The organism is Hydrogenophaga sp. A37 (assembly GCF_002001205.1).
In the GTDB taxonomy this organism is placed as follows: Bacteria; Pseudomonadota; Gammaproteobacteria; order Burkholderiales; family Burkholderiaceae_C; genus Hydrogenophaga.
Window position 1 is genome coordinate 1 of the sequence record NZ_MUNZ01000128.1, and the last position, 53,271, is coordinate 53,271.

Below are 53,271 nucleotides of genomic sequence, written 5' to 3' on the forward strand. Positions count from 1 at the left end.
CCCCGGGAGGGGAGGGAGTGATTCGGGGGCCGCTGGCTTGGCGGCTTGCGCGCCGGGGTTCGCCACCTGGCCGGGGCCAGCGCTGGCGATGTCGCCCGGCTGCAGGTTGTATTCCCGCGCCCAGTACTGCGGGCTGAACACCAGGCCGCTGCGGCTCATTTCGCCGTCGCGCTTGGCCTGCACCTCGCTGACCTGCTCTTCCTCGTACATCTCGAAGCGCGGCGCGGGGGCCTGCTCGGACTCATTCAGGTCGGTGAGCCAGCGCAGCAACTGGTTGATGGCGCCCTCGCACAGCTTGGCGTCTGCGTCGCTGAGCGTCTTCTCCACCTCGGCGCCTGCACTGGCGCTGGCCTTGTTGGCGCTGGCCTCGGTGGTCTGGTTTTGGCCGAGCAGCGCGATGTTCACCTCGCTGCGGCAGTACATGAGCAGCTCGCGGTAGGCGCCGGCCGCGTCGCCCTTGCTGCCCGTTTCCTTGATGTCCACGCTGCTGTCGTCAGGCACCACCGCCACGGCGTCTTGCACCATGGCTTCGAGCTGGTCGAGCAGCTCGTCCGTTTCCTTCTTGCCTGCGCTGCGCGGCTGTTTGCCGACGACCCAGGGCGTGCCGAACTTCTCGGCGAAGGTGACCCAGAACTTCAGGCCACCGCGCATGAAGGTGGTGGGCCAGAAGCACATGGACAGGTCGGCGAACCCGTAGGGGTTCACATAGCTGGCGTCCTGCCGGGGCACGAGGAACTTGCGGGGCTGCAGCTCTTCGCCGTGGATCGGGGCGGCGCGGCTCTTGAAGCGCAGTTGGCCGTCTGGCGAGAAGAGGAACCACTCCTGCGGCTTGGCCATCAGGCCCACAGGGCGCAGCGTGCCCTCTACTGTGGCCCACATGGTCTCCATGGGCACCCACCCGAACAGCGGCGCGTCGAGCATCTCGCCCAGGATCGCGTCGAGGTCGAGATCGGCCAGCGTGTCTTGCGCGATCTGCATCATGCGCGGGCTGGCCTTCTGGTCGGCGCGGGCGCCGGTCTGGCCGCTCACGCTGTCCACCAGGCGCCACTCGCGGCTGCGCACCGCTGCCTTGCGGCGGCGAATCGCGCCACCCACCGGGGCGGTGCCGCGCAGGTCGCGGTACACCGACACGTCTTTGCCCAGCTTCTTCAGGATCGGGTCGGGGTTGGGCAGGTACATGCCCAGCGCGGTGAAGTCGGGCGAGCGGTCGCGGGTAGCGATGTGATCGCTCAAGCCCTTGGTGGTGGCGCCCTCGGCGAAGCGGTGGATGCTGCCGTCCGCGAGATAGATGCCCCGGGTGTTTTTGCTCATGGTGTAAGCCTGTTTCTCTCTCAGTAACCGGCCATCTGGGCGCGGACGCTCTGGCGCGCGGGCCGGCTGGCCACATGCACCGGGCCGGCGTTCAGCTCTCGGCTGGCGTAGTAGGCGAGTGCCACGGCCACGGCCGCGTCGCCGTGGCGCTTGCCCTTGTCTTCGCCCTTGGTGCGCACGTCGGGCACGCGCGGCACACCGCGCACCACCTGGACGGCGCGCAGGTCGTTGAGCGTGTCGGCGTCTTTGGGCAGGTCCTGCAGGTTGCCGTCTTCCAGCGCGGCCTTGACCGGCGGCATGTGCTCGCGGTACCAGGCCTCGCTCAGCATCACCTGCTGGATGCGCGTGGCGCCGTAGCGCTGCATGGCCACCTCGGCCAGGAACTGGCCGTTGCCCCGCGCGTCGAACGCGCCGCCGGTGAAGCGCGGCAGGCGGTCGAGCAGGTAGAAGGCAATCTGCTCTTGCTGGCGGAACGGCACGTTGCGCAGCTCCACCGTGAACGGTACGCGGCGCACGAGGTTCTGGTGCTGGATCAGCGGCACCTCGACGGACAGGTCGCCCGAGCGGCCGAAGTCGCGGCCGTTGAAGCTGATCGCCTCGGCCGGCAGGCGCTCCAGGTGGGGCAGCATCTGCGCCTCCAGCCAGTCGCGCGCCTCGGCGGTGCGGATGCTGTCGCTCAGCAGCTCGAAGCCGGCCTTGCACTCCCAGCGCAGCACGGGCGTGTCGGCGCTCATGCGGCTCTCGATGAGGGCGCGGCTCAGCCAGGCGCCGGTGCCGTTGCTGGGGATGCAGTCCAGCTCTTCGGCGGCGCCGTCGCCATAGAAGGCGTACACGCCGGCCTTCCATGCGTCTTCTTCGGCGGCTGTCCAGACCTTGCCCAGGCGCATGCACACGCGCTTGTACAGGCCGTCGGCCACGGCTTCCTGGAACGTGACTCGGTGCACGGTGCCGGCGCGGCGGCCGGCGCGGATGTCGGTGATCAGCTCATTGAAGGGGTTGTCGTCGCCGTTGTGCGTTGAGATCACGCGCACCTTGCCGCCCCAGATCAGCATGGCCATCGCCGCCTTGAGCAGCTCGCCGAGCTGCTCGTGGAACGCGGCCTCGTCGATCACGATCACGCCCTGGCGCCCGCGCAGGTTGCTCGGGCGGCTGCTGAGCGCGACGATGCGGAAGCCGCTGGGGAAGCGGATCGTGTAGGTCTTGATCGCCTTGTCTTCCTCGCTCTCGCCGTCCCAGAAGCCGCCCTCGATCTCGCCCGCCGCGCGGTTGAACACCCTGGCCCACATCGCGCAGGCCTGGATGTATTCAATCGTCATGTCCTGGTTGTAGGCGATGTAGTAGACGTTCTGCCCACCCGCGATGCGCTCGCTGGCCGCTGTGAGCACGTTGTCCGATGCCTCGGCCCAGGTGAGGCCCGTGCGGCGGCTTTTCTCTTCGACCTTGAGCGGCGACGGGTCGGCCACCCAGCGCTGCTGGTAGCCCATGAGAACGGCCGCCGGCACCGCTTTGAGGGCGGTGTTCGGGACTTCGAAGGGGACGGTGGGGGCGGTCATTTGAAGATGGCGGCCAGCACCCAGGCGATGGCGATCACGAACAGCGCGGGCAGCAGCATCAAGATGCGCGTGATGCCGCCCATGAAGCCGCCGTCATCGGCCGGCCAGAAGAACGCCCACAGCAGCGCCAGCACGCTGACAACCGTGGGGATCGCCCACCAGCCCAAGACAAGCGAGATTTCCATGGTGGAGGTCACATCCATTGCTTGACGATCCAGCCGATGGCCAACATCACTGCCGGCTTCAGTGCCATGTGTATGACGCTGTCCAGAAGAGCTGCGGCCTTGTCTTTTCCGTCCTGCTCGGGCTTGGCTTGGTAGGTGAGAAACCCAACGACCAACGCCACACCGATTGCGGGCGCGAGGGTGAGCGCGGGCAGGTTGAAGGTGGGCACGATGAACCAGGCCCACAACAGCGTCAGCACAAACCCGTTCCAGATGGAGCCCAGGGCCAACAGCCCAAACATGCCAACGAACACGATCAATCCAGTCATCTAAGTTCTCCTTGTTGTGGGTCAGGCAGCAATGCCCAAAATCTCGCGCCTGATCTGCTTGGCCGCGTAGCCGCTCAGGCCGCCGCTGCGGGCGATCTTGTCCACGGTCTCGGCCGCTGCCTTGGCGCGGGCGCGGGCCTGGGCCTGGAAGGTCTTGAGGCCGATGCTTGACCTGGTCAAGGTGGCGATGTTTTTGGCGGCGGCGCTGAGCATGGCCACGCGGTCGCCTGGGTCGGCGGGCTTGCCGTCTTCGTCCAGCTCGTCGGCTTCCTGCAGCATGAGGATGGCTTCGAACAGCTCGGTCTGCACCAGCGCGGTGAGGGCCTCGCTGCGGGCGTCCTGGTCGTCGCCGGCCTGCGCCTGGATGAGCTTGGCGGCCTCGGTGCTGGCGCGGATGGCGGAGAGGCGCCGGTCGAGCTTGCTGCCGTAGCGGTGCAGCGCGCTGCGGCTGGGCAGGTCGCCGGCCTGGGCTTCGGCGGGGAAGCGCTCGCGCAGGTCGCCGATGAGCTCATCCAGCGTCTGCGCGCCGGTGGCGAGCATGGCTTCGATGTAGGTCTTGACCTCGGCCGGCAGGCGGCTGACGCTGGATTTGCGGGCCATGGCTCAGACCTTGGCTGGGCGGGCAATGCCCGGCTCCACGGCCACGGTGTATTGCGCCACGTCGAAGCCTTCGCGGGTGAGCTCGCAGCTGACCTGGTTGAGCGGGTCCACGTGCACCTTCATGAGCTCGCGGCTTTCGAGGTAGTCCAGCTCGCGCCGCACCTCCAGCACGGTGGCGTCGCTGTAAGCGCCTTGCACCACGCCCAGCAGCATGCGCAGCGTGGAGTGGGTGGGGCTGTTGATCTCGGCCGCCATCAGCAGCACCCAGCGGATGAACTCGCGGCGGGCACGCGCGGCCTGCTCGCGGATTTGGGCTTCATTCATGGTTCTTCTGGCCTCTCAGCAGGATGTTTTCAAAGCGCATGCCCATGGCGTCGAGCTTGGCCATGATGGTGGCGATGGTCTGGGCGTAGTCCTCGCGGCGCACGTAATGCAGCGGCAGGTCTGCCTTGAGCTGGAGGATTTCGCGCTCCATGCGCTGCCAGTTGCCGGCCTCGGCAGCGCTGGCTTGTTCGATCTTGTCCAGGCGCTGGCCCTGCACCTTGAAGCTGTCGTCGAGGTGTTTGGTCTGCTGCGTCATGAGCAGCTTGAGCAGCCCGATGAAGGCACCAAGCACCATGGCAATGAGCACGATGGTCTGCCAGAGGTCGAGGGAAAAGGTCATGGTCTCTGGCCCTCGGTGGGGCTCTTGGTTTGGGGGTTTGTGTGCCAGCTGATCAAGGCGTTCAGGCGCTCGCGGCACCCCTCGTATTGCTGCCCGGCGGTGGCGATCCAGACGGCGACGGCCGTGTCGGTGGCTTCCAGGGCGGGATGCTCGGCAGGGTCGGCAGGAAGCCCGGCGCTCGGGCTGTCTTGGCGCTCTGCGTGGGCAGGGGCGGCAGGGGCTCCACCGGCTGCAGCAGCTCGCGGCTGGGGCGCGGGCACTCCAGCGCCGGCAACGCTGATGCCGGTGGAGCCGTTGAGCACGCCGAGAGCGCGGCCAGACAGGCAAGCACGGCCAGAGGTAGCGGATTGAAGCGCACGGGTTTTCTCCTTGGTCAGGGTGGCGTTGGCCGCGAGGGTGGTGCTGAGCCGGGCGCCCAGGGTGTCGCTGCGGGTCTGGGCGTCTTGCACGCGCTGGGCGGCGGCGGTGACTGCCTTGCGCACGCTCTCTGTGTGGGCTTCGCGCAGGTCTGCGTTTTCAATGCGCAGCGGGGCGCGGCCGAGCTGCCAGCTGGCGGCGCCGCCCACGGCCGAGCCAGCGGCAAAGGCTGCGGCCAGGAGCCAGAGCTGCGCCATCATTTGGTGAACGCCCAAACAGCCAGGCAGGCGCACACCACGGTGAGCACCAGGGCAAGGGTGGCAACGCCGCCCAGCCACTGCTCAAAGCGGCCGGAGGGCATGGGCTGCTGGCTTGGGGCCAGCGGGGTCGGCTCTTTCACACGGCGGCGCAGGTCGGCGGCTTCGAGCTGGGCTTCGAACTCGTCCAGCTCCAGCTGCTCGCGCTCCACGGCCAGGCCGTCTTGCGACACCACGCGCAGCACCACGATGGCCAGCGCGATGCCGCCCGAGACATAGGGCCAGTAGCGTTCAGGGAACAGGGGCGCCACCAGGGGCAGCACCTCGCCCTGCACGGCCGAGAGCAGGGCCAGCAGCACGGCGGCCTGCACACTCAAGAAGCGCCACGCCAGCTTCCAGTCGGGGATGAGCTTGAGGTTCATGCGTCCACCGCGAAGATGTGGATTGGCAGGGGGCGCAATCCGTTGGAGAGCCAGGCATCGACATCGAAGCCGGGGCAGGTCTTGAGCCACTCGAAGGGCTCGGTCATGCCGTTGCCGTTCTTGTCGGGCGATAGATCGCGGTGCCCGCACACGCCGGCCAACACGTCGTAGCCCGGTGATGTGGCCTTGTTGACCCGGATTGCGGGGTTCAGCGGGATGCGCAGCTTGGCGGTGAGCTTGAGCACCAGCTGCGCCAGCGCCTCCCACTGCGCCCGGGTGTAGCGCCCGCTGCGCTCTGCGCCGCCCACGAGGCAGATGCCGATGGAGTGCGCGTTGAACTGCACGGCGTGCGCGCCGATCTCGTCCAGGTGGCGGCCGGTTAGGACCGTGCCGTCGAGGTCAATGACGTAGTGGTAGCCGATGCTGGGCAGCTCGGGGTTGAACGCCTGGCGTGCTGCGAAGCTGCGCTTGAACCCGCGAACGGCGTGCCAGCTGTTGATGACCTGGGCGGCACTCAGGTGGCCGGTCTTGCCCGGCGTGCCACGGTCAATGCGTTGACCGCTCGGCGTGGCCGAGCAGTGAATGACGATGAGGTTGGAGGTGCGAGCAGACATGCACGGCATCGTGCCGTGCGCGCGCGACCGCGTATTTGGAACGCGGGCGGGATTTCAGGTGGTTACTTGCGGGGCGTCAGCGCCCGCACTTGCGCGCTTCGCCGATCTGCTTCAGGCGTTCCACGCGCTCGGCTTCGCTGAGCCGGATGCTGGACGCGCTGGTCTCCATCGCCCTGATCTCCAAGGGTGTTGGGCAGTTGACCCCGGGGCCAGCGGCAGCGAGGGAGGATTCGGGGCGGTTCTGAATGCTGGTGACCACGCCGTCGTCGGTGTAGACGTACCAAGTCTGCCCGCGGCGCTCGTAGATGATCTGGTCTTTGCGCCGGCCCTGGTAGTTGTCGGCGTTGACCTTGGTCGGCGCGCCCATGGCCTGATCAAGCTCTGCACGGGTCATGCCGACGACGGGCTCACCGCGCGAGATAGCCTGGTTGATCTTGCTGCCCTGTTCGATGCTGGCAACCTCGCGCTTGGAGCGCTCTGCGGCCTGCAGACTGGCGGCGTTGACATGGCCGCTGGCCGGGCGCACGTTGAGCGCCTCGCCCTTGCCCGCACACGGCGCGTCTTGAAACACCACCGCGCCGTCAGCGCCGGTGCATTTGTTGATGGCCCAGGTGGGAGCCGCAGCGGCACACGCGAGCAGCGCGGCGATGACCACCGTCGTGCGGCGGCTCATGCGCACTTGCTCGCCTTGACCACCGCATCAGGCAGGCCCTGCGTGGTGATCGGTTGCGTGTCCACCAGCCGGTCATAGGGCCAGAACTTCACGCGCATGCGCACGCTCTTGCCGAGCAGCAGCTCGTCCACCGCTTTGCCGCTGTCGCTCAGGTTCGCCCAGGTCTGCTGGGCTTTGGCGGCGGCGGGGTGAAAGGCGCCGGGCTCGACCTTGATGCCGGTGCCCGAGGCGTCGGGGTGCAGCAGGCCCTTGGTCTGCGTGTCCACGCGGATCGCGGCGAGCACCTTGCCGCCCGACACCGAGACCACCAGGCGAACCGGTGCCAGCTCTTGGCCGCGCCCTGTCTGCAGGTACTGCGCGGGTGAGACGGCGGCGCAGGTGGTGGCGCCCGTCATGGCGTCGTTGACGCGCTCAAACGTCCACGCGTCGGCGCTGAACGCGGGCAATGCAGCTGCTGCGATGGCTACGGCCACCAGGTGCTTTTTGTTCACGACTTCCTCCTGATTTTTTTGAGTCGAACTGGGGCGATGGGCTACAGCGATTTTCGTCGTCGCTCGTGCAGTGTGGGCGCTGTTGCTTCCTCTGCTTTGGGGTAGACCCCGCTCGGCGTCACTGCTACGGCACTCTGGCTCAAGCGCATGAGCAGGTCAAACAGAAGCTGCTGATCGGACTCGCTGCAGGTGTGCCAGGCCGACAGCAGTGCAGCGTCGTTTGCGCTGACCTTTTTGAGCGGCCGCCCCTCGCGAGCGGCCTGGATCATTTCCAACGCGGCCTGCGCCACGCCGCTGATCACGTACTCCGCATCAAAGCCGCGCTCGGCCGCCAGTGCGCGCACCTCGGCCTCGGGAAACGAGCCCCGGGCCTTGCGCTTGTTGAACGCAGACGCCGCCATGCCCAGCGCGTCGGCCACGTCTTTGTCTGCCTGAAGCGCGAGCGCCCCCTTGAGCCGCAGCAGCGCGGCCTCGAAAGAAAAGAAATCCATGGTCGCCCTTGCTTGTGTCGATTTATGGACTTACAATGTCCATAAATCGACATCTAAACGCACTTATCCGCACTCCGCATCCCCAAAAAAAGGAGCCAACGATGACCCCTCAACAACGCAAAGCCAAGTTCATTGCCCACGGCGAATCCATTGGTACCTGGGCAGACCAGCACGGCTTTCGCCGGCCGGATGTGTACCGCGTGCTCAACGGCCAAAGCCCCGCCCTTCGCGGCACCCAGCACCTGATCGCCGTGAAGTTGGGCATCAAGCCGGACCCGTCCAAAGCCACGGCCTAAGCCTCTCTTCAACCACTCACCAAGGGATTTTCACACATGAGCCTCACAGATGCCGCCCCCGTGTTGACCCACTGGATCAACCGCCGCCGCAGCTCGCTGAACGCTGCCGAGATCGCCAGCCGCAACGGCCTCCCCGCGCTGTACCTGCTGCGCGATTCGAGCCGCTGCGAGGCCCGCCTGAACAAGCTGGTGCGCCTGATCGAAAAGGCCTCGCTGCCGAGGGACTACCAGGGCCACAACCCTGTCATCAAGGGCCGGCTGGAGATCGCGCATCGGCAGGCCCAGCTCAGGAGCGCGGCATGAGCGCCGCCGCCGACACAGTCAACCAGGCCATGGGCTTGGGCTACACGCTGAACCGCCACGTGCCCGACATGGCCCGGGGGTTCGAGATCCACACGAGCTATGGCGTGCTGCACATCGACGCGGGCCGGCTGGCCGATCACATCGCCGACCTGGTGGCGCAGAGCGCCCGCCTGGAGCTGATGCGCCTGGACACGGTCTGCCGCATGGGAGAGCCCTCATGAGCGCCGCCGCCGACAAGGACGTGAGCGCGCAGGTGCTGCGGGCGCTGGCGATGCTGGAGGTGCTGAGCGGCGAGCTGCCCAACGGCATGAGCAACAAAGACATTGCCACGGCGCTGGACTGCCCGGCGCCCTACGTGACGCGCACCGCCGCGACGCTCATCGACAAGGGCTGGGTGGAGCGCACGCCCGAGGGGCGCTTTCGCATCACCTCCCGTTTCTCTCAGCTCAGCGTGCGCACCCTGCGCGCCTTCGAGAAGTGCGCCCAGCAGTTGGACGACATGAAGCGCAACTACCTGTTGGGCTGACCGCGCGTTTTCTCCCTCTCTCTCAACCACTGAAAAAGGAACACCCACCATGGGACGCACAGCAAACGAATCACAAGCACAAACGGCCGAGCCGGCAGCGGCGGGCGGCGCACTGGAAGTGCTGGAGGCATCGACACGGGAGCTGGCCACGCTGCAGGCCGACCAGGCGAGCAAGGCCATCGTGGTGGCGCGGCAGATCGGCTACGAGGGCTCGCTCTCGGTGGGCGCGATTGAAGACGAAATCCGCTTCTACCAGCGGCGCACGGTGGAGGCCATTCTGGAGACCGGCAAGCGCCTGCTGGTGCTCAAGGAATTGACGCCGCATGGCGAGTTCACCAAGCGCGTGGAGCTGCTCGGCCTGTCTGATCGCACGGCACAGCGCTTCATGCAGGCCGCTGCGAAGACGGCCAAATCCGCCAATTTGGCGGTTTTGGCCTCCCAGGTCAAAAGCGGCTCGGTCTTCCTGGAGCTGGTCACACACGACGACGACGTGCTGGACGGCCTGCAGGAAATGGACGACTTCGACCGCATGAGCGCCAGCCAGCTGCGTGAAGCGGCGCGCGGGCTTCAGGCGGACAAGGCGGCCACCGAGCAGTTGCTGACAGCGAAGAACAAGAAGATCGACGAGCTGGCCCGCAAGAGCAAGCGCTTCAACGTGCACGTTGATCTGCCAGAGGAGTTTGTCGCTGCCGATGCACTGGCCGGCGGCCTGAAGCGTGACGCGCTGGCGAAGCTGAAGGCTCTGCGCGAGATTCGCGAGCAGGCGATGGGCGAGCGCCCCGCCGACGAGGAAGGCCAGAAGGTCCACGACTCGGCGCTGGGCGCCCTGGCTGTGACCATGCGCGACGCGCTGCTGGCGATTGAAGAAGAGCTGGCGCGGTCGATGCAGGACTTCACCGACACCTTGAGCCTGTTCCTCCCCGAGTGAGCGAGGACACCATGGCAAGCAACAACAACAAGCCCTTCAGCGCCGACGCGCTGGTTGACCTGGTGGCTCTTCGCGACCAGCTCAACGCAGCGCCACACGGCGAGCGCAGGCCCATGGTGGAGCGCTTTGCCATGGGCCTGGGCCGGAGCACGGGCACGGTCTACAACTGGCTGCGCGAGCACGCCGATTACGACAGTGGGCGCAAGGCCCGGGCCGACAAGGGCAGCAGCCGCCTGCCTGAGGAATCTCTGCTGGCCATCGCGGCGATGAAGCGGGAGGGCGTGCGCATGAACGGCAAGCAGACGATGCCCACTTGCGTGGCGATGAATGTGGCCGACACCAACGGCATCACGGTGAACGTGAGCGCGAGCCAGGTGGCCCGGCTGCTGCGCACGCGGCGCATGGACACGGCCTCGGTGATGACGGCGCGCACGACCACCGAGCTGCGCAGCCCGAACCCGAACTACCTGCACCAGGTGGACCCGTCGCTGTGCTTGCTGTTTTACATGGGCGGGCGTCAGCACCTGATGACGGAACAGAAGTTCTACAAGAACAAGCAGGAGAACTACGCCAAGGTGAAGCTGAAGGTGTGGCGCTATGTGCGGGTGGACCACTTCAGCGGTGTGGTTGACGTGCGCTACTACGAGAGCGCGGGCGAAAACCAGCAGGTGTTGTTTGACTTCCTGATGTGGACGTGGGGCAAGCAAGAGGGCCGGCTGAACCACGGTGTGCCCCAGATGATGCTCTGGGACAAGGGCAGCGCCAACACCTCGCACGGCATTCAAAACCTGCTGGACAGCCTGGGCGTGAAGCACGAGACGCACGCGGCCGGGCACGCCTGGGCCAAGGGCGGCGTGGAGCAGGCCAACAACCTGGTGGAGACGCATTTCGAGAGCCGGCTGAAGCTGGAGCCGGTGAACAGCATCGAAGAGCTGAACGCGGCGGCGCTGAACTGGGCTCGCGATTGGAACGCGAACCTGCTCAAGCACATTGACGCGCGGCTGGTGCGGGCCTCGGGCGAGCCGATGGTGCGCGACGACTTGTGGGCGCTGATCTTGCGCACGCCGGGCGCGCTGATTGAGCTGCCGAGCCTGCAGGTGTGCCAGTGGTTCATGGCGGGGCGCGAGAAGGAACGCCAGGTGAACAACCTGGCGGTGAGCTTTGCCCACCCCGAGCTGGGCCGCGCGGCGCGCTACGACCTGCGGGCCTGGGCCGAGCACATCCACAACCGGCAGAAGGTCAGCGTCACGCCGCTGCTGCTGCGCGACGGCTTGCTGCGGGTGGAGATTCCGCGCGCTGGCGCCGAGGCGCTGATTGTCGAGGTGGAGCCGGTGCGCGAGTTCGACGCTTCGGGCCGCAACGCTGCGGCGCAGGTGATCGGCGAGGGCTACAGCCGCATGCCGGAAACGGCGGGCGAGGCGGTGGCACGCCGGCTGGCCATTGCGGCCTACGGCGACGGCATGACGGTGGACAAGGCCGACGAGAAGCGCGAGGCCAACGCCCGCCCGTTCGCCCACCTGAACGACGGCAAGGGCCTCACGGCCCACAGCCACCTGGGCACCGAAGAGCTGCCGCAGCGCCTGCTGCCGGCCGCTGCCGAGGTGGCCACCGAGGCGGTGCGCGCAGCGGGCCGCGCGGTGCGCGAGGTGCAGGCCGAGCCGCTGGGCCATGTGGAGGCGGCCAAGCGCCTGCGCGCCCTGGTGGGCAGCAGCTGGACGGCGGAGCACTTCGCCTGGCTGGCGCAGCGCCACCCGGGCGGCGTGCAGGAAGAGGCCCTGCAGGGCATTGCTGACGAGATCAAGGGCGGCAAGCAGATGACGGCGCTGCGCGCTGTGGGGGGCGCTTGATGGCCGCGCTGCAGCTCAAACAGGTGATGTCCGACGCGGGCATCAAACAGGCGGACATGGCGCGGGAGATGGGCATTGCACGCCCGACGCTGGGCGCGCTGATCAACCACGGGCAATGGCCGAGGTCGATTCACACGGCCGCGCTCAAGGACCTGTGCCTGTCATTTTTGATTGATTGCGGTGTCAGCGACCAGGCGCTGATCACCGTGTTTGAAGAGGTGCCGGAGCCATGTGTTGAAGACGTGGCCCCGGCGGTGTCCCTGGATTCATCAACCACTGACGAAAAGGACGACGCAATGTTACTGCGCAAACAAGGGCTGTCACCGGCCAGCAAGAAGCACTTTGGACTGTTCCGTGACCCGCTGGCCGACGAGGTGCAGAGCCACGAGGACGTGTTTGTTTCCCCCGACATCCGCTATGTGCGCGAGGCGATGTGGCAGACGGCGCGCCACGGCGGCTTCATTGCCGTGGTGGGCGAGAGCGGCAGCGGCAAGAGCACGCTGCGCCGCGATCTGATCGACCGCATCAACCGCGAGGGGCAGCACGTGGTGGTGATCGAACCCTATGTGCTGGGCATGGAGGACACCGACACCAAGGGCAAGACGCTCAAGGCGGGCCACATTGCCGAGGCGATTCTGACGGCGGTGGCGCCGCTGGAGGCACCGAAGAGCAGCCCGGAGGCGCGCTTCCGCCAGGTGCACCGGGTGCTGCGCGACAGCCGCCGCTCGGGCAACCAGCATGTGCTGGTGATCGAAGAGGCCCACGGCCTGCCGATCTCGACCTTGAAGCACCTGAAGCGGTTCTTCGAGCTGGAGGATGGGTTCGCCAAGTTGCTGAGCATCGTGCTGATCGGGCAGAGCGAGCTGCGCAGCAAGCTGAGCGAGAGCGACCCGAATGTGCGCGAGGTGGTGCAGCGCTGCGAGGTGGTGGAGCTGCAGCCGCTGGACGGCAAGCTGGAGGAATACCTGAAGTTCAAGTTTGACCGGGCGGGCAAGCCGGTGGTGGAGGTGATCGACCAGGCGGGCATTGACGCACTGCGCTCGCGCCTGACGACGACGCGCCTCGGCATGGGCCGCAAGGCCATGGGCGGCGAGTCGCCGGCCGTGAGCTTGCTGTACCCGTTGGCGGTGCAAAACCTGCTGACCGCGTGCATGAACATGGCCGCCGATCTCGGCGTGCCGAGGGTGACCGCCGATGTGGTGCGGGAGGTGTGAGCCATGGCACACCTTTTCAAAGTGTCGGTGACCCTGCAGGACGGCAAGCGCCTGCGCGGCTATGGCTTTTTTCTGGGCAACGGCGAGGCGCTGGAACAGATGTGGGCCGACTACCCGGATGCCTGCACCGTGGCCGCGATTCAGCTGACCGGGAGGGCCGCGCCATGAGTGCCCCCCGCTCCTCTTTTGACTTTGCCCCGGGCGCCATCGAACGCCACAAGGTGGGCCTGCTGGGCACGCCGGCCCAGCGCCGCGAACTGAAGCGCTGGCTGCTGCCGTCGCTGGCGTTCACGGTGGTGGTGGGGCTGTGCGCCCTGGCGGTGGGTGTGATCGCGGGGAGGTTCTTCCCATGAGCGCGCCGCTGAATGCCACCGGCTACACGGGCACCGTGCACCGTCAGTTCCCGGCGCTGAGCCGACCGGTGCGGGCCGACCCGATCTCGGCCGAGGCCGCCACGGCCTGGCGCTTTATGCGCGATGCGGGCGGCTTCTACACGGCCGCCGAGCTGGGCGCCGCGCTGCGGCCCGAGCTGACCCCGCAGCGCGCCGCCATGACGGCCAGCCGCTGGCTCGTGGCGCTTTTCCGGCGCCGCCACATTGCGGCCAACCCACGGGCGATTCGCATCAAGAGCTACGGCGTGACGACGCGCTGTTTTTCCATTCCGGGCGAGAGCCTGGAGCCAACCAACGAACCCACCACAGGGAGCCCTGAATGAACACCGAAACACTGGAATCTGCAGCCGCAACGCTGCAGCTCAACGACGCGCAGATGAGGCAGCAGGCTGACTTGATCGTGCGCCTCATGGGCATGGCGCAGATCGGCGTGCCGACGCCCGACGAAGGTGCCGTCACCACCCGCCCCGGGCTGGCTCTGATGGCGCTGGCTGCGGCATTTAAGGCCATCAGCGCAGCGCGGCCCGAGTGCACCCTGATGGGCGCCGAGATGGCCTTCGGCATGGGCCGCATGCTGGTGGAGATCCACGAGAAGCGCACCACTCCCACCCACTGACCAGGAGCAACCCATGACCCAGTTGACCGACATTGAAAAACGCGCCAAGGCGTTTGCGGACGCCCGCGCCGAGGTGACCGGCATCGTCACGGTGCTGAACGACGGCATCGACGCGCTCAAGCGCGACAACTTGCCCGCCCTCAAGCGCTGCATTGCCAAGGTGGCCGAGCGCCACGACAACCTGCGCGCCTTGATCGACGCCAACCCGCAGCTGTTCACCAAGCCCAAGACGGTGGTGTTTCACGGCGTGAAGGTGGGCTTCGCCAAGGGCAAGGGCGGCATCAAGTTCGACGACGCCGAGCAGGTGGTGAAGCTGATCAAGAAGCACCTGCCCGATCAGGCCGACGTGCTGATCATCACCAAGGAAACCCCGGCCAAGGACGCGCTGGCGCAGCTGAGCGCGGCCGACCTCAAGAAGATCGGCTGCACGGTGGTGAACACTGGCGAGCAGGTGGTGATCAAGCCTGCCGACAGCGAGGTGGACAAGCTGGTGGACACGCTGATCAAGGGCGCCACCGAGACCGAGGCGGAAGCGTCATGAGCGGCGGCCAATACACCCCCCGCGATGAAACGCTGCCCGCGCGCGTGGTGACCTTTTTCAGCCGCTGCCCGGACGAGGAGCTGAACGACCAGGACATTGCGAAGAAATGGCACGTGGACCCCAAGAACGTCAAGCTGCAGCTGCAGCTGGCGGTGGAAGCCGGCCTGCTGAAGATCGACGGCCGTGTCTACTCGGCCGGCCCGAACATCGGCCGCGTGAGCCCGTCGCCCGCTGCCGTCGCGACGGTGAACATGCCCTCGCAGCGCAAGACCCATGTGCGCACGACCATCGACATTGAGGCGATTGCGTTCGAGGACGCGCCCGCCGGGCTGGACAGCCCGAAGAAGGCGCACGACCGCTGGGTGGACAAGATGCGCACGATGCCGGAAGGCAAGAGCTTTGCCGTGCCACTGGAATACCGCCACGCCCTGCGCGCGGCCGTGACGGCGCTGCACAAGGAAGGCTGGAAGCTGTCGGTGGTGAATGAGGGCGCGACGGTTCGGGTGGTGTGCAAGGTGTCGCCGGTGCCGGCGGCTCGCGAGGTGGTGTCATGAGCGCCGCACAGCCGTTCTCCCGGGCAGGGCAGGCCGTGGTGCACCTCGTACAGCGCCTGCAGGCAGACCCCCGCCTGGCGTATCTCATCGGCCCGGGGTCTGAGTCGTTCGAGCTGCTGACTGCGGCGGCGGCGGATGCTTTGAGCATCGAGGCCGATGTTTACCGCGAGCGCGTGATGGGATGGCTGGCCCCGCAGCCGGTTCCGGCCATCGGCAAGGCAGCCGCAGTGATCGACCCGGAGTTGCTCGCCCGCATTGAGGCCTACGACGACAAGGTCCACGACGTGGACAGCCAGGACGATCTGAACATGCTGGCGAACCACTTCATTCGGCGCGGCCTGGACGTGGCCGAGGCAGAGCGCGACACGCAGACTGAGGAGTTGTTCTGATGACCCGCGACGAAGCACTCAAGAAGGTCAAGAAGTGCATGGCGCTGTCCCGCAGCGCCAACGAACACGAAGCAGCTGCAGCGATGCGCCAGGCACAAAAGCTGATGGCCGAGTTCGGTCTGGCCGAGCAGGACGTGTCGCTGGCTGACGTGCGCGAGGCCCGCGTCAAGACGCGCAGCGCCGCGATGAACACTTGGGAGGTCACCCTTGTCAATCTGGTGGCGAAAGCCTTCGGTTGCGAGCAGTTCCGTTCGGAGCGCGGCGGCTACAACGGCGCAGGCAACTGGGTGGTCGTTAAGGAGTGGGTGTTTGTTGGCCTGGACGCATCGGCCGATGTTGCCGGCTACGCCTGCGACGTGCTCTTGCGCCAGTGCTCGGTCGCTCGCCTGGCGCACATCGCCAAGCAGCCGAAGAACTGCAAGCCCATCACCAAGACGGCGCGCGGTGATGCGTTCGCCAAAGGGTGGGTGTGGGGCGTCGCCGAAAAGGTTGAGGCCTTCGCACAGCCGACCAGGAACGCGGCCCTACTGCTGACCTACATGGAGCGCAACCACGGCGAGATGAAGAGCACCAAGGTCCTGGACAAGTCCAAGCTCCGGAAGCTGGACGACGGGCACCTCAATGCTGGCTGGAACGCCGGTCGAAACGCCGAGCTTCACCGAGGCGTTGGCGGCGCAGAAGAGCGGAGGTTGATCGCATGAACCGCGCCGCACAGCTCCAGTTCAACGGCGCAGGCGCCTGGCGCGGCGCGCTCAACTTCGACGCGGGCAACGTCCCCAATGAGTTCTGGGAAGCGGCCGACCACCTGGCCCGGCTCAGTGGGTCCAACGTGACGATGCGCGCGGTGGCGTGCGAGCCCGGCCCGAGCGGTAGCCCAGTGGCCACCCGCACGCAGCTGATGCACTGGACGCGCAAGACGGGCTGGGTGAAGTCATGAGCGGCGGCCCCATCGCCCGCGCCAAGGGCGCCCAGAACTACCAGAGCGCGATGGAGCGCCAGCGCTGCGAGACCTGCGGGCAGTCGGTGGAGTGCTACGGCTCCACGCTGCAGTGCCGCCTGGGCTCGTTTCTCGTCACGAAGTATTCGGTGTGCGACCGCTGGGAATTGCGCCCCCGCCCGGGCTTCAAAACACCACCGATCTGAATGCCACACGCGCAGCCGGCCGCCTTGGGGCGCGATAGGCCGGTGGGGGTAAGCGGTGGGTGACCCGGTTTAAACCCAACTCCCGCAGTTCTGAGCGGCCCACGGCTGGTTCGATCCTTGGCCACTCGTGGGTTCTATCCCTCCTCAGGGGAGACGCTGAAAGGACCGGTTTCCCGGGGCCGCCGTAGAAGGCCCCGGTTTTTACCAAAGTGCACCACCAGGTGCGCTTCGGTAAGAAGGAGCCCCGATATGCAAGCCCAGCCCAAGCCCTATGTTTCCGCCCGCCGGCCCAACGCGGCCAGCGACAACCGCGCGCGCCTGATCCGCCTGGTGCATGTGGCGCGCCGTGATCTTCGGCTCGACGAGGAGACCTATCGTTCGGTGCTGCGCGCACAGGGCGGCGAGTCGTCGGCCAACATGAACGCCGCGCAGCTGCAGAAGGCGGTGGACGCGATGAAGGCGATGGGCTTCAAGGTGGCGAGCAAGGCGAAGCCGGCCGGTCGGGTGCGCAAGGCCCCCACCGCAGCACGCGCGGCCCAGCCCGGGGCGGTGGTGCTGGCAGGCGATGCCGAGTCGCGCAAGGCGCGGGCGATGTGGCTCACGCTGCACGCCATCGGCCAGGTGCGCGACCCGAGCGAGGCGGCGCTGTTGGCCTACGCGCGGCGCCAGACGGGCGTGGACCGCATGGAATGGGTCAGCGACATGGTGCCGGTGCTGGAGCCGCTGAAAGCGTGGCTGCTGCGCTCGCTGCCGCAGGTGCTGGCGCCGTACCTGCGCGAGCCTGCAAAAACCTGGGCTTCGCACAAGGACGCCATCTGGCACGACAATTGGTTACAAGCCGTTCGCCGACTGGTGTACGGCCTGGAGAAACGCCACGTGCAGTTGGTCGATGAATACACCGACCTTTGGCAGCTCGCACAGTCGGCGGGGGTGACAGTTGAAGGGAGCAAAAAATGAAGATCAACAGCCAGCACATGGAGCGGCGGCGCAACAAGCTGCTGCAGGACACGGCCGATTTTTCCGCCCGCCGGATGGTGGAGCTGGGCGTGAACGAGAAGGCCGCAGACCTGATTGCGACGGACATCGCCGACCACCTGGCCGACGTGTGGGGCGGCCAGACGCTGAATTTTCCGAAGGACTATCTGCTCAAGCTGAGCCTCCAGGAGGACGAGGTCTACAGGAAGTTCAACGGCAACAACTACGCCGAGCTGGCGCTGGAATACGGGATCAGCGAGCGCGGGATGCAGAAGAAGATCGCCCGCATCAAGGAACGGCTCAAGCGCCAGGCGGCGGGGGCGCCGACGCTGTTCGGATCGCTCGCGTAGCCCCATAATCACTCCACCCAACGGCCCAATTTTCTCGGGCCGTTTTTGTTTCAACTGCCGTAACGGCGTTACTTCACGCGTCCCGATAATTCCCGGCCCGTCCCGGCATGTCCCGATTTATCCAATGGCCCGCCGTGGAGTTATCTCTCTCCCTTTCACCCACCTTGGCCCTGGGCGGGCCGGACGATGTGGGCGAGGCCAGCTGGGAGCGGCAAGGCCGCTGGATTCCCACCACCGGCGTCGACCAATACGCCGCCACCTTGCTCAAATGGTTCGGCGCCAACGACAGCCAGCTCAACACCATCCTGCCCAACCTCGGCAATTTCGGTTCGGCCCGCGACCTCGGTTTCCTGGCCGCCTGATCGCCCGCGTCAGCGCCGAAACCTGCCGGCGGCGTCCACGATGGACAGGTCGGCGAAATCAAGGCCGGTGTGGTTGCTGGCGCTGTAGTCGACCGTGAGCCCACCCAGGTTGAAGTTGCGGATGCCTTCAAGGGCATCGCGCAGCCCGGCGGACGTCGGGTTGGGGCCAGCGCGCTTGAGGCCCTCCACCAGCACCTTGGCCGCGGCGTAGCCTTCCATCATCGCGGGTGATACGCTGCTCAGCCCTTTGGTTTGGGCCAGTTCCAGCGCTTCCTTAATCAATGGCGAGCTGACGGAGCGTTCGTTCGGAAAGACCTGCGTCACGATCACACCACGGGCGTGTTCGCCCAGCAGCTTGATGAAGCCTTCGGACGCGTTGTTGGACAGCGTGACCACCTGGGCTCGCGAGCCCGCGGCGCGGACTGCCTTCACGGCCTCGGCGGTGTTGCCGGCCGATCCCAGAATCATCACGGCCTGTGCCCCGCTCTTGGCCACTTGCGGTGCCAGGGTGCTGAAATCAGGTTTGTCTCGGGGAAATTTTTCTTGAAGCACCGGCTTCAACCCAGCCGCCTTCAGCCCGCTTTCCGCTCCAATGGCCCCATCAGCACCAAAGGCGTCGTCGGTCTGCAGCACCGCGATGCGGGTGATGCCGATCGTGGCCAGGTGCTCGATGGCCTTGGCCGCCTCGCGCTGGTAGGTGGCGCGCACGTTGAACACCCAGGGGTTGACCGGTGTGTGCAGCGCCATGGCGCCGGTGCTGGGGGCCACCAGCGGCACTTTGTATTCCGCCAGCAAGGGCAGCAGGGCCTGTGCGTGCGGCGTGCCCCGGTTCAGAAACAGCGCAAGCACACCGCGTTTCGTGATCAGTTCGCGCGCCACCTCGACGGTCAGCTTGGGGTCGAACTTGTCGTCCACCGAAATCAGCTCGATCTTCTGGCCGTTCACGCCACCGCGGGCGTTCACCGCATCCAGGTAGAGCTTGGCGCCGTCAATGTTTTCCTTCACGCCCGCCGCCACCGAGCCGGTGATGCCCGTGGGCTGGCCGATGCGCAGTTGTGCCCAGGCGGGTGCGGCCAGCGCCGAGAACATGGCCGCCGCGGCAAGGGTCAGCCACAGGCGGCCGGGGCGAGGGATGCTTTTCATGTCTTTGTCTCCTGCTTGTGCACACAGTCTAGGGGTCCCGCGCCGCTTGGGGATTGTGGAAATGACGTAACGCCGCCGCGCTCCGATGGCTGGCGCTCCTAGAATGTTTGCCTCCCCACCGGAAGCCCCTTCATGTCTGATGCGCACCCGCTACTGAATCCCTCTTCTTTGCCCGAGCCGGGGGAGGCCCTCCCGGCCCCCGCAGAAACCGGGCTGATCCGCATCCGCGGCGCGCGCCAACACAACCTGAAGAACATCGATCTCGACATCCGCACCGGTGAACTCACCGTGGTCACTGGGCCCAGCGGATCGGGCAAGTCCAGCCTGGTGTTCGACACGTTGTTCGCCGAAGGCCAGCGGCGCTATGTGGAAACCTTCAGCGCCTACGCACGCCAGTTTCTCGACCGCATGGACAAGCCGGCCGTGGACCGGGTGGACGGCGTGCCGCCCGCCATCGCCATCGACCAGACCAACCCGGTGCGCAGCTCGCGCTCGACCGTGGGCACGATGACCGAGCTGAACGACCACCTGAAGCTCTTGTTCGCGCGCGGGGCCGACCTGTTCGACCGAGAGACCGCGCTGCCGGTGCGTCACGATTCGCCGGAGTCGATCTACGCGGAACTGCAGAAACGCTGTGTTGAGTTGAATGACCCCAGGCTGGTGGTGACCTTCCCGGTCGAATTGCCGGCCAGCACCACACCCGAAGAGATCGAACAATGGCTTTCCGCGAGCGGCTACACGCGGGTGCAGGCCGAGCGCATCGTCCAGCGTGCCGCACCGGCGCCCGATGCGAAAGCCGCCAAGACCACCAAGGCCAAAGCCGCCAAAGGCACCCCTGCCAGCGAATCGGTGAAGGTGCTCGACGTGGTGGCCGACCGCTTCCGCATCGGCACCGCCGAGCAGGTGCGCGTGATGGAGGCCATCGAAGCCGGCCTCAAGCGCGGCAGCGGCAAGTTGATGGTCTACGTGCTGGGCGAGGAGGGTGCCGAGCCAGTGATCTGGAGGTTCTCGACAGGATTGCATTGCCCCGAGAGCGACATCCGCTACACCGATCCCACGCCCTCGATGTTCTCCTTCAACTCCGCCGTCGGCGCCTGCGAGGCCTGCCGCGGTTTTGGCCGTGTGATCGGGGTGGACCACGGCCTGGTGATCCCGAACGACAAGCTCACGCTGCGCAATGGTGCGATCAAGATCTTCCAGACCCCGGCCTGGAAAGAAGCGCAAGACGACCTGATGCGCCACGCTGAAAGCGCGGGCATCCCGCGCGACACGCCCTGGAACAAGCTCACGCCCGAACAGCAACATTGGGTCAAGGCCGGCTCGCCGAACTGGAACGGCAAGTGGAACCAGCACTGGTTCGGCATCGCGCGCTTCTTCGAGTACCTGGAGAGCAAGGCCTACAAGATGCACATCCGTGTGCTCTTGTCCAAGTACCGCAGCTACACCGAATGCCCGAGCTGCGGCGGCGCGCGCCTGAAGACCGACAGCCTGCTTTGGCGCATCGGCACCAAGGCCCAGGCCGACGCGGTGCTGCCGCCCGGGAAGCGGTACCTGCCCAAGGGTGTGGCGTGGTCGCGTGCGCAGCTGGAGGCCGTGCCCGGCTTGTGCCTGCACGACCTGATGCTGATGCCGCTGGACAGGTTGCGGGTGTTTTTTGCGGCGCTGGACAAGACGCTGGTCCCTGCGGGCTCGGACCTCGCGGGCGCCGGCCAGGCGCAGGCGGTGCGCCTGCTGTTCGAAGAGATCAACACCCGCATCCGCTACCTCTGCGAGGTCGGCATCGGCTACCTCACGCTCGACCGCCAGAGCCGCACGCTCAGCGGCGGTGAGGTGCAGCGCATCAACCTCACCACGGCGCTCGGCACCTCGCTGGTGAACACGCTCTTCGTGCTGGACGAGCCCAGCATCGGCCTGCACCCGCGCGACATGGCGCGCATCAACGACGCCATGCTGCGCCTGCGCGACGCGGGCAACACGCTGGTGGTGGTGGAGCACGACCCGGCCGTGATGCTGGCGGCCGACCGACTGATCGACATGGGTCCGGGGCCGGGTGAGCGCGGCGGGCAGATCGTGTTCGACGGCACGCCCGAGCAGATCCGCAGCGCCGACACGCTGACCGGCGCCTACCTGGGCGCGCGCAAGACCGTGGGCATGGGCTTCAAGCGCATGGTGACCGACAGCACGCCGCGCCTCATCCTCGAAGGCGCGCGCGAACACAACCTGCAAAACGTGAGTGTCGAGTTCCCGCTGCAGCGCCTGGTGGTGGTCACCGGCGTGTCCGGCTCGGGCAAGTCCAGCCTGATCCAGGACGTGCTCGCTCCCGCGCTGCTGCGCCACTTCGGCAAGTCCACCGACTCACCGGGCGCACACGACCGCCTGTTGGGCGCTGACTTCTTGAGCGAAGTGGTGTTCGTCGATCAATCGCCCATCGGCAAGACCGCGCGCTCCAACCCGGTGAGCTACGTCGGCGCCTGGGACGCGGTTCGCGCCCTGTTTGCCGACGCGCCGCTCTCGCGCCAGCGCAGCTACACCGCCAGCAAGTTCAGCTTCAACAGCGGCGACGGGCGTTGTCCCACCTGCGGTGGATCGGGCTTCGAACACGTGGAAATGCAGTTTCTGAGCGACGTGTATTTGCGTTGCCCGGACTGCGATGGCAAACGCTACCGGCCCGAAATTCTGGAGGTGCGCATCGAACGCGGCGGGCGGATGCACAACGTGGCCGATGTGCTGAACCTCACCGTGAGCGAAGCGGCCGGGTTGTTCGCGAGCGACCGCGAGGTGATCCGCGCGTTGCAGCCCATCGTGGACGTGGGCCTCGAATACGTGAAGCTCGGCCAGCCGGTGCCGACCCTGTCGGGCGGCGAAGCGCAGCGTCTGAAGCTCGCGGGCTTCCTGGCCGAAGCCGCCAAGAGCGCCAGCGCCAGCCGCCAGCCCATCTCGCGCAAGGGCACGCTGTTCCTGTTCGACGAGCCCACCACCGGCCTGCACTTTGACGACATCGCCAAGCTCATGCGCAGCCTGCGCAAGCTGCTCGACGCCGGGCATTCGCTGGTCGTGATCGAACACAACCTCGACGTGATCCGCGCCGCCGACTGGCTGATCGACCTCGGCCCCGAAGGCGGCGCGGGCGGTGGACTGGTGGTGGCCGAAGGGCCGCCGGAAGACGTGCGCCAGCACCCCAGCAGTCACACCGCCAAGGCCCTGCGCGCCTACGCCGAGTCCATGGGCGAGGTGCACGCGGTGCACGAAGGCCGGCTGGTGGATTACCTGAAGCAACCGCAGCGCCAGCGCGCCTCGGCCGCGCGCACCGCGGGCCACAGCAACGCCATCCGCATCGTCAACGCCAAGGAACACAACCTCAAGAACCTGAGCGTGGACATCCCACGCGGCCAGTTCAACGTGATCTCCGGCGTCAGCGGTTCCGGCAAGTCCACGCTGGCCTTCGACATCCTGTTCAACGAAGGCCAGCGGCGTTACCTCGAATCGCTCAACGCCTACGCGCGCAGCATCGTGCAGCCGGCGGGACGGCCCGAAGTGGACGCGGTCTACGGCATCCCGCCCACGGTGGCGATCGAACAGCGGCTCTCGCGCGGTGGCCGAAAGAGCACGGTCGGCACCACCACCGAGGTCTGGCACTTCCTGCGCTTGCTCTACGTGAAGCTGGGCACGCAGCACTGCGTGCACGACGGCGCAGCCGTCATGCCGCAAAGCCCCGAGAGCATTGCCGCCGCCATCCTCACGCGCTACGTCGGCCAGCACATCGGGCTGCTCGCGCCGCTGGTGGTGAACCGCAAGGGCGTCTACACCGAGCTGGCCGACTGGGCACGCCCGCGCGGCCACACCCACCTGCGCGTGGACGGCGAGTTCCTGCCCACAAGCGGCTTTCCGCGCATCGACCGTTTCAAGGAACACACCATCGAACTGCCGGTGGCCGACGGCGTGGTGGACCCGGCCAACGAAGCCTGGCTGCGCAGCCAGCTCAGCAAGGCGCTGGAGATCGGCAAGGGTCAGGTGCATGTGCTGCATCAGATGGACGGCCTGGCGCAAGCCATGGCCGACGGCACGTCCACCGTGGGCTTGGGCAAGCTGGAGGTGTTTTCCACCAACCGCGCCTGCCCGGTCTGCGCCACCAGCTACCCCGAGCTGGATCCGCGCCTGTTCTCGTACAACAGCAAACACGGCTGGTGCCCCGACTGCGTGGGCACGGGTCTGGCGCTCTCGCGCGAGCAGCGCAAGGCGCTCGATGATTCGGTGCGCGACGACGACCAGAAGGGCCGCGAGCAGAGCTTTGCCGAGCCCGAGGTGGAAGACCTTGCGGATCAACCGTGTCCGGGGTGTGAAGGCACACGATTGAATGCCCAGGCCCGTGCGGTGAAGTTTGGCGGTGTGGGCATCACGGACGTGGCCCGTCTGTCGGTGAACGAAGTCCGCTCTTGGGTGCAGGGCTTGCTGAAAGTGGCCGTGCTGACGAGCCGCGAAGCCGACATCGCCCGTGACCTGTTGCCCGAGATCGAGAGCCGCCTCGCCTTCCTGGAAGAGGTGGGCCTGAACTACCTCACGCTCGATCGTGGCGCGCCCACGCTCAGCGGCGGCGAAGCGCAGCGCATCCGCCTCGCGGCGCAACTCGGCAGCAACCTGCAGGGCGTGTGTTACGTGCTCGACGAGCCGACCATCGGACTGCACGCGCGCGACAACGCGATCCTTCTCAACGCGCTGCACAAGCTCGGCGACATGGGCAACACCCTGGTGGTGGTGGAACACGACGAAGACACCATCCGCCGCGCCGACCACATCATCGACATCGGTCCCAGTGCGGGAAAACGGGGTGGGCGTGTCGTGGCGCAAGGGTCGGTGGCCGATCTGTCGGCGAATGAAGAGTCCGTCACCGGGCGCTACCTGCTGCATGCGATGAAACATCCGCTGCAGGCGCGGCGTGGCGTCTTGCCCCTCACCCCAACCCTCTCCCCAGAGGGGCGAGGGAGTGAAAGCCCGTTGTCTTCGGCGGCACGTTCGAGCGAAAAACCCCCTCTCCCGCTGGCGGGAGAGGGCGGGGGTGAGGGTCTGCCGTGGCTCGAAGTCCGCGGCGCTCGCCTGCACAACCTGCAAAACCTCACCGTCGCCGTCCCCCTGCAACGCCTGGTCGTCATCACCGGCGTCAGCGGCTCCGGCAAATCCACCTTCGCGCGCGATGTGCTGCTCACCAACGCAGCAGCGGCGGTGTCCCAGCGCAGCACCTTCGCCGGCCGCCAGACCTGGGACAACGACGGCACCCGGCCCGCCTGGACCGGCTGCGACAAGCTGCTCGGCTCCGAGGTGGTGGACCGCGTGCTCGAAGTCGACCAGACGCCCATCGGCAAAACGCCGCGCAGCTGCCCGGCCACCTACATCGGCTTTTGGGACACGGTGCGCAAACTCTTCGCCGACACGCTCGAAGCCAAGGCGCGCGGCTACGGCCCGGGCCGCTTCAGCTTCAACACCGGCGAAGGCCGCTGCCCGGGCTGCGAAGGGCAGGGCATGCGCACCATCGAGATGAGCTTCCTGCCCGACGTCAAGGTGCCTTGCGAGGTCTGCCACGGCGCGCGCTTCAACCCCGAGACCCTGGCCGTGAGCTGGAAGGGCAAGAGCATCGGCGACGTGCTGCAGATGGAGGTGGACGAAGCGGTCGAGTTTTTCGCCTCCATGCCCAACATCGCCCACCCACTGCAACTGCTGAAAGATGTGGGCCTGGGCTACCTCACGCTGGGCCAGCCATCACCGACGCTGAGCGGCGGCGAAGCGCAGCGCATCAAGCTCGTGACCGAGCTCAGCAAGGTGCGCGACGACGTCACACGGCGGGGCCAGAAGGCGCCGCACACGCTCTACGTGCTCGACGAACCCACTGTGGGCCTGCACATGGCCGACGTGGAAAAACTCATCCGCGTGCTGCACCGGCTGGTGGACGGTGGTCACAGCGTGATCGTGATCGAACATGACCTGGATGTGATGGCCGAAGCCGACTGGATCATCGACCTGGGTCCCGAAGGCGGAGGTGGGGGGGGCCGCGTCGTGGCGGCGACCACCCCTGAGGAGGTGGTGTGCCTGGGCACCCACACCGGCAAGGTGCTGGGGCCAGTGCTGGCGCGAGGCTGAGCGGAAAGTCTGAATCGCCAGCCGTTCGGGCCCTGTGTGACAACTGCGCGAACAGCACAGCAAGCCTCGGTGGTGATCAGCGCCGGGTCAGGGCGCCCGAGTATGCGCATATTGTGCTGAAGTCGATTGATGGCTGTCCAGCAGGGCATTCACGTAGATCAAGCGTCGGGCTCGCGTTACCATGCACGCGCAGGGCTTCAAAGTCTTGAGTTGAGGTCACTTGACGCCGGATTTCTGCAAGCGGTGTTGTTTCGATTTTTTTACTCTTAGGAGAACTGTTTTGACCAGGACGACTTTGCTGAATCGCATTTTTCAAACCGTGTTGGCGTTAACCATTTACAGCCTGATGGGTGTTTCCTTGGTGCACGCTCAAGCCACGAGAACATGGGTATCAGGTGTAGGTGATGACGCCAATCCTTGCAGCCGAACGGCACCTTGCAAGACTTTTGCAGGAGCGATCAGCAAGACCGCAGTCAACGGCGAGATTTCGGTGCTCGATCCGGGTGGGTTTGGTGCAGTGACCATCACGAAGTCCATCACGATCAATGGCGACGGCACCCTGGCGGGTATTCTGACCAACGCCGGAAACGGCATCTCTGTCAACGCGTCTGGTGCGGCTGTTACCGTCCGAAATCTTTCGATCGTCGGTTCTGGTACCGGCGCGGTGGGCATCCGATTGCTGGATGGCGCCGCTTTGATCGTGGACCGCGTCTCCATATCTGGATTTGCGACCGCTGGCATTGAAACTGCGATTGGCACCACAGGAAATGTCATGGTGCTCAACTCGACCATTGTGAGGAACGGCGGTATCGGCGTTCATGCGGGTGGCGGCTCCATTGCCGTGGAGAACAGCATATTGGCCAACAATGGCGTGGGAGCGCAAGCCGGCACAGGCGCCACAGTGCGCCTGACCAACAACGGCGTATACAACAACTTGACCGGTTTCGGATGCGGCGGCGGTGTCTTGGCATCCAATGGGGACAACCGCAAGGCCAACAATGTTGGTGGTGGGATTCCTGCGTGCTCGCCCACCGTCGCCATTGCTGTGCAATAGCATGGGGTCGATTCAGGTCTGAAGTGCCACCTCCGGCGCGAAGGTCCGCAGATGCAATGCCTCCCAAGCGCGAGTTGATCGCTATCGTGCACCACGTTGGGGGATGACTGCGATGCGCCTGGGGATGAACGCGCAGTGCATTGCGCCCCAGGTGGAGCCTGGCTGGGCAAACGACGGGTATCGGCCTGCAGACGGTGGACCTTTCTACAATCGGGGTCGCCGTTTCATGGGATGAAGCGGCCCAGGTCCTGAGCCAGAAGCTCGGCGCCACCCTCAGCCCTTGAACGCTCTTGCGCCACCCGCGCCCACGCCATGACCCGCCCCGACACACCACAGGCCGCAGCCGGCTACGACGCCACCGCCAAGCAGAAGAGCCAGGCCAAGACCTCACGCATTCCGATCAAGATCGTGCCGGCCGAGGTGCTGAAGAAGCCCGACTGGATCCGAGTCAAGGCCGGTTCGCCCACCACCCGCTTCTACGAGATCAAGGACGTGCTGCGTGCCAACAAGCTGGTCACCGTCTGCGAAGAGGCCAGTTGCCCCAACATCGGCGAATGCTTCGGCAAGGGCACGGCCACCTTCATGATCATGGGCGACAAGTGCACGCGCCGCTGCCCGTTCTGTGACGTGGGCCACGGCCGCCCCGACCCGCTGGACCTGAACGAGCCCGAGAACCTGGCCAAGACGATCGCGGCGCTCAAGCTCAAGTACGTGGTGATCACCAGCGTGGACCGCGATGATTTGCGCGACGGTGGCGCCGGCCACTTCGTGGCCTGCATTCAGAAGACCCGCGAACTGTCACCGGGCACGCAGATCGAGGTGCTGGTGCCCGACTTCCGCGGCCGCGACGACCGCGCGCTGGAGATCCTGAAGGCCGCACCACCCGACGTGATGAACCACAACCTGGAGACCGCACCGCGTCTTTACAAGGAAGCGCGCCCGGGGTCGGATTACCAGTTCAGCCTGAACCTGCTCAAGAAGTTCAAGGCCCTGTTCCCGCACGTGCCGACCAAGAGCGGCCTGATGGTGGGCCTGGGCGAGACCGACGAGGAAATCCTCGACGTGATGCGCGACATGCGAGCGCACAACATCGAGATGCTGACCATCGGCCAGTACCTCGCCCCCAGCGGCCACCACCTGCCGGTGCGCCGTTACGTGCACCCGGACACCTTCAAGATGTTCGAGGCCGAGGCCTACAAGATGGGCTTCACCCACGCCGCCGTGGGCGCCATGGTGCGCAGCTCGTACCATGCCGACCAGCAGGCGCACGGCGTACTCAACAATGCGCAGCCGGGTACCTGACGCCATGTCCACGCCAGTGTCAGACACATCGAAGCATTCGCCACCCTTGCGCATCCTGATCACGATGTGCTATCTCGTGCACCGGACGGGCGCAGAGATGTTCACCCGAGATCTGGCGCTCTGGATGCGCAACCGTGGTCACTCCGTGACCATTTTCGCCACCGCCTTTGGCGACATGGCTGACGAGTTGCGCCAGGCATCGATCGCCTGTGTCACCGACGTCGCGGACATGGCCGCGCGGCCCGACGTCATCATTGGCAACACGCATCACGAGACCGTTCGTGCGTTGCTGCATTTTCATGATGTGCCCGTCCTGACCCTCTGCCACGACCGGAGTGCGGACCATGGCAGACCAGCACAGTTTTCGCAGGTGGTTCGCCATGCGGCGGTTGACGAGAACTGCGCCGAACGGCTGGTGCACGAGTTCGGCATCGAACGCCAGCACATTGAGCTCCTCCAGAACGGCATCGATCTCACGCGCTTTCTGCCACGCGAGCCCTTGCCCGTCACGCCCCGCACTGCGGTGGTCTTCAGCAACTATGCGTCGCACGACGCCCAGCTGGAGGAGGTTCGCATGGCGTGCGCTGAACGGGGTCTCGCGCTTGATGTGATTGGCAGCGGCAGCGGCAACCACCTGACGGATCCGGCCGCCGCGCTGGGGAGATACGACATCGTGTTTGGCAAAGGGCGCTGCGCCACAGAGGCGCTGGTCACGGGCAACGCGGTGGTGGCACTCGATCCGAGCGCGGGCATGGGAGGAATGGTGTCTGCCGCCACCGTTGCCCATGCACGACGCTGGAATTTTGGCAGAGCCATCATGACCCGGCCGATCACGCGACAGAATGTGATGGCCGAACTCGACAAGTTCGACGCGCAGGATGCACGAGAGGCCTCGACCTGGGCTCGCAGGCACTGCGGACTGGATGCCATGCTGTCCGGGCTGGAACACTGCGTGCGGCGAATGGTGGAGACCCGTGCGGTCATCCCGGTACCGGCAGAACAGCGCGCGCAGGAGATGGCGCGCTACCTGAACGACTGGATCCGGCGTGGCAACGCCACCGCCGCGCACACAGGGATTGCCTCATTGCACCAGCACATCGCGGGCTTGCAGCAGGCATTCAACGATCAGCAGCGCGCACATCAAGCTCAGATCGACGCTTGGCGCGCCGAGGTTCAACGGACAGCCGAACATGCCACCGAGCTCACCGCGCGGCTCAATGAGGCAGGTTCCCACTTGGTCGATAAAGATCAACATGCCGTCGAGCTCACAGCACGGCTCGACGAATCAACGTCCCGCCTGGCGGACGCCGAGGGGCGGGCGCGCAGCGAGCTCGCCGCCCTGCGCGCGCAGTTGAGCGAGATCCACGCCAGCCGATCGTGGCGCATCACTGCGCCGCTGAGGCGAATGTCCACCTACATCCAGACGAGAATTCAGCCCAGATGAAGCACTTGTTGATTGCTGCCCATCCAGGGCACGAATTGTTGCTGTGGCAATGGCTTCGAAATGAGCGGCCGCAGGTCGTGGTGCTGACCAACGGAGCGGGATCCAATGGGGTGCCGCGGTTGGACCTCACGATCGACAACCTGGAACGTGCTGGTGCAAGCTGGGTTTCTCAGGTGGTCGCGCCGGTGCCTGACGCCGCGATCTACCAAGGTCTGCTGGACGGAGACACAGGCCTGTTCACGCAATGGATCGAGGCGCTGACAGCGCATGTGATCGCAGAGGGCATCGAGTGCATCGTCGCGGACGAAGCGGAGGACTACAACCCCTCCCACGACCTGTGCCGCATTCTGGCCAACCAAGTCGCCATCCAGGCGAAGGCGCGTGGCCATTCGGTACTCGCTTACGGCTACCCGACCGTCGGACATCCCAGCCTGCTGACACGCCTCGCGGCCGAAGAGCACGTGGTGGTCGAACTCGACGTCGAGGCCTGGCGGTCCAAGCTGGACGACATGCACCGCTACGCCCGGCACTTTGGCGGGCAGCTGCAACGGGAGCTTGACGACTTCGTCGCAGAGTTCGGCGCGGAGGCCTACAGCAAGGAATGCCTGTTCGTTGCGAGACCCACGCGCTATGAGCAAGCAGAGACGCCCTCCCATAAACCCTTCTTCGAGCGCGTAGGCGAAGAGCGCGTGGCGGCTGGCACCTACAAACACGTCATTCGTGGTGCCCACCTGCAAGTGGTGGCGGACCGTCTGCGAGACCATGCGTCGCTGATGCGTCGCTGATGCAACAGCGATGCGCACCGATTCACCCTTCACCCTGTGGCTCACTGGCCTGAGCGGCGCGGGCAAGACCACCCTGGGCCAGGCGGTGTCCCTGGCATTGAACGACAGCGGCCGCCGGTGTGTCGTGCTCGACGGCGATGTGTTGCGCCGCGGCCTGAACCGGGATCTTGGTTTCTGTGAGCAAGGGCGCAGCGAGAACATCCGCCGCACCGCCGAAGTCGCCCGACTGATGAACGACGCCGGCGTGATCGTTGTGGCAGCGCTGATTTCGCCTTTGCGGGCGGACCGGGCACACGCCAGCACCATCGTCGGGGCGCAGCGCTTTCTGGAGGTCCACGTCAGCACGCCGCTGGAAGTGTGTGAAGCCGCTGACGTCAAAGGCCTCTACCGACGCGCCCGGCAGGGCGACCTCCCCCTGTTCACCGGGGTCAGCGCACCCTATGAGGTGCCAGAGGCGCCCTGGCTGTCGATCGATCCCTTGCGGATGGGGCTGGAGCCTACCGTGCGCGAACTGCTTGCGCTGATCGTGAGCACTGCGCCTTGATCCATCAACAACCCCCCATGCCCGTCATCGTGGGCGCCCCACGTTCAGGCACGACGCTGTTGCGGCTGATGCTCGACGCCCATCCCGACCTCGCGATCCCACCCGAGACGAGCTTCGTCGTTGCAGCCTCCGCGCTGGACGAATCGACGGACGATGCTCGCGCACGCTTCGTCGACACGGTCACTGCCTATCCGCCCCACGCCCCCAACTGGGGCGACTTCGGTGTGGCGCGCGAAGCGCTGGCCGAGGCCGTGCAAGGCCTGCAGCCCTTCACCGTGGCCGACGGACTGCGGGCCTTCTACCGCCTTTACGCGCAGCGCTTCAACAAGCCTCGCTGGGGTGAAAAAACACCGGACTACTCGTTTCACATCGGCGTGATTGGGTCAATGCTGCCAGAGGCCCGGTTCATCCACCTCATCCGCGACGGTCGAGATGTTGCCGCGTCATGGCGCCAACAATGGTTCACACCGGGTCATGACCCTGAGGTCCTGGCGCGCGCCTGGGTTGACCGGGTGCAGGCGGCCCGCCACGCTGGCCTTGGCAACACCCACTACACCGAGGTCTTTTACGAAGACCTGGTGGACCGGCCGGAGCCTGTGTTGCGGCATCTGTGCCAGTTCCTGGACCTGCCGTGGTCGAACCAGTTGCTCAACCATCAAGAACGCGCCCCGCTGAGGCTGGAAGAACACCGGGCACGGATATCGCGTGATGGCAGCGTCGTCGTCAGCCACGAACAGCGCCTGCGCCAACAGCGGAGAACGATGGAGGGGCCCAGCACGGGGCGTATTGGGTCCTGGCGCGAAGAAATGAGCGAAGAGGAAATCCGGCGTTTCGAACGCATCGCGGGCAGCCTGTTGATCGAGCTGGGATATGAGCCAGCACAATAGGCGATCCGCCTCCAGTACGGCGAACCTGCAGAGCCAGACACCCCGACATGAATTCCATGCCCCTTTTCTTCGATGACGATCTGGCGATGCCCAGCGGCAACGCAGCCGTTGCCTCGACCCACATCGCCACTGGTGTTGCTCCTGCCGCGCTGGTCCATGCGGTCGTTGGCCTGGGGCGCTTCGGCAGCACCCATGCCCGCAGGCTGGCCGGGTTGCCGGGCTTTCAACTGCGTGCCATGGTCGACCCTTTCGCGGCGCTCCCGCTGGACCCTGCCTTGGGCTCGCTGCCACTCCTGCGCCATGTCGACGAGCTGCCCTTGGACATCACATCCGCCACTGTCGCCACCAGCGACACGGCGCATGCCGACGTGTCGCTGGAGCTGATGGCGCGTGGTTGTCACGTGCTCGTCGAGAAGCCCTTGTGTCTGACGGTGGCCGACGGCATGCGCATGTTGCAAGCCGCACGACAGCAGGGGGTGACGCTGTGCACCGGCCACATCGAGCGCTTCAATCCGCTCTTGCATGACGGGTGCCGTGCCCTGCTTCGGGAGGCTGCGCGGCGCCACCATGGCAAACGCGACCCTTTTCTGCATTTCCGACGCAGCTCGTCCCGCCCAGGTGCGGCGACGGACAGCGTGCTGGACCTGATGGTGCACGACTTGGACCTCATGGCCTGGTTGTGCGGCATCTCCAACGGCGCTCCACTGGAACTGATCGACCGACAGGTGAGCGCCACCGCTGTGTGCGCACGCGTGCAGATCGGTGGATGGGTGGCCGTGTTCGAGAGTGGGTTGGGCGCCACCGTGCCCGAAGCGGTCATACAAGCGCAGACCGAGGGCGGTCCGCTGGCGCTCGATCTGCGCAGCCCCGAGGCCAGGCGTCACTTGGGCATGGACCCTCTGTGTCAACAATATGTGGCGTTCAGCCGAGCCATCCGTGGCAAATCCAGTGCCATCGCCACAGGAGACGACGGCCTGGCCGCAGTGGAACGGGCATGCCGAATTCTCGAAGCGTGACACCAGGCGCCGCGCCGGCCGCGATCCCCTTCTTCCGGTCGCCGTTTTGCAACGATCCCGAAGTGACCGGACGCATCACCCGCGCCTGCGCAGACGTGCTGCGCAGCGGCGTGTACGTGCTCGGCCCGCAGGTGCGTGCCTTCGAGGCTTCGATGTCGGCGTTGCTCGGCGCGCGTGAGGTTGTTGCTGTCAACTCCGGCTCTGACGCCTTGTGCCTGGCACTGGCAGCGCTCGGTGTGGGAACGCTCGGGGGTGGCAGTGCCGACGATGAAGTTGTCTTGCCGGCCTACACCTTCGTGGCCTGTGCCGAAGCCGTGCTCGCAGCCGGCGCCCGACCGGTGTTCGTGGACTGTGACGCGAGCGGCTTCCTGCCATCGCTGGAGGCGCACCAAGCTGCCCGCGGCGTGCGCACCCGTGCCGTGCTCGCGGTCGGTTTGTTCGGCGATGCCTCGGCCCTGCCTGCGCTCGCCGCTTACTGCCGCGAGCAGGGCCTGTGGCTGGTTGAGGACATCGCGCAGTGCCTCGGTGCAAGTTGCACCGCGCCCGACGGCACCGCACGCCTGGCCGGCACCTGGGGCGACGCGGCGGCGATGAGCTTCTACCCCACCAAGACCCTGGGCGCGGTGGGTGACGCCGGTGCGATGGCGTTTGCCGACGCAAGGCATGCGCGACAGGCCCGCCTGCTTCGCAACCACGGCCACGAGGCCAACGAACACCTGTGCCTGGGTCGCAACAGCCGCATGGACGAACTGCAGGCCGCCCTGCTGCAAATTGCGCTGGAGACGTTTCCCCTGGCGCTCGCTCGCCGCCGCCAGATCGCCTCACGCTATTTGGCTGCCTGGGCCGCCTTGCCAAGGCTGACGCTGCCCCAGGACCACGAGGGACATGCGTGGAATTACTTCGTCGTCACGCTTGAGTCCGGCGGGCAACGCGATGCGCTGGCAGACGCACTGGCCAGGGAGGGCGTCGCGACCCGGATCTACTACTCGGCGCCACTGCATCACCACCGTGCGCTGGCCCCGCTGCACGACGGCCGGGCGCTGCCTCGCAGCGAGCACCTCGCGCAATGTTCGCTGGCCCTGCCGCTGTACCCGGCGCTGAACGACGGAGAAATCGACCGCATCATCGACGTCCTTCCCGGGGCGCTGGATCAAGCGATGTGGGCCGCCGCAACGATCGCTGGCTCGGCGCCCTTGCGATGACGGGCGAACCCTCGCTGAAGGGCGACCGCTGGCGGCCCGCACGGTCAATCGCCGGTCACCGGCAATTCCTACCGACTCCCGGAAAAAACGGCGGCACCGCAGCGGCCCACACAGGCTGAGCAAGCGACAGCGGCGCACTCGGGCGACCTGACACAGGCGCGCCATTTGCTCCACCGGCAACTGGGCAACACGCTGCTGAAGGAGTCCGACACATGGCTTTGGAAAAACCGGTGGTTCTGATCACTGGCGCGGCCGGGCGGCTCGGCAAGGCGATCAGCGCGGCGCTGGGCGAGCGCTACACCGTGGTGGGGTTCGAGCTCGACTGCCGGCAGGCGGCCGATTGCATCGACGCTGACATCACGGACGCGGCGGCGCTCGCCACCGCCTGCCAGCGCCTGCGCGAGCGCTGCGGTGGGCGCCTGGCGTCGGTCATCCATCTGGCCGCCTTCTACGACTTCTCCGGCGAGCCCGATGAGCGCTACGAGACGGTCAACGTGCAGGGCACGCGCCACCTGTTGCAGGCCTTGCAGGACTTCGATGTCGAGCAGTTCGTCTACGCCAGCACCATGCTGGTCCACGCCCCGACCGAGCCCGGCGTGCCGCTCGACGAAACGGCCGAACTGGCGCCGAAATGGCCGTATCCCGAATCCAAGGTGGCGGCGGAAGACGTGGTGCGCCGGGAGCGTGGCCGGATTCCGGTCGTGATCCTGCGCCTCGCCGGTGTCTACACCGAAGACTGCGAAGTGCCGTCGCTGGCCTATCAGGTTCAGCGCATCTACGAGCGGCAGATGTTGAGCCATGTCTTTCCCGGCGACCCGGGCCACGGCCAGGCTTTTGTGCATCTGGACGACGTGGCCGAGGCCTTCCGGCAGACAGTGGCGTCGCGCCAGAAACTGGCCGAAGAAACGACCGTGCTGATCGGCGAGCCAACAACCGAGAGTTACGAATCCCTGCAGAACCTGATCGGCCGCCTGCTGCACGGCGAAGCCTGGACGACGCGGCGCATCCCGAAGCCGGTGGCGGCCACCGGCGCCTGGGCGCAGGACGCGATGGAGGACGTCATTCCCGACGCCATCGACCGCGGCATCGACCCTTTCATCAAACCCTTCATGGTCTGGCTGGCCGACGACCACTACGAATTGGATGTCGCTCGCGCCGCCCAGCTGCTCGGCTGGCGACCGCGCCACAGCCTGCGCGGCGCGCTGCCTAGGATGATGGGCCGCTTGAAGCAGGGCCCGGCCGCCTGGTACGGCCGCAATCACATCCCGGTTCCCCTCTGGCTGCAGGACCTGAGCGAGCAGTCGGCACCTGAAACGCAACTGATCGCCGAATTCGAGGCCGTCGACCGGCGCGAGCACGGGCAGACGGTGTGGTGCCATTTCGTCAATGCGGCGCTGGGCCTGTGGCTGGTGTCCAGCCCCTTCATCCTCGGCCTGGCCGAGCACTGGGGCGTCGCTGGTGAGCTGGTGGTGGCACCCAACCAGCGCGGCCTGGCCTTCTCGGACACCTGGATGACCGCCAGCGACATCCTGAGCGGCTTGCTGATCACCGTGTTCGCCCTGTTGTCGCTGTCGCGCAGCGCGGCCTGGGCGCGCTGGGCGACGGCCGCGCTGGGCGGCTGGCTGCTGTTCGCGCCGCTGGTCTTCTGGACGCCCAGCGCCGCCGCCTACGCCAACAACACGCTGGTCGGCGCCCTGGTCATCCTGTTCGCGGTCGGCGTGCCGTCGCCGCCAGGGGTCAGCCCGGTCGCCCGGCTGGTCGGGCCGGACACGCCGCCCGGCTGGGACTACAGCCCGTCTTCGTGGAACCAGCGCATCCCGATCATCGCCCTGGCCCTGGTCGGGCTGTTCATTTCGCGCTACCTCGCCGCCTTCCAGCTCGGTCACATCGATACCGCCTGGGACCCGTTTTTTGGCGACGGCACGGAGCGCATCGTCACCTCCTCGGTGTCCGAGGCCTGGCCGGTGGCCGATGCCGGGCTGGGCGGCGCCGTCTATGTGCTCGAGATCATCACCGGCGTCATCGGCGACAAGCGGCGCTGGCGCACGATGCCCTGGCTGGTGCTGCTGTTCGGCGTGATGATCGTGCCGCTCGGCGCGGTCAGCATGGTCTTCATCATCATCCAGCCGATCGTGATCGGCACCTGGTGCACGCTGTGTCTCGTGGCGGCGCTCGCGATGCTGCTGCAGATTCCCTATTCGTTCGACGAGATCCTGGCCACGCTGCAGTTTCTGCGCGAACGCCGACGGCAAGGCAAATCGTTGTGGCACGTCATGCTGCACGGCGACACCATCGACGGCGGCAGCGCCGATTCCTCCGACGATTTCGCGGCGCCACCCGGCGCGGTGCTGCGCGAAATGTTCAGCGGCGGCGTCAGCCTGCCGTGGAGCCTGGTCATCAGCGGCGCCCTCGGTGCCGGCCTGATGTTGACCCGGCTGCTGTTTGACACCACCGGTCCGGCGGCCGACAACGACCACGTGATCGGCTCGCTGGTGATCACCTTCGCCGTCATGGCGCTGGCCGAGGTTGCCCGCCCGCTGCGCTGGATCATTGCGGCCTTCGGGGTCTGGCTGCTGCTGGCGCCCTGGCTGCTGGATGGCTACAGTGCGGCCGGCAGCGTATTCGTCGGGGTCGCCGGGCTGTTGCTGATCGGGCTTGCCTTGCCGCGCGGTGCGATCGTCAGCCACTACGGTGCCTGGGACCCCTACCTCAAGGGGCGGGGACGACCGCCCGGGCGGCCGGCGACGGCGGGATGAGGCCGCCTCTCGGTCTCTCACTCATCGGGCATTCACTGGGGTGCCAGACGACATCCTCGGAGGAGGATCAAGGGTGCGACACTGGGTGCGCCCCGCGACGGGGGGCATCGACCTCCGCCCCGAAGGCAGCCCCTCGCGAGAACGCTTTTGGATCCCCACCAGATCATCCACATCCACCCGGCAGCCCCGCCCCAACCCGCGCTGGGCGCGCCCTGCAATGGCTGCGGCGTGTGTTGCCTGGCCGAGCCTTGCCCGCTCGGCCAGGTGATTTCGCGCAAGCGCGTGGGCGCGTGTGACGCGCTGCGCTGGGACGGCGCGCAGCGGCTCTACCGCTGTGGTGCGATCAGCGACCCCGAGGGCGTGCTCGGAGCCCGCTGGCGCTGGGCCGCGCCGCTGCTCCGGTGTTTCGCTCGGCGCTGGATCGCAGCGGGTGCAGGCTGCGACGCCGCGCTGAAATCGACCCGGCTTTGATCTGCGTCAAGTGACCTGGCCTTCCTGCTCAAGTCGCGGGTGTCGGGGCCGTTGAACCTGGTGGGTGGCCGGTGCTGTGCACGGGCCTTTTCTCACCAAACCGGGCCCCACATGCCAATTCCTTCCCATACCCATCCCTGCTGGTCGCGTGCGGCCAGCGGTGGTCTGGCGCGCATCCAGACCACCAACCTGGCCATGCAGCTGCTGGCCAAACGCATCGAGCGCAGCACCGACCCTGTGAGCCAGAAGGCCGGCGAGATCCTGGCCTTCTTTACCAAATGGGAGCGCATCCTGGCCTCCGAAGTCGATCAAATCAGCCGCATCTGAGGCACCACATGAAACAACAACTGATGAGCATTGCCGCCGCGTCCGAGCTGATCCGCAGCGGCGCCTTTCTGTCACTGGCCGGCCCGGAAGGCGCGCTGGACGCGCTGCCGACAGGCCACTGGGTGGCGGGCACCATTCCTTACTTCATGGACACCGCCGGTGGCGTGGTCTCCACCGAGGGCCAGGTGTTCGTGACGCCGCTGCCCACGCAGGCCCAGGTGACGCTGGCCCACTACGCGGTGGATCAGCTCAAAGGCATCGTGGGCAATGGCCCCGACAACGGGTTCTCCGTGGCCATCGTGCCGGCCGGCAGCGCCTCGCACACCAAGTTCGCCGAAGAAGCCGCCAACGACGCCGACGCCTTCCTCAAGCCCACCGTGGGCTGGGTCGCGGGTGTGCTCCTGTCCGATCTGGGCCAGGTCACACCCAAGGTCTACCTGGGCACGACCGGTCAGAAGTTCGAAGACGGCGTGGTGGTGGCCCATGTGGCCCTGCCGGAGAGCCAGCTTGCTTCCATCGAGATCGTGAACATCTTCGAGCCCGGCGATGGCGACACGCTGCGCTTCACCGAAACCTCGTTCGAGATCGGCGATTGCCTGGTCAATGGCGAAAAGACTTCGCTGGCCGCCTATGTTCAAGCCATGGGCCTGGGTGACGGCAAGCTGCCGCTGGTGGGTGACTTCGGGGGCGCGCACCTGAACGCCTCCATCCAGTCGGTGGACGTGGCGGCGGACAAGGTGGTGTTGTACGCACCGGTGTTCACCGGCGTGGACTACCGCTTTGCCAAGCCCGTGGCCGACTACGGCGCGAGCTTCCGCGAACACCTGGCCGGCTACAGCACCGAGGGTGTGAGCTTCTCGTGCAACTGCATCCTGAACTTCCTGTTCGGTGAACTCGAAGGCCAGAAGCTCGGTGACCTGTCCGGCCCGGTGACCTTCGGCGAGATCGGCTATCAGCTGCTCAACCAGACGCTGGTCGTGCTGCGCATCAGATGACAGGCCGCTCGGCCGTCCGTTCGAGGGCTGGCACCGCGTGACAAAAGGGCGCTCTCGGGCGCTCTTTTCTTGGGCCATCCGGCCCGGGCCAGCGGCGACAATGCCGTTCACCATGCTGATCTGGCCCCTTCCCGCCCTGCTGACCTGGGCGCTCGCCTGGGCCGTGTTCCTGGGTTTGCGCGCGGCCGGGCTGGGCGCCGTGGCGGCCTTCGTGCCGGCGCTGCTGGTCTCGGGCCTGCCGGCCTGGACCGGGCGCACGCCCTGGCGCCGCGTGTTCATGCTGGGCGGCTTCCCGCTCTCGCTGCTGGCCAGCGGCGCGGCGGGCGGCCTGCCCGGTTGGGTCTGGCTGCTGCCGCTGGCGCTGTTGCTGGCGCTGTACCCGCTCAACACCTGGCGCGACGCGCCGCTGTTTCCCACCCCCGCCGCGGCGCTGAAAGGCCTGGCCCAGAAGGCGCCGCTGCCCGAGGGGGCTCAGGTGGTGGATGCGGGTTGCGGCCTCGGCGCCGGTTTGATCGCGTTGCACAGCGAGTACCCGTTGGCTCGCATCTTCGGACTGGAGTGGAGTTGGCCGCTCACGCTGTTGTGTGCGCTGCGCTGCCGCTTTGCCCGCGTGCGCCGCGCCGACATCTGGGCTGCCGATTGGTCGGGGTTTGACATGGTGTATCTGTTCCAGCGGCCTGAGAGCATGGCCCGCGCGATGGAAAAAGCGACCGCCGAGCTCCAGCCGGGCGCCTGGCTGGTGAGCCTGGAGTTCGATGCCGTGGGCTGGAAGCCGAAGGCGCGGCTGGAGACGGTGGCCGGCAAGCCGGTCTGGCTTTACCAGGCGCCGCTTCAGCACTGAAGTGAAACACCCCCGCCGCGCTTCGCGCGACCCCCTCAAAAGGGGGCGGCACTGGCCGTCCGGCGGAGCCGGCCCGGCGGTGCCCTGGGTGGTCCCGTTTCAGGCGGCGGGGTGGCGCTCCGGTGGCCTGGAAAACTGAACGGCTTTAGCGCCAGACGGACCAGGCCAGCGCCAGCGCCAACAGCGCCATCCCCCACAACATCAGACGGGTGCGCACCCGCAACACCTCCACCGCACCCACCAGACGGGCGTTCTGTTCGGCGAGTTCGGCCAGGGTCTGGGTGAGCTGGTCCTGCGACTGGGCCTGTTGGTCGAGCTGTTGCTGCACCGCGAGCAGGCGCTGGTGCAGCGCTGCTGCGTTGGGCGGTTCGGCCGAGGGCATGGGGATCACGCTGTCGCCGGCAGCGGGCACATTTTGGGGGGTGCGCTGACGCTCCATCAGCTTGCGCGCGGCGTTCAGCACCTTGGGCGCGTGTTCGATCACGTCGCCCCAGGGAATCACCTTGAGCGCAACGAGCCAGGGGATGGCCATGGGGGTGTCCTTTCGGGTGGGAAAAACCGCCGGGGCGGAGTGGGCGAGCAGCTTAACCCGCGTGTCGGGTGCGCCCGACCTTGCGCGGCGTCAACCCTTTGGCTCGGGTGGCGGCATAACATCTTCACATGCGCATATACAAATGAATGGAATGTTCATGGACTGGAACAACGGGATCGAACGCTGGGGCGAACCCGCGGTGCTCGCGCTGTGCGGGCTGGCGGTGGGGCTGGGTTTTGGCTTTTTTGCGCAGCGCTCGCGCTTTTGCCTGCGCGCGGCGGTGGTGGAGTTCTGGCACGGCAAGTTTGGCGAAAAACTGGCGGTCTGGCTGCTGGCGTTTGCCACGGCGGTGGTGGGGGTGCAGCTGCTGATCGTGAGCGGCACGCTGGACGTGAGCACCGCGCGCCAGCTCGCGACCCGGGGCAGTCTTTCGGGTGCGCTGGTGGGTGGGCTGATCTTCGGCGTGGGCATGGTCATGACCCGGGGCTGCGCCAGCCGCCTGCTGGTGCTGTCGGCCAATGGCAACCTGCGCGCGCTGCTCTCGGGGCTGGTGTTTGCGGTGACGGCGCAGGCGGCGCTCGGGGGTGCGCTCGCGCCGTTGCGGGAGACCATCGCCGGCTGGTGGGTGGTCGATGGCGGGCCGTCGCGCAGCCTGCTGGCTTTGCTGGGCGTGGGGCCGATGGACGGCCTGGCCTTTGGGGCACTGTGGTTGGTGGTGGCCGGGTTCTTTGCTTACTACAGCGGCTGGGGCTTCTGGAAGTGGGCCGGCGGTGTGGGCACGGGCCTGATGGTGGCGCTGGCCTGGGCCGGCACCTACCAGGTGATGAGCCACTCTTTCGAGCCGGTGCAGATTCAGGGCCTCACCTTCAGCGGTCCCTCGGCCGAGTGGCTGATGCGCGTGCTGGCCGAGCCCGGCGAGCCCTGGACCTTTGGTCTGGGCTTAATGCCGGGGGTGTTCGTCGGTTCGCTGATCGGCGCGCTGGTCGGCGGCGACTGGAAGCTCGAAGGCTTCGGTGGTGTTTACACCATGCCGCGTTACATCGTCGGCGCCATCCTGATGGGTTTTGGCTCCATGCTGGCGGGCGGCTGCGCGGTCGGAGCGGGCATGACCGGCGGCGCGATCTTCGCAGTGACCGCCTGGGTCACTTTGGGCGGTATGTGGGTCGGCGGTGGCTTGGCCGACCGGGTGTTGGACAGGGCACACACATCCGCGCCAGCCTCCTCGGCCGCGCCCTGATCAAGTTGCGCGGCTCGCGCTGCGCAGCAGCCACCAGCCCGGCCCGGCCACCGCGAGCAACAAGGCAGGAAAGCCCAGCACTGGCGCCCAGTCCAGCATGGCCGCGCCGAGTGCGGGCGCCAGCACACCGCCCAGCGTGTACGAGAGCACCAGCACGGCGGTGCTGTTGACCAGGGTGATGCCTTCTTCGCGCGAGCCGATGTCGATCATGGCCAGCGTGTACAGGCAGCCGCCCGCGCCGCCCCACAGAAACGCGACCGGCGCGGCCAGCCAGGGGGTCTGCGCCACGAACGGGATCACCAGCGTGGCCAGCAGCGTGATGACGGAGCAGCCGTGCAGCAGCCGCAGGCGCACCGCGTGGGCGTCACCGAAACGCTGTTTGGGGTGAGCGGTGACCGGAATACCTTCGCCCTGCGGGCTGCGGTGCGAGCTGGCTTGGGAGCGGCCCGGCGCTGCGCTCATGCGGTCGGCCAGCAGGCCGGCGGGCAGCATCATCAGCGCGCTGCCCAAACCGCTGGCCGAGACCAGCAGCGTCGCCGCCGTGACCCCCAGACCCAGGCTCAGGCCGTACAGCGGCAGGATGGACGTGAGCCCGCTCTCGAAAAAGCCACCGACAAACCCCACCGCCATGATCAGCGGGTGCGCACGCAAGGCGTGCCACACACCGTGCAGACCCACGCGCGCGCTGTGTGCGTCGACGGCGGTGGGCAGTGGCGGAATCAGCAGGCTCCAGACCAGCCCGATGGCCAGGCTGGCGAGCACCAGCCACAGCGCCAGCGGGTTCTGTGGGCCGACCAGTGCCAGCAGGGCGGGACCGATGACGAAGGTGGTGCCCACCATGGTTTCGAACAGACCCACCATGCGCCCGCGTTTCAGCGGTGGCGCGAACTCGGCGACCACCGCTTCGGCCAGCACCCAGCGCAGGCCGGAGGCCGCGCCGGCGATGAAGTCGAACACGAACCACGCGGGCAGCCAGTCGGTGAACAGAAAGCCGGTGGTGCTGACCACCGGCACGGCGGCCGCCAGCCAGAGCGTGGGCCGCCGCCCCAGCCGCTGCGTGATGGCCGAGGCAAACGGCGTGATGACGAAAACGCCCACCCAGCCGCTGGCCGCAAACAGCCCGGCCAGGGTGGTGGACACGTCGGCACCCTTGAGCCGCAACAGCAGCAAGGGCAACAGCATGAAGTAGCCCACCAGCTCGAAGAAGGTGGAGCCGAAGATCGCCACCAGGCCCAGTCGGGCATGGGGTGGCGGTGTTGCGGGCAGGGTGGTGCCGCTGTGGCCCGGGGGCAGCGGGTGTTCGCTCACGAGGCCATCCTTGCCAAGAGCACGGCTTGCGCGACCTCGGCAAAACCGGCGCCGCGTTCGTGCTGCGTCACATAGCGCGGCCGGTGTGACAGCCGGTCCCAGAACCGTGCCACGTTGGCCACGCCCACACTGTGCGGGAAGTGGCCGAACATGGCCGCGTCGTTGGTCGAGTCGCCCACGTAGACCCAGTGGTCCTGTTCGGCGTCGAGATCACGGCCCAGTTGCTCGCGCACGATCCAGCGCGCGCCAGCCAGCTTGTCGTGCGCGCCGATCCAGCCGTTGATGTGGATGGAGCTCACGGTGGCGTTCAGCCCGCCGTCCCGCATGAGCCGCACCACCTGCGTGATCGCCGTGTCGTCCAGCTGCGCGAACTCGCTGTGGTCGATGGCGATGTCGGTCTCTCGGCCCGGGCTGTCTTGAGACAACCGCGTGTGCGGCAGTTCGCTGAGGATGCACTGCGCCACCGACTGGAGTTGCGCCCAGTTGGCGCGCCGCGCGACCTCGTCCTGCAGATACGCCTTGCGGAGCCTACCGGCGGTGTCACGCCACAGCGCCACGGCACCGTTCTCCGCCACGATGGCGTTCACAGGCCAGGCCACCGCGAAGGCCTCGCTCCAGCCGGCCGGGCGCCCGGTGATCGCGAACACCGGCAGGCCGGCCGCACGCAGGGCGTGCAACGCGGAGAGCGCGTCGGGCGTGATGGCGCCTTCGGTGGTGAGGGTGTCGTCGATGTCGGTGAGCACGCCGTGGATGCCGGCGCGCTCGGCCTGCGGCCAGTCGGCCAGTGATGGGGAAAGGGAGAAGTGGGGCATGAAGGGGGAGCAGTTTCGCAGATGTCAAAAAACCGGGGCTGCGTTAGAATCCCCCGATCCGAGGAGCGTTGCAGCGCACCCCTGACCACTGGTCAGCGCGGGGCGTGAGGCTCGGAACATCCATGCAACGACGCTCATCCACTGACGTGTGATGGGCTTTTTTTTGCCCCTTTGCGCCAGTGGTTCTTGCCAACCTCATCTGGAGATCCCATGAACGCACGCATCCCGACCGCCGTCAACACCGACTGCGCCATCACCGACATCAGCCTGGCCGCCTGGGGCCGCAAAGAAATCCGCATCGCCGAGACCGAAATGCCCGGCCTGATGGCGATCCGCGAAGAGTTTTCCAAGGCCCAGCCGCTCAAGGGCGCGCGGGTCACCGGCTCGCTGCACATGACCATTCAAACGGCCGTGCTGATCGAAACCCTGCAAGCCCTGGGCGCCGAAGTGCGCTGGGCCTCGTGCAACATCTTCTCGACGCAGGACCACGCCGCCGCCGCCATTGCCGCCAGCGGCACGCCGGTGTTCGCCATCAAGGGCGAGAGCCTGGCCGACTACTGGGACTACACGCACCGCATCTTTGAATTCGGCGCCGCCGGTGCCGAAGGCGAAGGCCCCAACATGATCCTGGACGACGGCGGCGACGCCACCATGCTCATGCACCTGGGCAAGCTGGCCGAGAAGGACCAGAGCGTGCTGGCCAACCCCACAAGCGAAGAAGAGCAGATCGTCTTTGCCGCCATCAAGGCCAAGCTGGCCGTGGACCCGACCTGGTACAGCCGCAAGGGCGCGCAGATCATCGGCGTGACCGAAGAGACCACCACGGGCGTGCACCGCCTGAAGGAAATGAGCGTCAAGGGCACGCTGATGTTCCGCGCCATCAACGTGAACGACTCGGTGACCAAGAGCAAGTTCGACAACCTCTACGGCTGCCGCGAATCGCTGGTGGACGGCATCAAGCGCGCCACCGACGTGATGATCGCCGGCAAGGTGGCTTGCGTGGCCGGTTACGGCGACGTGGGCAAGGGCTCGGCCCAGGCCCTGCGCGCCCTGAGCGCCCAGGTGTGGGTGACCGAGATCGACCCCATCAACGCCCTGCAGGCCGCAATGGAAGGCTACAAGGTCGTCACGATGGAATACGCCGCCGACAAGGCCGACATCTTCGTCACGACCACCGGCAACAAGGACGTGATCCGCCACGAGCACCTGGTCGCCATGAAGGACCAGGCCATCGTCTGCAACATCGGCCACTTCGACAACGAGATCCAGGTCGCGACGCTGGAAAAGTACGAATGGGAAGAGATCAAGCCCCAGGTCGATCACGTGATCTTCCCGGACGGCAAGCGCATCATCCTGCTGGCCAAGGGCCGTCTGGTGAACCTGGGCTGCGGCACCGGCCACCCGAGCTTCGTGATGTCGTCGAGCTTCGCCAACCAGACCATCGCGCAGATCGAGCTGTTCACGCACAGCGATTTCTACGAAGTGGGCAAGGTCTATGTGCTGCCCAAGCACCTGGACGAAAAGGTGGCCCGCCTGCACCTGAAGAAGGTCGGCGCGATGCTGACCGAGCTGAGCGACGAGCAGGCGGCCTATATCGGCGTGCCGAAACAGGGCCCCTACAAGCCCGACACCTACCGGTATTAAGCACCTCCCGCGCAGGTCTTGACTCCCCCCGCGCCGCCTTCGGCGTCACCCCCCAGGGGCGGCGCTGGCGGCCCGGCAAAGCCGGTTCCGCTGCGCCCTGGGGCTCGTGGCCTTCGGACCGCTCGTTGCTCGCCAGTGACGTTGCTGCCTTCTTTTTTTCCGTTCTCCCCATGCGTGCTGACCAACTTCTCGTTGAACGCGGCCTCGCCGCATCCCGCTCACAGGCCCAGCGGCTGATCGCTGCGGGTGTGCGCTGGCGTGTGCCGCCGGGCGACTGGAAAGCCGTCACCAAAAACGGCGATGAGCTGCGCGAGACGGTGGAGCTGGAGCTGCTGGACACGGCGGAGTCTCGCTTCGTGTCGCGCGGCGGGCTCAAGCTCGACGGCGCGCTCACGCACTGCGGCCTGGATGTGACCGGCCAACGCTGCCTCGACGTGGGGCAGAGCAGCGGTGGTTTCACCGACTGCCTGCTCCAGCGCGGCGCCGCGCGGGTGGTGGGCGTGGACGTGGGCCAGGGCCAGTTGCACCCGAAGCTGCGAGCCGAATCGCGTGTGGTCTGCATGGAGAAATGCAACGCCCGCGAGCTCACGGCCGAACAGCTGGTGGAGGCGGGTGGTGAAGACGCTGCCGCGCCCTTCGACCTGATCGTGGGCGACCTGTCGTTCATCTCGCAGACCCTGGTGTGGCCGGCCATCGTGCCGCTGCTGAAAGAGGGCGGCCATTTGCTGATGCTGGTGAAGCCGCAGTTCGAACTGCAGCCCGAGCACATCGGCAAGGGCGGTCTGGTGAAGGACGTCGCGAGTTATGCGCTGGTGCGCGAGCGCATCGCACAAGCCTGTGTGGACCGCGGCCTGACGCTGCGGGACTACTTTGAAAGTGCCATCACCGGCGGTGACGGCAACCGCGAATTTTTCATCTGGGCGAAACGGTCGGCTTGATGCCGCTCCGTGGGCCCGACGCTCGACAAGGAATCACCATGGCGTTGCCATTGAGTTTTGAATTCTTCCCGCCCAAGACGCCCGAGGGCACCGAGAAGCTGCGCGCCGTGCGCCAGCAGCTCTACGTGCAGAAGCCCGAGTTCTGCTCGGTCACCTACGGCGCGGGCGGCTCCACGCACCAAGGCACGTTTGACACCGTGGGCGAAATCCTGGCCGAGGGCGTGAGCGCCGCCTCGCACTTCTCGTGCATCGGTGCCACCAAGGCCAGCGTGCGCGAACAGCTCGCCACGCTCAAGGCCATGGGCGTGAAGCGCCTGGTGGCGCTGCGCGGTGATTTGCCCAGCGGCTACGGCATCGGTGGCGAGTTCCACCACGCCAGCGATCTGGTGGCCTTCATCCGCGAAGAAACCGGGCGCGACTTCCACATCGAGGTGGCGGCCTACCCGGAAATCCACCCACAGGCCAAGTCGCCTGAGGCCGACCTGCAGGCCTACGTGACCAAGATCAAGGCCGGCGCGGACTCGGCCATCACGCAGTACTTCTACAACAGCGACGCCTACTTCCGTTTCGTGGACGACGCGCACAAGCTGGGCGCCACCGCGCCGGTGGTGCCGGGCATCATGCCGATTGGAAGCTCCACGCAGCTGATGCGTTTTTCCGACGCCTGCGGCGCCGAGATCCCGCGCTGGATCCGCCTGCGCCTGCAAGGCTATGGCGACGACATCGCGTCCATCAAGGCCTTCGGCCTGGACGTGGTGACCGACCTGTGCGACCAGTTGCGCAGCGCCGGGGTGCCCGCGCTGCACTTCTACACCATGAACCAGAGCGCGGCCACGCTGGAGATCGTGAAGCGGCTGCAATTGGGGTAAGGTGCCGGGCTGTCTGAACGCGCCTGAAAGCACACGCCATGCCCATCGACCCCAGATCCCGACCCCGCCGCGGCCACGCGTTCGCGGCGTGGCTGTTGATGGCCCTGCTGGTGGGCTGCGCGGCCCCCGCTCCAGCGCCGGTGAACCCCGCGCCAGGCGCAGACCGCTCGCAGGTCGGTCAGCCCGCTGGATCACCCGAACCGATAGCGCCTTCCGCTGCCGCATCCGAGCCGTCGGGGGCGCCGACCGCGCGCGGGGATGCCACCCCCGAAACCGGAGATCGGCCCGTCACCGCGTCGGCACCCGATCAGCTGATCGCCCAAGGGCTGGCGTCGTGGTATGGGCGCAAGTTTCACGGTCGCCGCACCGCCAGCGGCGAGCGCTACGACATGCACGATTTCACGGCCGCGCACAAGACCTTGCCGTTCGGCACCCGGGTGCGCGTGCGCAGCCTGCAGACCGGCAAGGAGGTGGTCGTGCGCATCAACGACCGAGGCCCTTACCGGCACCGGCGCATCATCGATCTGAGCCAGGCCGCGATCACGGCACTGGGCGTGCGCCACCGCGGCGTGACCTCGGTGGAGTTGCTGAGAGAATGACGCCGGCTGCGCGGAATCCCTGGTGCGGCCACCCATCCAGGAGACCCGCTACATGAAAATCGAAACCATCGCCGTGCACGGCGGCTACACCCCCGACCCCACCACCAAGGCGGTGGCGGTGCCGATCTACCAGACCGTGGCCTACGCCTTCGACGACACGCAGCACGGCGCCGACCTGTTCGACCTCAAGGTCGCCGGCAACATCTACAGCCGCATCATGAACCCGACCAATGGCGTGCTCGAAGCGCGTCTGGCCGCGCTCGAAGGCGGTATCGGTGCGCTGGCCATGGCCTCGGGCATGGCAGCGATCACGGCGGCGATCCAGACCATCGCCGAGAGCGGCGACAACATCGTCTCGGCCTCCACGCTCTACGGCGGCACCTACAACCTGTTTGCCCACACCTTCCCGCAACAGGGCATCACCGTGCGCTTCGCCGACCCGCGCGACCCGGCCGCGTTCGCCGCGCTGATCGACGAGCGCACCAAGGCGGTCTATTGCGAGTCCATCGGCAACCCGCTGGGCAACGTGACCGACATCGGCGCGCTCGCTGAAGTGGCCCACGCCGCCGGCGTGCCGCTGATCGTGGACAACACCGTGACCAGCCCCTACCTGTGCCGCCCGTTCGAACACGGCGCCGACATCGTGGTGCACTCGCTCACCAAGTACCTGGGCGGCCACGGCACCACCATCGGCGGCGCCATCGTCGACAGCGGCAAGTTCCCGTGGGCGGAACACAAGGCCCGCTTCAAACGCCTGAACGAACCCGACGTGAGCTACCACGGCGTGGTCTACACCGAGGCGCTGGGCGCTGCCGCCTACATCGGGCGCGCTCGAGTGGTGCCGCTGCGCAACATGGGCGCGGCACTCTCGCCCATGAATGCCTTCCAGATCCTGCAAGGCATCGAAACCCTGGCACTGCGCATGGACCGCATCTGCGAGAACGCGGTGAAGATCGCCATGCATCTGCAGAACCACCCCCAGGTGGCCTGGGTCAACTACGCCGGCCTGCCCGACCACAAAGACCACGCGCTGGTGCAGCGGTACATGGGTGGCCGCGCTTCCGGCATCATCAGTTTCGGCCTGAAGTCGGCCGACGCGATTGCCGCCGGCGCGCGTTTCCAGGACGCGCTGCAGCTCTTCACCCGGCTGGTGAACATCGGTGACGCCAAGTCGCTGGCCTGCCATCCTGCCACCACCACGCACCGCCAGCTCAATCCCGACGAGATGAAGAAGGCCGGCGTGAGCACGGACATGGTCCGCCTGTCCATTGGCATCGAACACATCGACGACCTGCTGGCCGATCTGGACCAGTCATTGGACAAGGTGTGAGGATCAACGCCCGGTGCGCGCGCTGAAGGTGGCGTTGGTGTGGTTGTTGTCGGGTCTGGCGCTGCTGTACCTGGCGGGATGTGGTGCCATGTACACGTGGCAACGCGCCTTGCTTTACCTCCCGCAACCGGCGCGTCTGCCGGGCGAATCGCTGGCGCTGCCGGTGGAGGGTGCCACGCTGCAGGTCAGTGTGCGGTCTCGCCCCGGCGCGCCCGCCCTCCTGTACTTTGGTGGCAACGCCGAGGACGTGTCGGCCACCTTGCCGCAGCTGGCGCAGCTGTTCCCCGACCACGCGCTGTACCTGTTGCACTACCGGGGTTTCGGGCAGAGCACGGGTGAGCCCACCGAGCTGGTCTTGCACGCCGATGCGCTGGTGCTGTATGAGCACGCACGGCGCGGCCACCCTGAGATCAAGGTGGTGGGGCGCAGCCTGGGCAGTGGCGTGGCCGTTCGCCTCGCCAGCGAACGAGCGGTGGCCAGGCTGGTCTTGATCACGCCCTACGACAGCATTGAAAACGTGGCGGTCGAGCAGTTTCCGTGGTTGCCCGTGCGCTGGCTGATCCGGGACCGCTTCGACTCGGCCGCACTGGCCGGGCGCATCGGCGTGCCGACCACCTTGATCGCGGCCGAGCACGACACTCTGATCCGGCCGGAGCGCACGGCCCGGCTGCTGACGCACTTTCGGCCCGGCGTGGCGCGCCTGGTGAACATCCCGGGCACGGGGCACAACGACATCGGTGCCAGCCCGCGGTACGCGCGGGCGCTTGCCGCCGCCTTGCGCTGAGCGTCAGCGGTTCCCGGGGCGCCCGTTCGGTCCGGTCCTGATATCGATTTGATCTGGGTCAAAGCACAGCGCTGAAGCGGGCGTTCGCGGCCTCGGCGCCCCATTCCCTTGACATGACTCAACCGGCAGACCGGGGGTGGCGACTCCAATCCGTTTCGGGAATGTTCCCGTGATGAGGAAGAAGTTGATCATGTCGAAGAAGCACATCCTTGCCATCGCCACCCTGTCCGTTCTGGCCGCAGCCCCTGCGTTGGCCCAAGATTTCAAGGCCGGCGATGTGCTGGTCCGCGCCCGCGCCGTTCACCTGAACAGCGCCAACAAGGACAGCACCGGTCTGGACCTGTCCATCAACAACAAGTGGTTGCCGGAAGTGGACTTCACCTACTTCCTGAGCCCGAACCTGGCCACCGAGCTGATCCTGACCGTGCCGCAGAAGCACACCCTGTCGGCCGGCAGCGCCGAGATCGGCTCGCTCAAACACCTGCCGCCCACCTTGAGCGTCCAGTACCACTTTCCGATGGGTGCGTTCAAGCCCTATGTGGGTGCGGGCCTGAACTACACGCGCTTCAGCTCGGTGAACCTGCCGGCTGGCGTGGACATCAAGCGCAACAGCGTGGGCGCGGCGCTGCAGGCCGGTGTGGACATCCCCGTCGGCAAGGGCATGTACCTCAACATTGACGTGAAGAAGGTGTACATCGGCACCAAGGTGTCGGCCGGTGGCAGTGAGATCGGCAAGTTCAAGGTCGATCCGGTGCTGGTCGGCGTGGGCCTGGGCTGGAAGTTCTGACACCCACCCTCTTCAGCGCTTCGCAAGGCTTCCTGTCTTCCAGGCAGGAGGCCTTTTTTGTTTGAGGCGCGCGGTCAGCGCTCGTCGTAGCTGACCACGAGTGTGTCGGTGATCGGTCGCGCCTGGCAGCTCAGCACGAAGCCCTTGTCGGTTTCCCAGGGCTCCAGCGTGAAGTTCTTGTCCATCGTGACCGAGCCTTCCACCACCTTGGCGCGGCAGGTGCAGCACACGCCGCCGCGGCACGACCACGGCAGGTCCAGCCCGGCGTTGAGCGCCGCATCGAGCACCTTGTCGTCCTTGCCCATGCGCAACTGGTGCGGCTTGCCGTCGAGCACCACGGTCAGTGCCACTTCGCCGTCGGTGCGCACGGCCGGGTGGCCGAGCACGGCGGCCTGGCGCTGGTCCGTGGGCAGGGCTTCCAACGTGGGCGAAGTGAAGCGCTCGGTGTGCACGCGGTCCGGGCGCACACCGGCGTCGAGCAAGGCCTTTTCGGTCGCTTCGATCATGGACTCGGGGCCGCAGATGAAGACCTCGTCCATGCTACCCACGGGCAGCAGCGCGGCGATGATGGCGCGCACCTTGTCGCCGTCGATGCGGCCCTCGAGCAGCGGCACCTCCTGCGCCTGACGCGAAAGCACGTGGATCAGCGTGAGGCGCCCGGGGTAGCGGTCCTTCAGGTCTTGCAGGGCCTCGTTGAACATCACGCTGGCCATGCGCCGGTTGCCGTAGACCAGGGTGAATTTCGAGTCGGGCGACTCCTCCAGTGTGCTGGCCATGATGGACAGGATGGGTGTGATGCCCGAACCCGCCGCGAAGCCCACGCGGTGGATGGCGCGGGGTTTGTGGACGGTGAAGCGGCCGTCGGGCGGCATCACGCTCAACGTGTCGCCGGCCTGGAGCTCGGCCGCCGCCCAGTTGGAAAACACGCCACCCTCCACGGGGCGAATGCCCAGCGTGAGCTCGCCCTGCCGCGTGAGCAGGCTGCGCGGGCTGCTGATGGAGTAGCTGCGTCGTATGTCTTGCCCGCCGATGCTGGCGCGCAGCGTGAGGAACTGGCCCGGCTCGAAGGCGAAGGTCTCGCGCAGTGGCTCGGGGACGGCGAACGAGATGGCCACGGCGCCTGCGGCCTCGGGGCTGACGCGCGAGACGGTGAGATCGTGGAAACGGGGGAGGACTGCGTTCATGTTCAGTACGGCTTGAAGTAGTCGAAGGGTTCGAGGCAGTCCAGGCACTTGTAAAGAGCCTTGCAGGCGGTGGAGCCGAAGGGCGAGGTTTGTGTGGTGTTGTTCGAGCCGCACTGCGGGCAGGCGATGGCTTCAACCGTCACTGCCTGACGGCTGAAGCGCAACACGCCGGCGGGTGGCGTTTGCGTGCACTTCGGCGGCGCGATGCCGTAGGCGCGCAGCTTCTCGCGCGCTGGTTCGCTCATCCAGTCGGTGGTCCAGGCGGGTGAGAGCTGGGTGACCACACGGCCCTCAAAACCCATGTCTTGCAGCGCTGCGCGCACGTCGTCCTCAATCTGCCCCATGGCGGGGCAGCCGCTGTAGGTGGGTGTGATCACCACCTCGGGCTCGCCGCCGTGCCCCAGGCGGACGTCGCGCAGGATGCCCATCTCTTCGAGCGTGATGGCGGGAATTTCGGGGTCGGTCAGTCGAGACAGGGCGGCCCGGATCGCGATGATCGCGGCATCGGGCTTGTCAAGCATCGCTGCGCCCATGGGGCTCACCAGACACCCTGCGGATGCATGCGGGCCAGGCTCTGCATCTCGGCCAGCAGGAAGCCCAGGTGCTCCGAGTGCCCGCCCACGTGGCCTTGGGCCACGTAGCCCGCGTGCGGCTGGTCGTGTCGCGTGAGCGTGGCCTCGTTCAGGGTGTCGTTCACCAGCGCGTTCCAGTGCTCGCGCAGGGAGAGGATGTCCACACCGGTGCCGTTGGCGGCCGCGGTCTGCTCGGCCGGGCCGGGGCGCCAGAAGGCTTCGCAGTAGGGCAGCAGATGGTCCAGCGCGGCCTGGGCGCGGCGGTGCGATTCTTCAGTGCCGTCGCCGAAACGCACCAGCCAGTCCGACGCGTGGCGCAGGTGGTAGCGCACCTCCTTCAATGACTTGGCGGCGATGCCGGCCAGCTGCGCATCCTTCGATGTTTGCAGCTTGTCCCACACCAGCACCATGAGCGCGCTGACGAGGAAGTTGCGCGCGATGGTCACGGCGTAGTCGCGCTCGCTCACCGCGTAACCCACCAGCGGGCCGTGGTGCGGCAGCTCCATCAGCGTGTGGTTACGGAACTCGGCGGTGTCGCGGAAGTAGGCCAGCGTGTCCTCGGTGATCAGGCCGTTCTGGCGTGCGCCCTGCAAATGCGCGAAGCGCTGCGCCTCGGCCGGGTCGGTATTGATGAGGCTGGCCGCGTGCTGGTAGAGCAGCCGCGCCTGGCCGATCAGGTCCAGGCTGTTGTTGGCCAGCGCCAGGTCCTCTTCGAGGATGGGACCGTGGCCGCACCATTCGGCGTTGCGTTGTCCCAGCACCAGGGCGTTGTCGGCCAGGTGCAGTAAATATTCAACTGGAGCCCCCACGCTTCCCACTGCGTGTGGTGCGCTGCCCCCCAAGGGGGCGCTCGCTGGCTTGGGGCGGTCCTGCGCGGCGCTCGGTTCGGTTGCCGCCATCACATGTGCCCCACTTTGTCGGGGATCTCGTAAAAGCTCGGGTGCCGGTAGATCTTGTCGGCCGCCGGGTCGAAGAAGCTGTCCTTGCTGTCGGGTTCACTGGCGGTGATGGCGTTGGACGGCAGCACCCAGATGCTCACGCCTTCCTGGCGGCGGGTGTAGACGTCGCGCGCCATCTGCAGCGCGTGCTGCGCGTCGCTGGCGTGCAGGCTGCCGCAGTGTTTGTGCTCCAGGCCCTGCTTGCTGCGCACGAACACTTCCCAGAGCGGCCATTCTTTCAGTGCGGCTGTCGATGCGGGCGCTCCCTCTCCCTTGGGGAGAGGGTTGGGGAGAGGGCTTTGGTTCATGCGGCCTCCTTCAGGTTGCGGGCGTGCTGTTTGGCAGCGTGGGCCATGGCGGCTTCGCGCACCCAGGCACCTTGTTCGTGGGCTTTGACGCGGGTCGCGAGGCGCTCTTTATTGCACGGGCCGTTGCCGTTGACCACAGCCCAGAACTCGTCCCAGTCGATCTGCCCGTAG

The 53,271-nt window shown here is 66.8% G+C and carries 64 protein-coding genes, 1 pseudogene and 1 riboswitch (1 of these 66 only partly in view); of the genes and pseudogenes, 43 read left to right on the plus strand and 22 right to left on the minus strand.

The genetic code is table 11. The annotated features are described in order from the left end of the window. From B0E41_RS17280 to B0E41_RS17340, 13 genes are all read right to left on the minus strand, one after another. A partial coding sequence (locus tag B0E41_RS17280) for a DUF935 family protein (protein WP_077332586.1) occupies positions 1 to 1,311 on the minus strand: 1,311 nt, incomplete at its 3' end. Between the two features lie 20 nt (positions 1,312 to 1,331). Next, complete coding sequence (locus tag B0E41_RS17285) at positions 1,332 to 2,864, minus strand: hypothetical protein (protein WP_077332588.1); 1,533 nt, start codon at positions 2,862 to 2,864, stop codon at positions 1,332 to 1,334. Next, positions 2,861 to 3,049 (minus strand): hypothetical protein, encoded by a 189-nt coding sequence (locus B0E41_RS17290; protein ID WP_143433885.1) that lies wholly within the window; start codon positions 3,047 to 3,049, stop codon positions 2,861 to 2,863. Before B0E41_RS17290 ends, B0E41_RS17285 begins: the two co-directional genes overlap by 4 nt. Before the next feature lie 8 nt (positions 3,050 to 3,057). Then, positions 3,058 to 3,357: a hypothetical protein gene (locus B0E41_RS17295; protein ID WP_077332592.1), complete on the minus strand. Its 300-nt coding sequence runs from the start codon at positions 3,355 to 3,357 to the stop codon at positions 3,058 to 3,060. A 21-nt stretch (positions 3,358 to 3,378) separates the two neighbouring features. Further along, positions 3,379 to 3,957 carry a phage protein Gp27 family protein gene (locus B0E41_RS17300; RefSeq protein WP_077332594.1) on the minus strand — a complete coding sequence of 193 codons (579 nt, stop codon included), beginning with the start codon at positions 3,955 to 3,957 and terminating at the stop codon, positions 3,379 to 3,381. A 3-nt stretch (positions 3,958 to 3,960) separates the two neighbouring features. Then, positions 3,961 to 4,281: a hypothetical protein gene (locus B0E41_RS17305; RefSeq protein ID WP_077332596.1), complete on the minus strand. Its 321-nt coding sequence runs from the start codon at positions 4,279 to 4,281 to the stop codon at positions 3,961 to 3,963. After that, complete coding sequence (locus tag B0E41_RS17310; protein ID WP_077332598.1) at positions 4,274 to 4,621, minus strand: hypothetical protein; 348 nt, start codon at positions 4,619 to 4,621, stop codon at positions 4,274 to 4,276. The genes B0E41_RS17305 and B0E41_RS17310 overlap by 8 nt, the downstream gene beginning before the upstream one ends. Further along, entirely contained in the window at positions 4,618 to 5,235 is a 618-nt protein-coding gene (locus B0E41_RS27180; RefSeq protein WP_077332600.1) for a hypothetical protein, read from the minus strand. Before B0E41_RS27180 ends, B0E41_RS17310 begins: the two co-directional genes overlap by 4 nt. Beyond that, on the minus strand, positions 5,235 to 5,657 hold the full coding sequence (locus tag B0E41_RS17320; protein ID WP_077332602.1) for a hypothetical protein: 423 nt from the start codon (positions 5,655 to 5,657) through the stop codon (positions 5,235 to 5,237). Before B0E41_RS17320 ends, B0E41_RS27180 begins: the two co-directional genes overlap by 1 nt. After that, positions 5,654 to 6,271, minus strand: coding sequence for an N-acetylmuramoyl-L-alanine amidase (locus tag B0E41_RS17325; protein ID WP_077332604.1), 618 nt, complete (start codon positions 6,269 to 6,271; stop codon positions 5,654 to 5,656). Before B0E41_RS17325 ends, B0E41_RS17320 begins: the two co-directional genes overlap by 4 nt. 76 nt (positions 6,272 to 6,347) lie before the next feature. Continuing rightward, positions 6,348 to 6,944: a DUF4124 domain-containing protein gene (locus B0E41_RS27365; protein ID WP_077332606.1), complete on the minus strand. Its 597-nt coding sequence runs from the start codon at positions 6,942 to 6,944 to the stop codon at positions 6,348 to 6,350. Further along, positions 6,941 to 7,435 carry a hypothetical protein gene (locus B0E41_RS17335; RefSeq protein ID WP_077332608.1) on the minus strand — a complete coding sequence of 165 codons (495 nt, stop codon included), beginning with the start codon at positions 7,433 to 7,435 and terminating at the stop codon, positions 6,941 to 6,943. Before B0E41_RS17335 ends, B0E41_RS27365 begins: the two co-directional genes overlap by 4 nt. A gap of 41 nt (positions 7,436 to 7,476) precedes the next feature. Next, positions 7,477 to 7,926, minus strand: coding sequence for a helix-turn-helix domain-containing protein (locus B0E41_RS17340; protein ID WP_077332610.1), 450 nt, complete (start codon positions 7,924 to 7,926; stop codon positions 7,477 to 7,479). Positions 7,927 to 8,027: 101 nt separating this feature from the next. Here B0E41_RS17340 and B0E41_RS17345 point away from each other — a divergent pair, with 101 nt between their 5' ends. From B0E41_RS17345 to B0E41_RS17435, 20 genes are all read left to right on the plus strand, one after another. After that, on the plus strand, positions 8,028 to 8,222 hold the full coding sequence (locus B0E41_RS17345) for a hypothetical protein (RefSeq protein WP_077332612.1): 195 nt from the start codon (positions 8,028 to 8,030) through the stop codon (positions 8,220 to 8,222). Between the two features lie 36 nt (positions 8,223 to 8,258). After that, positions 8,259 to 8,525: a hypothetical protein gene (locus tag B0E41_RS17350; protein ID WP_077332614.1), complete on the plus strand. Its 267-nt coding sequence runs from the start codon at positions 8,259 to 8,261 to the stop codon at positions 8,523 to 8,525. Then, a complete protein-coding gene (locus B0E41_RS17355; RefSeq protein ID WP_077332616.1) occupies positions 8,522 to 8,746 on the plus strand; it encodes a hypothetical protein in 225 nt (74 codons plus the stop codon). Before B0E41_RS17350 ends, B0E41_RS17355 begins: the two co-directional genes overlap by 4 nt. Further along, entirely contained in the window at positions 8,743 to 9,051 is a 309-nt protein-coding gene (locus B0E41_RS17360; protein WP_077332618.1) for a helix-turn-helix domain-containing protein, read from the plus strand. The genes B0E41_RS17355 and B0E41_RS17360 overlap by 4 nt, the downstream gene beginning before the upstream one ends. Before the next feature lie 49 nt (positions 9,052 to 9,100). After that, positions 9,101 to 9,979 (plus strand): hypothetical protein, encoded by an 879-nt coding sequence (locus tag B0E41_RS17365; RefSeq protein ID WP_077332620.1) that lies wholly within the window; start codon positions 9,101 to 9,103, stop codon positions 9,977 to 9,979. An 11-nt stretch (positions 9,980 to 9,990) separates the two neighbouring features. After that, positions 9,991 to 11,826: a DDE-type integrase/transposase/recombinase gene (locus B0E41_RS17370; RefSeq protein ID WP_143433886.1), complete on the plus strand. Its 1,836-nt coding sequence runs from the start codon at positions 9,991 to 9,993 to the stop codon at positions 11,824 to 11,826. Next, complete coding sequence (locus B0E41_RS17375; RefSeq protein ID WP_077332624.1) at positions 11,826 to 13,040, plus strand: AAA family ATPase; 1,215 nt, start codon at positions 11,826 to 11,828, stop codon at positions 13,038 to 13,040. The genes B0E41_RS17370 and B0E41_RS17375 overlap by 1 nt, the downstream gene beginning before the upstream one ends. A 3-nt stretch (positions 13,041 to 13,043) precedes the next feature. Then, positions 13,044 to 13,208: a hypothetical protein gene (locus B0E41_RS27190; RefSeq protein WP_171984804.1), complete on the plus strand. Its 165-nt coding sequence runs from the start codon at positions 13,044 to 13,046 to the stop codon at positions 13,206 to 13,208. Beyond that, positions 13,205 to 13,393, plus strand: a complete 189-nt coding sequence (locus tag B0E41_RS17380; protein WP_077332626.1) for a hypothetical protein — start codon at positions 13,205 to 13,207, stop codon at positions 13,391 to 13,393. The genes B0E41_RS27190 and B0E41_RS17380 overlap by 4 nt, the downstream gene beginning before the upstream one ends. After that, the gene (locus B0E41_RS17385) at positions 13,390 to 13,755 is read left to right on the plus strand and encodes a hypothetical protein (protein ID WP_077332628.1); all 366 of its coding nucleotides are present in this window, start codon (positions 13,390 to 13,392) and stop codon (positions 13,753 to 13,755) included. The genes B0E41_RS17380 and B0E41_RS17385 overlap by 4 nt, the downstream gene beginning before the upstream one ends. Beyond that, a complete protein-coding gene (locus tag B0E41_RS17390) occupies positions 13,752 to 14,048 on the plus strand; it encodes a hypothetical protein (protein WP_077332630.1) in 297 nt (98 codons plus the stop codon). Before B0E41_RS17385 ends, B0E41_RS17390 begins: the two co-directional genes overlap by 4 nt. Positions 14,049 to 14,061: 13 nt before the next feature. Next, positions 14,062 to 14,589 (plus strand): host-nuclease inhibitor Gam family protein, encoded by a 528-nt coding sequence (locus tag B0E41_RS17395; protein WP_077332632.1) that lies wholly within the window; start codon positions 14,062 to 14,064, stop codon positions 14,587 to 14,589. Then, a complete protein-coding gene (locus B0E41_RS17400; protein ID WP_077332634.1) occupies positions 14,586 to 15,143 on the plus strand; it encodes a hypothetical protein in 558 nt (185 codons plus the stop codon). The genes B0E41_RS17395 and B0E41_RS17400 overlap by 4 nt, the downstream gene beginning before the upstream one ends. Next, positions 15,140 to 15,532, plus strand: coding sequence for a hypothetical protein (locus tag B0E41_RS17405; RefSeq protein WP_143433887.1), 393 nt, complete (start codon positions 15,140 to 15,142; stop codon positions 15,530 to 15,532). Before B0E41_RS17400 ends, B0E41_RS17405 begins: the two co-directional genes overlap by 4 nt. Continuing rightward, on the plus strand, positions 15,532 to 16,233 hold the full coding sequence (locus B0E41_RS17410) for a DUF2786 domain-containing protein (RefSeq protein WP_077332638.1): 702 nt from the start codon (positions 15,532 to 15,534) through the stop codon (positions 16,231 to 16,233). The genes B0E41_RS17405 and B0E41_RS17410 overlap by 1 nt, the downstream gene beginning before the upstream one ends. After that, on the plus strand, positions 16,230 to 16,469 hold the full coding sequence (locus B0E41_RS17415; protein WP_077332640.1) for a hypothetical protein: 240 nt from the start codon (positions 16,230 to 16,232) through the stop codon (positions 16,467 to 16,469). The genes B0E41_RS17410 and B0E41_RS17415 overlap by 4 nt, the downstream gene beginning before the upstream one ends. Then, positions 16,466 to 16,675 (plus strand): hypothetical protein, encoded by a 210-nt coding sequence (locus tag B0E41_RS17420; RefSeq protein ID WP_077332642.1) that lies wholly within the window; start codon positions 16,466 to 16,468, stop codon positions 16,673 to 16,675. Before B0E41_RS17415 ends, B0E41_RS17420 begins: the two co-directional genes overlap by 4 nt. A 249-nt stretch (positions 16,676 to 16,924) precedes the next feature. Continuing rightward, positions 16,925 to 17,632, plus strand: coding sequence for a regulatory protein GemA (locus B0E41_RS17425; RefSeq protein ID WP_077332644.1), 708 nt, complete (start codon positions 16,925 to 16,927; stop codon positions 17,630 to 17,632). Further along, positions 17,629 to 18,000 carry a Mor transcription activator family protein gene (locus B0E41_RS17430; protein WP_077332646.1) on the plus strand — a complete coding sequence of 124 codons (372 nt, stop codon included), beginning with the start codon at positions 17,629 to 17,631 and terminating at the stop codon, positions 17,998 to 18,000. The genes B0E41_RS17425 and B0E41_RS17430 overlap by 4 nt, the downstream gene beginning before the upstream one ends. Before the next feature lie 107 nt (positions 18,001 to 18,107). Continuing rightward, positions 18,108 to 18,362 carry a hypothetical protein gene (locus B0E41_RS17435; protein ID WP_253194960.1) on the plus strand — a complete coding sequence of 85 codons (255 nt, stop codon included), beginning with the start codon at positions 18,108 to 18,110 and terminating at the stop codon, positions 18,360 to 18,362. Between the two features lie 9 nt (positions 18,363 to 18,371). On the opposite strand, the gene B0E41_RS17440 is transcribed toward B0E41_RS17435, so the two are convergent. Next, complete coding sequence (locus B0E41_RS17440; RefSeq protein ID WP_077332648.1) at positions 18,372 to 19,505, minus strand: ABC transporter substrate-binding protein; 1,134 nt, start codon at positions 19,503 to 19,505, stop codon at positions 18,372 to 18,374. Positions 19,506 to 19,637: 132 nt separating this feature from the next. Between B0E41_RS17440 and uvrA the strand changes: the two genes are divergently transcribed. The 15 genes and pseudogenes from uvrA (at position 19,638) to B0E41_RS17510 (ending at position 39,258) form a co-directional block, all read left to right on the plus strand. Next, positions 19,638 to 25,634, plus strand: a complete 5,997-nt coding sequence (gene uvrA, locus B0E41_RS17445) for an excinuclease ABC subunit UvrA (RefSeq protein ID WP_077332650.1) — start codon at positions 19,638 to 19,640, stop codon at positions 25,632 to 25,634. 280 nt (positions 25,635 to 25,914) lie between these two features. Continuing rightward, positions 25,915 to 26,688 (plus strand): right-handed parallel beta-helix repeat-containing protein, encoded by a 774-nt coding sequence (locus B0E41_RS17450; RefSeq protein WP_216350777.1) that lies wholly within the window; start codon positions 25,915 to 25,917, stop codon positions 26,686 to 26,688. Positions 26,689 to 26,870: 182 nt separating this feature from the next. Then, positions 26,871 to 26,972, plus strand: a pseudogene (locus B0E41_RS27600) (lipoyl(octanoyl) transferase); the annotation flags it as partial. 28 nt (positions 26,973 to 27,000) lie between these two features. Beyond that, positions 27,001 to 27,990 carry a lipoyl synthase gene (gene lipA, locus B0E41_RS17455; protein ID WP_077332652.1) on the plus strand — a complete coding sequence of 330 codons (990 nt, stop codon included), beginning with the start codon at positions 27,001 to 27,003 and terminating at the stop codon, positions 27,988 to 27,990. 46 nt (positions 27,991 to 28,036) lie between these two features. Beyond that, positions 28,037 to 29,434, plus strand: a complete 1,398-nt coding sequence (locus B0E41_RS17460; protein ID WP_253194962.1) for a glycosyltransferase — start codon at positions 28,037 to 28,039, stop codon at positions 29,432 to 29,434. Further along, a complete protein-coding gene (locus tag B0E41_RS17465) occupies positions 29,431 to 30,219 on the plus strand; it encodes a hypothetical protein (protein WP_077332656.1) in 789 nt (262 codons plus the stop codon). The genes B0E41_RS17460 and B0E41_RS17465 overlap by 4 nt, the downstream gene beginning before the upstream one ends. Positions 30,220 to 30,229: 10 nt before the next feature. Further along, the gene (gene cysC / locus B0E41_RS17470; RefSeq protein WP_077332658.1) at positions 30,230 to 30,763 is read left to right on the plus strand and encodes an adenylyl-sulfate kinase; all 534 of its coding nucleotides are present in this window, start codon (positions 30,230 to 30,232) and stop codon (positions 30,761 to 30,763) included. A 17-nt stretch (positions 30,764 to 30,780) separates the two neighbouring features. Next, on the plus strand, positions 30,781 to 31,650 hold the full coding sequence (locus tag B0E41_RS17475; RefSeq protein WP_077332660.1) for a sulfotransferase: 870 nt from the start codon (positions 30,781 to 30,783) through the stop codon (positions 31,648 to 31,650). 56 nt (positions 31,651 to 31,706) lie between these two features. Further along, positions 31,707 to 32,666 (plus strand): Gfo/Idh/MocA family oxidoreductase, encoded by a 960-nt coding sequence (locus B0E41_RS17480; RefSeq protein ID WP_253194964.1) that lies wholly within the window; start codon positions 31,707 to 31,709, stop codon positions 32,664 to 32,666. Further along, the gene (locus B0E41_RS17485; protein ID WP_077332662.1) at positions 32,645 to 33,868 is read left to right on the plus strand and encodes a DegT/DnrJ/EryC1/StrS family aminotransferase; all 1,224 of its coding nucleotides are present in this window, start codon (positions 32,645 to 32,647) and stop codon (positions 33,866 to 33,868) included. Before B0E41_RS17480 ends, B0E41_RS17485 begins: the two co-directional genes overlap by 22 nt. Before the next feature lie 212 nt (positions 33,869 to 34,080). Further along, on the plus strand, positions 34,081 to 36,624 hold the full coding sequence (locus tag B0E41_RS17490; RefSeq protein ID WP_077332664.1) for an NAD-dependent epimerase/dehydratase family protein: 2,544 nt from the start codon (positions 34,081 to 34,083) through the stop codon (positions 36,622 to 36,624). A 147-nt stretch (positions 36,625 to 36,771) separates the two neighbouring features. Continuing rightward, positions 36,772 to 37,095 carry a hypothetical protein gene (locus B0E41_RS17495; protein WP_077332666.1) on the plus strand — a complete coding sequence of 108 codons (324 nt, stop codon included), beginning with the start codon at positions 36,772 to 36,774 and terminating at the stop codon, positions 37,093 to 37,095. A gap of 111 nt (positions 37,096 to 37,206) precedes the next feature. Next, on the plus strand, positions 37,207 to 37,422 hold the full coding sequence (locus B0E41_RS17500) for a hypothetical protein (RefSeq protein ID WP_077332668.1): 216 nt from the start codon (positions 37,207 to 37,209) through the stop codon (positions 37,420 to 37,422). An 8-nt stretch (positions 37,423 to 37,430) separates the two neighbouring features. Then, on the plus strand, positions 37,431 to 38,417 hold the full coding sequence (locus tag B0E41_RS17505) for a hypothetical protein (RefSeq protein ID WP_077332669.1): 987 nt from the start codon (positions 37,431 to 37,433) through the stop codon (positions 38,415 to 38,417). A gap of 112 nt (positions 38,418 to 38,529) precedes the next feature. Beyond that, a complete protein-coding gene (locus tag B0E41_RS17510; RefSeq protein ID WP_253194966.1) occupies positions 38,530 to 39,258 on the plus strand; it encodes a class I SAM-dependent methyltransferase in 729 nt (242 codons plus the stop codon). 145 nt (positions 39,259 to 39,403) lie between these two features. Here B0E41_RS17510 and B0E41_RS17515 read toward each other — a convergent pair whose 3' ends face one another. Further along, on the minus strand, positions 39,404 to 39,790 hold the full coding sequence (locus tag B0E41_RS17515; RefSeq protein ID WP_077332673.1) for a hypothetical protein: 387 nt from the start codon (positions 39,788 to 39,790) through the stop codon (positions 39,404 to 39,406). A gap of 157 nt (positions 39,791 to 39,947) precedes the next feature. Here B0E41_RS17515 and B0E41_RS17520 point away from each other — a divergent pair, with 157 nt between their 5' ends. Then, positions 39,948 to 41,027 carry a YeeE/YedE family protein gene (locus B0E41_RS17520; RefSeq protein ID WP_253194968.1) on the plus strand — a complete coding sequence of 360 codons (1,080 nt, stop codon included), beginning with the start codon at positions 39,948 to 39,950 and terminating at the stop codon, positions 41,025 to 41,027. On the opposite strand, the gene B0E41_RS17525 is transcribed toward B0E41_RS17520, so the two are convergent. Further along, positions 41,028 to 42,335: an MFS transporter gene (locus tag B0E41_RS17525; protein WP_077332678.1), complete on the minus strand. Its 1,308-nt coding sequence runs from the start codon at positions 42,333 to 42,335 to the stop codon at positions 41,028 to 41,030. Next, positions 42,332 to 43,147 carry an HAD family hydrolase gene (locus tag B0E41_RS17530; RefSeq protein ID WP_077332680.1) on the minus strand — a complete coding sequence of 272 codons (816 nt, stop codon included), beginning with the start codon at positions 43,145 to 43,147 and terminating at the stop codon, positions 42,332 to 42,334. Before B0E41_RS17530 ends, B0E41_RS17525 begins: the two co-directional genes overlap by 4 nt. A 54-nt stretch (positions 43,148 to 43,201) precedes the next feature. Then, a riboswitch (S-adenosyl-L-homocysteine riboswitch) is annotated at positions 43,202 to 43,290 on the plus strand. Positions 43,291 to 43,357: 67 nt separating this feature from the next. Here B0E41_RS17530 and ahcY point away from each other — a divergent pair. The 7 genes from ahcY to B0E41_RS17565 all read left to right on the plus strand — a co-directional run bounded on the left by ahcY (position 43,358) and on the right by B0E41_RS17565 (position 50,098). Beyond that, positions 43,358 to 44,791, plus strand: a complete 1,434-nt coding sequence (ahcY, locus tag B0E41_RS17535; RefSeq protein ID WP_077332682.1) for an adenosylhomocysteinase — start codon at positions 43,358 to 43,360, stop codon at positions 44,789 to 44,791. Positions 44,792 to 44,961: 170 nt separating this feature from the next. Further along, complete coding sequence (locus B0E41_RS17540) at positions 44,962 to 45,729, plus strand: TlyA family RNA methyltransferase (RefSeq protein WP_077332750.1); 768 nt, start codon at positions 44,962 to 44,964, stop codon at positions 45,727 to 45,729. A gap of 38 nt (positions 45,730 to 45,767) precedes the next feature. Further along, positions 45,768 to 46,598 carry a methylenetetrahydrofolate reductase [NAD(P)H] gene (gene metF, locus B0E41_RS17545; RefSeq protein ID WP_077332684.1) on the plus strand — a complete coding sequence of 277 codons (831 nt, stop codon included), beginning with the start codon at positions 45,768 to 45,770 and terminating at the stop codon, positions 46,596 to 46,598. A 38-nt stretch (positions 46,599 to 46,636) separates the two neighbouring features. Beyond that, entirely contained in the window at positions 46,637 to 47,197 is a 561-nt protein-coding gene (locus B0E41_RS27745; protein ID WP_077332686.1) for a septal ring lytic transglycosylase RlpA family protein, read from the plus strand. A 52-nt stretch (positions 47,198 to 47,249) separates the two neighbouring features. After that, the gene (locus tag B0E41_RS17555) at positions 47,250 to 48,527 is read left to right on the plus strand and encodes an aminotransferase class I/II-fold pyridoxal phosphate-dependent enzyme (protein ID WP_077332688.1); all 1,278 of its coding nucleotides are present in this window, start codon (positions 47,250 to 47,252) and stop codon (positions 48,525 to 48,527) included. Positions 48,528 to 48,540: 13 nt separating this feature from the next. Then, positions 48,541 to 49,311, plus strand: coding sequence for a lysophospholipase (locus B0E41_RS17560; RefSeq protein ID WP_253194970.1), 771 nt, complete (start codon positions 48,541 to 48,543; stop codon positions 49,309 to 49,311). 190 nt (positions 49,312 to 49,501) lie between these two features. Further along, positions 49,502 to 50,098, plus strand: coding sequence for an OmpW family outer membrane protein (locus B0E41_RS17565; protein WP_253194972.1), 597 nt, complete (start codon positions 49,502 to 49,504; stop codon positions 50,096 to 50,098). A gap of 74 nt (positions 50,099 to 50,172) precedes the next feature. Here B0E41_RS17565 and paaE read toward each other — a convergent pair whose 3' ends face one another. From paaE to paaA, 5 genes are all read right to left on the minus strand, one after another. Next, positions 50,173 to 51,282, minus strand: coding sequence for a 1,2-phenylacetyl-CoA epoxidase subunit PaaE (paaE, locus tag B0E41_RS17570; RefSeq protein WP_077332692.1), 1,110 nt, complete (start codon positions 51,280 to 51,282; stop codon positions 50,173 to 50,175). 2 nt (positions 51,283 to 51,284) lie between these two features. Further along, a complete protein-coding gene (gene paaD / locus B0E41_RS17575) occupies positions 51,285 to 51,803 on the minus strand; it encodes a 1,2-phenylacetyl-CoA epoxidase subunit PaaD (protein WP_077332754.1) in 519 nt (172 codons plus the stop codon). A gap of 17 nt (positions 51,804 to 51,820) precedes the next feature. Beyond that, positions 51,821 to 52,663, minus strand: coding sequence for a 1,2-phenylacetyl-CoA epoxidase subunit PaaC (paaC, locus tag B0E41_RS17580; protein WP_253194974.1), 843 nt, complete (start codon positions 52,661 to 52,663; stop codon positions 51,821 to 51,823). A gap of 89 nt (positions 52,664 to 52,752) precedes the next feature. Then, a complete protein-coding gene (paaB, locus tag B0E41_RS17585) occupies positions 52,753 to 53,100 on the minus strand; it encodes a 1,2-phenylacetyl-CoA epoxidase subunit PaaB (protein WP_077332696.1) in 348 nt (115 codons plus the stop codon). Further along, positions 53,097 to 53,271: the 3' end of a 1,2-phenylacetyl-CoA epoxidase subunit PaaA gene (gene paaA, locus B0E41_RS17590; protein ID WP_077332699.1), read on the minus strand. 848 nt of this gene lie beyond the right edge of the window; 175 of the gene's 1,023 nt are visible here — the last part of the coding sequence; its start codon lies off the right edge, out of view; its stop codon occupies positions 53,097 to 53,099. Before paaA ends, paaB begins: the two co-directional genes overlap by 4 nt.

Excerpts from the sequence above, each read along its gene's own strand:
- B0E41_RS17285 (WP_077332588.1), bottom strand. The coding sequence starts at position 2,864 with ATGACCGCCCCCACCGTCCCCTTCGAAGTCCCGAACACCGCCCTCAAA.
- B0E41_RS17290 (WP_143433885.1), bottom strand. The coding sequence starts at position 3,049 with ATGGAAATCTCGCTTGTCTTGGGCTGGTGGGCGATCCCCACGGTTGTC.
- B0E41_RS17295 (WP_077332592.1), bottom strand. The coding sequence starts at position 3,357 with ATGACTGGATTGATCGTGTTCGTTGGCATGTTTGGGCTGTTGGCCCTG.
- B0E41_RS17300 (WP_077332594.1), bottom strand. The coding sequence starts at position 3,957 with ATGGCCCGCAAATCCAGCGTCAGCCGCCTGCCGGCCGAGGTCAAGACC.
- B0E41_RS17305 (WP_077332596.1), bottom strand. The coding sequence starts at position 4,281 with ATGAATGAAGCCCAAATCCGCGAGCAGGCCGCGCGTGCCCGCCGCGAG.
- B0E41_RS17310 (WP_077332598.1), bottom strand. The coding sequence starts at position 4,621 with ATGACCTTTTCCCTCGACCTCTGGCAGACCATCGTGCTCATTGCCATG.
- B0E41_RS27180 (WP_077332600.1), bottom strand. The coding sequence starts at position 5,235 with ATGGCGCAGCTCTGGCTCCTGGCCGCAGCCTTTGCCGCTGGCTCGGCC.
- B0E41_RS17320 (WP_077332602.1), bottom strand. The coding sequence starts at position 5,657 with ATGAACCTCAAGCTCATCCCCGACTGGAAGCTGGCGTGGCGCTTCTTG.
- B0E41_RS17325 (WP_077332604.1), bottom strand. The coding sequence starts at position 6,271 with ATGTCTGCTCGCACCTCCAACCTCATCGTCATTCACTGCTCGGCCACG.
- B0E41_RS27365 (WP_077332606.1), bottom strand. The coding sequence starts at position 6,944 with ATGAGCCGCCGCACGACGGTGGTCATCGCCGCGCTGCTCGCGTGTGCC.
- B0E41_RS17340 (WP_077332610.1), bottom strand. The coding sequence starts at position 7,926 with ATGGATTTCTTTTCTTTCGAGGCCGCGCTGCTGCGGCTCAAGGGGGCG.
- B0E41_RS17345 (WP_077332612.1), top strand. The coding sequence starts at position 8,028 with ATGACCCCTCAACAACGCAAAGCCAAGTTCATTGCCCACGGCGAATCC.
- B0E41_RS17350 (WP_077332614.1), top strand. The coding sequence starts at position 8,259 with ATGAGCCTCACAGATGCCGCCCCCGTGTTGACCCACTGGATCAACCGC.
- B0E41_RS17355 (WP_077332616.1), top strand. The coding sequence starts at position 8,522 with ATGAGCGCCGCCGCCGACACAGTCAACCAGGCCATGGGCTTGGGCTAC.
- B0E41_RS17360 (WP_077332618.1), top strand. The coding sequence starts at position 8,743 with ATGAGCGCCGCCGCCGACAAGGACGTGAGCGCGCAGGTGCTGCGGGCG.
- B0E41_RS17365 (WP_077332620.1), top strand. The coding sequence starts at position 9,101 with ATGGGACGCACAGCAAACGAATCACAAGCACAAACGGCCGAGCCGGCA.
- B0E41_RS17370 (WP_143433886.1), top strand. The coding sequence starts at position 9,991 with ATGGCAAGCAACAACAACAAGCCCTTCAGCGCCGACGCGCTGGTTGAC.
- B0E41_RS17375 (WP_077332624.1), top strand. The coding sequence starts at position 11,826 with ATGGCCGCGCTGCAGCTCAAACAGGTGATGTCCGACGCGGGCATCAAA.
- B0E41_RS27190 (WP_171984804.1), top strand. The coding sequence starts at position 13,044 with ATGGCACACCTTTTCAAAGTGTCGGTGACCCTGCAGGACGGCAAGCGC.
- B0E41_RS17380 (WP_077332626.1), top strand. The coding sequence starts at position 13,205 with ATGAGTGCCCCCCGCTCCTCTTTTGACTTTGCCCCGGGCGCCATCGAA.
- B0E41_RS17385 (WP_077332628.1), top strand. The coding sequence starts at position 13,390 with ATGAGCGCGCCGCTGAATGCCACCGGCTACACGGGCACCGTGCACCGT.
- B0E41_RS17390 (WP_077332630.1), top strand. The coding sequence starts at position 13,752 with ATGAACACCGAAACACTGGAATCTGCAGCCGCAACGCTGCAGCTCAAC.
- B0E41_RS17395 (WP_077332632.1), top strand. The coding sequence starts at position 14,062 with ATGACCCAGTTGACCGACATTGAAAAACGCGCCAAGGCGTTTGCGGAC.
- B0E41_RS17400 (WP_077332634.1), top strand. The coding sequence starts at position 14,586 with ATGAGCGGCGGCCAATACACCCCCCGCGATGAAACGCTGCCCGCGCGC.
- B0E41_RS17405 (WP_143433887.1), top strand. The coding sequence starts at position 15,140 with ATGAGCGCCGCACAGCCGTTCTCCCGGGCAGGGCAGGCCGTGGTGCAC.
- B0E41_RS17410 (WP_077332638.1), top strand. The coding sequence starts at position 15,532 with ATGACCCGCGACGAAGCACTCAAGAAGGTCAAGAAGTGCATGGCGCTG.
- B0E41_RS17415 (WP_077332640.1), top strand. The coding sequence starts at position 16,230 with ATGAACCGCGCCGCACAGCTCCAGTTCAACGGCGCAGGCGCCTGGCGC.
- B0E41_RS17420 (WP_077332642.1), top strand. The coding sequence starts at position 16,466 with ATGAGCGGCGGCCCCATCGCCCGCGCCAAGGGCGCCCAGAACTACCAG.
- B0E41_RS17425 (WP_077332644.1), top strand. The coding sequence starts at position 16,925 with ATGCAAGCCCAGCCCAAGCCCTATGTTTCCGCCCGCCGGCCCAACGCG.
- B0E41_RS17430 (WP_077332646.1), top strand. The coding sequence starts at position 17,629 with ATGAAGATCAACAGCCAGCACATGGAGCGGCGGCGCAACAAGCTGCTG.
- B0E41_RS17435 (WP_253194960.1), top strand. The coding sequence starts at position 18,108 with ATGTCCCGATTTATCCAATGGCCCGCCGTGGAGTTATCTCTCTCCCTT.
- B0E41_RS17440 (WP_077332648.1), bottom strand. The coding sequence starts at position 19,505 with ATGAAAAGCATCCCTCGCCCCGGCCGCCTGTGGCTGACCCTTGCCGCG.
- uvrA (WP_077332650.1), top strand. The coding sequence starts at position 19,638 with ATGTCTGATGCGCACCCGCTACTGAATCCCTCTTCTTTGCCCGAGCCG.
- lipA (WP_077332652.1), top strand. The coding sequence starts at position 27,001 with ATGACCCGCCCCGACACACCACAGGCCGCAGCCGGCTACGACGCCACC.
- B0E41_RS17465 (WP_077332656.1), top strand. The coding sequence starts at position 29,431 with ATGAAGCACTTGTTGATTGCTGCCCATCCAGGGCACGAATTGTTGCTG.
- cysC (WP_077332658.1), top strand. The coding sequence starts at position 30,230 with ATGCGCACCGATTCACCCTTCACCCTGTGGCTCACTGGCCTGAGCGGC.
- B0E41_RS17475 (WP_077332660.1), top strand. The coding sequence starts at position 30,781 with ATGCCCGTCATCGTGGGCGCCCCACGTTCAGGCACGACGCTGTTGCGG.
- B0E41_RS17480 (WP_253194964.1), top strand. The coding sequence starts at position 31,707 with ATGCCCCTTTTCTTCGATGACGATCTGGCGATGCCCAGCGGCAACGCA.
- B0E41_RS17485 (WP_077332662.1), top strand. The coding sequence starts at position 32,645 with ATGCCGAATTCTCGAAGCGTGACACCAGGCGCCGCGCCGGCCGCGATC.
- B0E41_RS17490 (WP_077332664.1), top strand. The coding sequence starts at position 34,081 with ATGGCTTTGGAAAAACCGGTGGTTCTGATCACTGGCGCGGCCGGGCGG.
- B0E41_RS17500 (WP_077332668.1), top strand. The coding sequence starts at position 37,207 with ATGCCAATTCCTTCCCATACCCATCCCTGCTGGTCGCGTGCGGCCAGC.
- B0E41_RS17505 (WP_077332669.1), top strand. The coding sequence starts at position 37,431 with ATGAAACAACAACTGATGAGCATTGCCGCCGCGTCCGAGCTGATCCGC.
- B0E41_RS17510 (WP_253194966.1), top strand. The coding sequence starts at position 38,530 with ATGCTGATCTGGCCCCTTCCCGCCCTGCTGACCTGGGCGCTCGCCTGG.
- B0E41_RS17515 (WP_077332673.1), bottom strand. The coding sequence starts at position 39,790 with ATGGCCATCCCCTGGCTCGTTGCGCTCAAGGTGATTCCCTGGGGCGAC.
- B0E41_RS17520 (WP_253194968.1), top strand. The coding sequence starts at position 39,948 with ATGGACTGGAACAACGGGATCGAACGCTGGGGCGAACCCGCGGTGCTC.
- B0E41_RS17530 (WP_077332680.1), bottom strand. The coding sequence starts at position 43,147 with ATGCCCCACTTCTCCCTTTCCCCATCACTGGCCGACTGGCCGCAGGCC.
- ahcY (WP_077332682.1), top strand. The coding sequence starts at position 43,358 with ATGAACGCACGCATCCCGACCGCCGTCAACACCGACTGCGCCATCACC.
- B0E41_RS17540 (WP_077332750.1), top strand. The coding sequence starts at position 44,962 with ATGCGTGCTGACCAACTTCTCGTTGAACGCGGCCTCGCCGCATCCCGC.
- metF (WP_077332684.1), top strand. The coding sequence starts at position 45,768 with ATGGCGTTGCCATTGAGTTTTGAATTCTTCCCGCCCAAGACGCCCGAG.
- B0E41_RS27745 (WP_077332686.1), top strand. The coding sequence starts at position 46,637 with ATGCCCATCGACCCCAGATCCCGACCCCGCCGCGGCCACGCGTTCGCG.
- B0E41_RS17555 (WP_077332688.1), top strand. The coding sequence starts at position 47,250 with ATGAAAATCGAAACCATCGCCGTGCACGGCGGCTACACCCCCGACCCC.
- B0E41_RS17565 (WP_253194972.1), top strand. The coding sequence starts at position 49,502 with ATGTCGAAGAAGCACATCCTTGCCATCGCCACCCTGTCCGTTCTGGCC.
- paaE (WP_077332692.1), bottom strand. The coding sequence starts at position 51,282 with ATGAACGCAGTCCTCCCCCGTTTCCACGATCTCACCGTCTCGCGCGTC.
- paaD (WP_077332754.1), bottom strand. The coding sequence starts at position 51,803 with ATGCTTGACAAGCCCGATGCCGCGATCATCGCGATCCGGGCCGCCCTG.
- paaB (WP_077332696.1), bottom strand. The coding sequence starts at position 53,100 with ATGAACCAAAGCCCTCTCCCCAACCCTCTCCCCAAGGGAGAGGGAGCG.